Below are 42935 nucleotides of genomic sequence, written 5' to 3'. Positions count from 1 at the left end.
CGTCGCGCAGTCACGCCGACGACTCGGCCCCGGCATACCGCGGCCCCGAGCGACGTTGTCCGCTGCGACGCCCACGCCTCGCATCTTCGCTCCCGCTGACCCGGAGCAGCCATCCTCGCCCGCACACCCGCGGGTTCGCTTCGCCCTCCCACAAGGATCATGACCGCCATCCCTGAACGCTCCCCGTCCGAGCAGTCCACCGTGCGCGCGCTCGCCCGCCTCCTGCCGTTCGCGCGCCCGGTGCTGCCGCGCCTCATCCTCGGCGGCGTCAGCGCGATGCTCGCCTCGGTGCTCGCCCTGATGTTCCCGCTCGTGCTGGAGGCCATCGTCGGCGGCCCCATCGCCTCGGGAGATCCCGGCCAGATCGTCTGGGGCGCTGTCGCCGTGCTCGTCCTCGGGCTCGCCGAAGCCGCGATGGTGTGGGCGCGCCGATGGTTCGTGCTCGCGCCCTCGACGCGGGTCGAGTACGCGCTGCGCACGACGTTCTACCGGCGCCTCCAGCGCCTGCCGGTCGCCTTCCACGATCGGTGGCAGTCCGGGCAGCTGCTGTCCCGCATGATGCAGGACATCGGCATCATCCGCCGCTGGCTCGCGTTCGGACTGGTCCTGCTCGTGGTCAACGTGCTCACGATCATCGTCGGCGCGGTGCTGCTGTTTCGCTGGCACTGGCTGCTCGGGGTCGTCTTCCTGGTGACCTCGGCGCCGCTGTGGTACGCCGGCTACCGCTTCGAGAAGCGGTACGGCACCCTCGCGCGGCAGAGCCAGGACCAGGCCGGCGACCTCGCGACCTCGGTCGAGGAGAGTGTGCACGGCATCCGGGTGCTGAAGGCCTTCGGTCGCGGCAGCCACGCCCTGCAGAAGTTCTCCCGTCAGGCAGAGACGCTGCGCCAGACCGAGATCCACAAGGCACGCGCGGTCGGCCTCATCTGGTTCTGGCTCGTCCTGCTGCCCGACATCGCGTTCGCCCTCGCCCTCGGCGTCGGCATCGCCCTCATTCAGATGGGGCAGTTGAACGAGGGCGAACTCATCGCGTTCTTCGCGATGGCCACGGTGCTGCGCTGGCCGATGGAGTCGATCGGGTTCCTCTTCTCGTTCCTGCTGGATGCCCGCACGGCGACCGACCGCATCTTCGAGGTGTTCGACGAGGTCGACACGATCACCGATCCGGCCACGCCGAAGACGCTTCGCGAGCCCCGTGGCGAACTCGCGTTCGAGGGAGTGCACTTCCGGTACCAGGATGCCCCCGAGGGGCAGCGCGACCTGCTCGATGGCGTCGATCTGGTGCTGCGGCCGGGGGAGACGATGGCGCTGGTCGGTCTCACCGGCTCGGGCAAGACGACCCTCACGACCCTCCCCACGCGCCTGTACGACGTGACCGGGGGCCGGGTGACTCTGGACGGCGTCGACGTGCGCGATCTGACCCTCGCCGAGCTGCGCACCCACATCGGCATGGCGTTCGAGGACGCGACGCTGTTCTCGCAGACGGTGCGCGAGAACGTGCTGCTCGGCCGCGAGGACCTCGAGCCGGGGAGCCCCGAGGCCGAGCGGGTCATGCGGGAAGCGCTCGAGGTGGCGCAGGCGCACTTCGTCGACGATCTGCCCGACGGGGTCGACACCGTCATCGGCGAAGAGGGACTCAGCCTTTCGGGCGGTCAGCGACAGCGGCTCGCCCTGGCCCGCGCTGTCGCTGCGCGGCCGGCGGTGCTCGTGCTCGATGATCCGCTGTCTGCTCTGGACGTCGACACCGAGGCCCTTGTCGAGGATGCCCTGCGGCGAGTGCTCGCCGAGACGACGGCGCTGGTCATCGCGCACCGCCCCTCCACGGTGATGCTCGCCGATCGGGTGGCTCTGCTCGAAGACGGCAGGGTCACGGCGGTCGGCACGCACTCCGAGCTCCTGCGCGAGAGCGAGCACTACCGATACGTGATCTCGAGCCTCGAGGTCGAGCAAGCCCGGATGCGGGAGAGGGAGGTGACCCTGTGAGCGCCACCGTCCTGGGAACGTCCGGTGAGGACCGGTCGGACTACACCAAAGCCGAGAGTCGCGTCATCCGTCGCCGCTCGTTGCGTCTGCTCGGCTCGCTGATCTCGCCGCTGCGGTGGCAGGTCGTGCTCGCCGGGGTCGTGCTCGTCGTCTCGACGGCGCTCCAGGTGGTCGGCCCGGCGCTGATCGCGTACGGCATCGACACGGCGCTGCCGGCGGTGCTCGACGAGGCGGACTGGATGCCGACCATCGGCGTCGTCGCGGTCTACCTCATCGCCGGGTTCGGCGGCGCGGGCCTGGTCGGCTGGTACGCGGTGATCGCCGCCCGGCTCACGCAGGCCGTCATGATCGATCTGCGCAAGCGGATCTTCCTGCACACCCAGAAGTTGAGCCTCGAGTTCCACGAGTCGTATACGTCGGGGCGCATCATCTCGCGCCAGACGAGCGACCTCGAGTCGATCCGGGAGCTGCTCGACGGGGGACTCAACCAGCTCGTGTCGGGTCTGCTCTACGGCGGGTTCACGCTCATCGCGCTGCTGCTGCTGGACTGGCAGTCCGGTGTCATCCTCGCCGTCATGGGCGTGCCGCTGTTCCTGCTCATGCGCTGGTTCTACCGCCGCTCGCAGGTCGTCTACCGCGAGTCCCGCGTCATCAGCGCGAAGGTCATCGTCAAGTTCGTCGAGACGATGACCGGCATCCGCGCCGTGAAGGCCTTCCGCAAGGAGCCCCGTAACGACGACGAGTTCGGCGAGCTCGCCGAGGACTACCGCGACGTCAACATGCGCTCGATCCGGCTGTTCGGCACGTTCGAGCCCGGGCTCATGGCTGTCGCCTCGGCGAGCATCGCGCTGGTCGTGCTCTGGGGCGGGTTGCGGGTCATCGACGGATCCATCGAGATCGGCATCCTGCTGGCGAGCGTCCTGTACGTGCGGAACTTCTTCGCACCGCTGCAGGAGGTGGCGATGTTCCTGAACTCGTACCAGGCAGCCACCGCCGCGCTCGAGAAGGTCTCGGGCGTTCTCGAGGAGGAGCCGACCGTTCCCGACCCCGTCGACCCCGTCGACCTGTGGACCGCCCGCGGGCACGTCGCGTTCGAGGACGTCACCTTCGGATACTCGGATGACCGCGTCATCCTGCCGCACTTCTCGCTCGAGATCCCGGCGGGGCAGACGATCGCCCTCGTGGGCACGACGGGTGCAGGCAAGTCGACGCTCGCGAAGCTCGTCTCGCGCTTCTACGACCCCACGCGCGGTGCCGTGACCCTCGACGGGGTGGACCTGCGGCGGCTGCATCCGAAGGACCTGCGCCGCGCGATCGTCATGGTCACGCAGGAGGCGTACCTGTTCAGCGGCACGGTCGCCGACAACATCGCGCTCGGCAAGCCGGATGCGACGCTCGACGAGATTCAGGCGGCGGCGGCGGCGGTCGGGGCGGATGCCTTCATCCGCGCTCTGCCCGACGGGTACGACACCGACGTCAACAAGCGCGGCGGGCGAGTCTCGGCGGGGCAGCGGCAGCTGATCTCGTTCGCGCGGGCGTTCCTCGCGGACCCGGCGGTGCTCATCCTCGACGAGGCCACCGCGTCTTTGGACATCCCGTCAGAGCGACTGATCCAGGATGCCCTCCAGACGCTGTTGGCCGACCGCACGGCGATCATCATCGCCCATCGCCTGTCGACCGTCGCGATCGCCGACCGGGTGCTCGTGATGGAACACGGCCGGATCATCGAGGACGACAGTCCTGAGGCGCTCATCGCCGGCACGGGTAAGTTCGCGCAGCTGCATGCGGCGTGGCGGGAGTCGCTCGTCTGACGACGTCGAAAAAGGCGACGGGGCCTCGGTGGGGGAGGGGAATCCGAGGCCCCGCCGCCAGCCGACAAGCCCCTCGGGTGGGGGCTAGAAACTGCGGGTGGGACTCGCCGGATCAGAGACGTATCTCGGCGACAACCTCACCGTACTCGGTTTCGCCGACCGGTGTGAAGCCCACGCGCTCGAAGAATGCCTGCGGGCCTTCTTCGCCTGCCGCATAGATGACGTTGACCTGGTCCACGCCGCGTTCCCGGGCCTCGGCGAGGAGGCCCTCGACCGCGAAGCGGCCGATGCCGCGGCCCTGGTCGTCGGCATCCACGTTGATGCGCCACAGGACGGAACGGAAGTACTCGGGCGTGCTGTCGCCGTCGAAATTCGCGCTGATGAAGCCGACGACGTCGTCTCCATCGAGCACGACACGCTGCCACATGGTCTGCGGATCCACGTCGCCGGCTGCCACTTCGTAGCTCTCCGGCGCCAAGAACTCCGCCTGTCCGGGCTTGAGCGACATATTGTTGACAGCTTCCACCGTGGCGGCGGACAGTTCAGCAAGTCGCAGTTCGGCCATGAGACACAGGCTAGCCGGGATGCCGCGGTTCGGCATCCCGCGCCCACCGCGAGCGTCGAAAACTATCTTGACATCGAGATAGTTGGGCCGGTGCGGTAGGCTCGTGCGCGGCCCCCGAGCGGAAAGATCAGGCGAGTGAGCGAATCCACGATCATCTACACGTACACCGACGAAGCCCCGGCCCTGGCCACAGCTTCCTTCCTTCCCATCGTGCAGGCGATCACGCATCAGGCCGGCGTGGATGTCGAGACGCGCGACATCTCCCTCGCGGGGCGCATCCTCGCTGCTTTCCCCCAGCAGCTCACGCCCGAGCAGGCCGTCGGTGACGCCCTTGCCGAACTCGGTGGGCTCGCCACGCTCCCCGAAGCCAACATCATCAAGCTGCCGAACATCTCGGCATCCATCCCGCAGCTGAAGGCCGCGATCGCCGAGCTGCAGGCGCAGGGCTATGACATCCCCGATTACCCGGACGAGCCGCAGACGATCGAGCAGAAGGACGTGCGCGCCCGCTACGACCGCATCAAGGGCTCGGCGGTGAACCCCGTCCTGCGGGAGGGCAACAGCGACCGCCGCGCGCCGCTGTCGGTGAAGAACTACGCCCGCAAGCACCCGCACCGCAACAAGCCGTTCCCCGCAGGATCGAAGACGCGGGTCGCCACGATGGGTCATGACGACTTCAAGAGCAACGAGAAGTCCTGGGTCGCCGCCCACGACGACGTCCTCTCGATCCGGCACGTCGGGACCGATGGCACCGTCACGGTGCTCAAGGAGGGGCTGAAGGTCCTGCCGCGCGAGATCATCGACGCGACCTTCCTGTCGGCATCCGCTCTTGACGCGTTCCTTGCCGAGACGCTTGCCGAGGCCTCCGCCGATGACGTGTTGTACTCGGTGCACCTCAAGGCGACGATGATGAAGGTCAGCGACCCGATCATCTTCGGGCACGTCGTCAAGACGTACTTCGGCGATGTGTTCGAGCGCTACGGCGACCGTCTCGAAGCCGCCGGGCTGACGCCCAACAACGGCCTCGGGTCGATCCTCGCGGGGCTGCCGTCGGTCGAAGGCGGCGACGAGATCGCCGCGGCGATCACCGCGGATCTCGAGCGGGGACCGCGCCTGTCGTACGTGAACTCCGACAAGGGGATCACGAACCTGCACGTTCCCTCGGACGTCATCGTCGACGCCTCCATGCCCGCCCTGATCCGCAACGGCGGCAAGCTGTGGGGCGTCGACGGCGGCGAGGACGACACGCTCGCCGTCATCCCCGACTCGTCGTACGCCGGTGTGTACCAGGCCGTCATCGACGATGTCATCGCGAACGGTCCGCTGGACCCGACGACGATCGGGACGGTTCCCAACGTCGGGCTCATGGCACAGGCGGCCGAGGAGTACGGCAGCCACGACAAGACGTTCGAGATCGCCGCCCCCGGTGTCGTTCAGGTGCTGGACTCGTCGGGCGAGGTGCTGCTCGAGCACGAGGTCGGCGCTGGCGACATCTGGCGCGCGACGCAGACCAAGCACATCGCGGTCATGGACTGGGTCAAGCTCGCCGTCACCCGTGCGCGCGCCACCGGTTCCCCCGCCGTCTTCTGGCTCGACGTGAACCGTTCGCACGACGCGCAGCTGATCGCCAAGGTGCACCAGGGGCTCGCGCTGCTGGACACGAAGGGCGTGCAGATCAGCATCCTCTCGCCCGAGGAGGCCACCCGCTACACCCTCGCCCGCATGCGCCACGGCCTGGACACCATCTCGGTCACCGGCAATGTGCTGCGTGACTACCTCACCGACCTGTTCCCGATCCTCGAGGTCGGCACGAGCGCCAAGATGCTCTCGATCGTGCCGCTGCTGGCAGGCGGCGGGCTGTTCGAGACCGGCGCGGGCGGCTCGGCGCCCAAGCACGTGCAGCAGCTGTTGGAGGAGAACTACCTGCGCTGGGACTCGCTCGGCGAGTTCTTCGCGCTCGCGGCATCCCTCGAGCACCTCGCCGAGACCACCGGCAACGCCCGGGCGAAGATCCTCGCCGACACCCTGGATGCGGCGACCGGCACGTTCCTCGAGAACGACAAGTCGCCCGGGCGCGCCCTCGGCACGATCGACAACCGCGGGAGCCACTTCTACCTCGCGCTGTACTGGGTGCAGGAGCTTGCGAAGCAGACGCAGGATGCCGACCTCGCGGCGATCTTCGCCCCCGTCGCTGAGCAGCTGACGGCCCAGGAGGACACGATCGTCGCGGAGCTGAACGGTGCGCAAGGGTCGCCGGTCGAGATCGGCGGGTACTACCGCCCGAACGGCGAGCTCGTCGACCAGGTCATGCGACCGTCGGCGACCTTCAACGCGGTGATCGACGCCCTTCGCTGATCTTCAGACCCGTCGCCGTCCTGCCGGCCTGTCCGCCGGCCTCGTCGCTCGCTCTGAGGAGCGTGGGGTCGCGCCTTGCTGCGGGTTGGGGCTTGCCACACTCGCACAACGGCGCGACCGAGCGCGCTACCGGTCGCGCTGAAGGACTAGCCAGCTGCTGACCAGGTGAAGGCAGCCAACGGATGCTGCGCGGGAAGCTCGAGGAGAGCCTCGACGCCGTCGATCCCCACCCCCGCCGCATCGACCACGCGGGCGTCTGCACGTCCCCGGCGCAGCGCCGCCGCGAACTCCTCGCGCAGGGCCTCGGAACGGAAGACCCCGCCGATCGCGCAGACGGCTGGGTCCGCGTCCACACCGGCGCGACGCAGCGCGGTCAGTGCGCTCTCGGCCAGCAGGTCCCCGGCCCGGCGCAGGATGCCCAGCGCCACCTCGTCACCGTCGGCGCCGGCCCGTGCGACCTCAGCGGCGAAGGATGCGACGATGCTCACCCGCGCGGGATCAGCCTGCAGGTCGATGTAGGCCTGCTCGAGATCCGGCCAGCGCCGACGCACGACCGCCGTGATCGCCGTCGGCTGTCCCCGCCCGTCGTGGTCTCGCATCGCGGCGACCAGGCCTTCACGTCCGAGCCAGAATCCGCTGCCGGCATCCCCCATGAGGTAACCCCATCCGTCGACACGGGCGACGCCCGCCGGTCCGACGCCGAGCGTGACCACGCCCGTTCCTGCGGCGACGACGGCACCGTGTGCCGTGCCCAGAGCGCCGAGGTACGAGGTGGTCGCGTCATGAGCGATGACGGCGCGCCGGGCGCCGGCGCCGGAGGCCAGCTCGCGCAGCCGAGACGGTGCAGTCTCGGCATCCGTGAGCCCCGAGATGCCGGCCGCGAGGTGACGGATGTCGAGGTCGAACTCGTCGGCGATCTGTCGCGCTGCCGCACCGATCTGCGCAAGCACCGGAAGATCGGTGCGCACGCCCGGGAGGACGGCTTCGCCGACCGAGGTGTCGGTGCGCACGCGAACCTTCATCCCGGTCTGGCCGGCGTCGATCGCGACGGTGGCGGGCGTGGCCTGGCTCACTGGATGCCGAGCTCCGAGAGGAAGGCCGCCTGCTGCTGCCACTGGTAGGCCCCACCGCCCTCGTGGTCGTTGAACTCGTAGGCGACGATGCGCTTGGTCGGATGGGCGAAGTGGTTGAACGCCGCGTACACGGTCGACGGCGGGCAGGTGGTGTCCATGAGCGCGACCGAGAACAGCGCCGGCGCCGTCGCGCGGCGGGCCATCGAAACGCCGTCGACGTAGGACAGCGTCCGCATCGTGCGCTCGCGCGCACCGCGGTGGACGGACAGATAGCGGACGATCTCCTGGTACGGCTCGCGGTCGGTCAAGCCGATCGCGCGGGAGAAGTGGCAGAGGAAGGGGACGTCGGGCATGACCGCGACGAGTCCCTCCGCGAGCCCGCCGGCAGCGAGCGCGATCCCACCGCCCTGGCTTCCGCCGGTCACGGCGATGCGGGACGCGTCGATCCCGGGGAGGGTGCGGATGGCGTCGACGGCGCGGACGGCATCCGTGAACACCCGGCGGTAGTAGTAGGTCGCGGGGTCCTCGACACCGCGGGTCATGTACCCGTTGGTGGATGCGCCGGTGCCATGCGGGTCGGGCGTGCCGCCCCCCGCGCCCCACGTCGAGCCCTGCCCACGCGTATCCATGATGAGGTGGGCGTAGCCCGCCGCCGACCAGGCGAGACGTTCGGAGGGCAGGCCCCGGCCGCCGCCGTAGCCGATGAACTCCACGATCGCGGGAAGCGGCTCCTCGGCCCCCGTCGGCAGGAGCAGCCAGGCGCTGATCGGGTCTCCACCGAAGCCTGCGAACGACACATCGAACACGTCGACCGAGCGCAACGGCGAGGTCACGGGCGTCAGGCGCGGTTCCCACCCCGCTTGCCGGGACTCGTCGAGCGTCGTGGCCCAGAACTCGTCGAAGTCGGCAGGCTCGTCGATCTCCGGCAGGTACGCCTCGAGCTGGGCGGGGGAGAGGTCGAAATAGGGCACGCGGGGTTCCTTTCCTTGCGGCAAGAGGCGCCTCTGGCATGTTACGGCTCTTGTCCCGCTACCCCGGAACAGGAGGCCGGGGGAAGAGGTCCGCTGCCCTTCCCCGCGGATGTAACGGTTTTGTAAACAGTCCGTTCAAACTCCACCGACCGCTTGCGGTTCGTTTGTTCGTAAGGTCTACTAACAAACATGACTGCATCGGAAGTGCAGCGCGGCTCTTCCACGGAATCCGCGCACACCCTCACGAGGTCGCGCGAGGGGTCTGCGACCTCGACGAACGCTGCGGCCTCGGCCGCGAGCGTCCAGCGCCGCGGTCTGCGCCGGGTCAAGGTGCTTCCCGAGCACGCTCGAGCGCATAACCGCTCGCTGGTCTTGCAGACGCTGTTCCACGACGGTGCCATGAGCCGCGCCGACCTCGCGCGCGAGACGGGGCTGACGCGCGTCACGATCTCCGACCTTGTCGGAGAGCTCATCGCCGACGGTCTGGTCGCCGAGCTCGGTACCCGGGAGGCATCCGGCCCCGGAAAGCCTGCCATGGTGGTCGACCTCGACAGAGTCGGTCACCGCATCGTCGGCATCGACCTCTCGGGACCGGACTCCTTCCTCGGAGCGGTCCTGACACTCGACGGCGACATCGTTGCCCGCCACGACGTTGCCGCACCCCGCGGCGCTGACGAGGCTCGTGACGCCGTGATCGAGCTTGCCCAGCGCCTCGTCGCTGACGCCCACGCTCCCGTGCTGGGCGTCGGCGTGGGCGCGCCCGGTGTCGTGGACAACAACGGGGTCATCCTCAGCGCACCCAACTTCGGGTGGACGCAGCTTCCGCTGCGCAGCATCCTCGAGGAATCCCTCGCCCTACCCGTCCTCGTCGCCAACGACGCCAACGCTGCCGTCCTCGCCGAGTACACCTTCGGAGGAGCGGGCGACGACGTCGTCCTCGTCAAGGTCGGGCGCGGCGTCGGTTCCGGGTTGGTCTCCGCCGGACAGCCCATGCGCGGCGCACACTTCGCCGCGGGCGAGATCGGCCACGTCACGGTCGGAACCGACGGTGGTCCGCAGTGCGCGTGCGGCAAGATCGGATGCCTGGAGGCGTGGCTATCGGTTCCGGCGCTGTCTGCACGGATCGCCGGTGCACGCACACCCGCGGAGCGGGACCAGCAGCTCCGAGATGCCGGCGAGCGCCTCGGGATCGCGCTCGCACCGATCGTCGGCGCGCTCGACGTGGCCGAGATCGTCCTGTCAGGCCCCGATCAGCTCCTTGCCGGGCCTCTGGCCGAGGCGACGGTCGAGACGATCCGCTCGCGCACGCTGGCACGGTTCCACGACGGAGTGCGCGTCCGGATGACGGCGCAAGGCCAGGACATCGTGCTGCGCGGTGCGGCCGTCATGGTCCTGTCGGACCGGCTCGGGGTGTCCTAGCGGGCACTCCACCAAATACCCCCCCCGGATAGGTCGCCCGACCTCTTCCGAAACCGAGAGAAACGAAGGAAGGCACCATGAACAGAAAGCTCGGAGCGCTCGCCCTCGCGGGCACCGCAGCGCTCGTGCTGGCCGGCTGCGCCGGCGGCGGCACCCCCAGCGACACCCCCGAGGCCGCGGAGATCCGCGTCTGGCTCGTCGGCACCGATACGCCCCAGGAAGCGCGGGACTATCTCGTCGAGACCTTCGAGGCCGAGAACCCCGGCAGCACCCTGGTCATCGAGGAGCAGCAGTGGACCGGGCTGGTTGACAAGCTCACGACGAGCCTGTCGAGCAACGACAGCCCCGACATCGTCGAGATGGGCAATACGCAAGCGCCCGCGTTCACCTCCAGCGGCGCACTCCTGAGCCTGGCCGACATCGAGCAGCAGCTCGGCGGGAGCGACCTTCTCCCCGGCTTCGTCGAGGCCGGCAGCTGGGACGGCACGCTCTATGCCGCTCCGTACTACTCGGGGTCGCGCGTCGTGTTCTACAACACGGCGCTGTATGACCAGGCCGGTGTCGCCGTGCCGACCACGCTCGATGAGTACGTCTCGGGCGGCGTCGCGCTCGCCGAAGCCCTGCCGGGCGTCTCGGGCGTCTACTTCCCCGGTAAGGACTGGTACAACGCGCTTCCCTTCGTGTGGGAGAACGGCGGCGAGATCGCCGTGCAGGATGGCGACCAGTGGGATGCACAGCTGTCGAGCCCCGAGTCCCAGGCGGGCCTCGCTCAGGTGCAGGAACTCATGACGAAGGCGTCGCTTGCTCCCAAGGACGGCGACGAGGCCGAAGGCTGGGTCCCCTTCCGGATGCAGGAGTCGGCGACCTACTCCGCGCCGAGCTGGGCGTACTGGTCGATCATCGCCGACGAGGACGGCAACGACACGGCAGTCGTCGACACGACCGGATACTACGCGTTGCCGGGCATGGACGGCGGGGCAGCTCAGGTCTTCGCCGGCGGCTCGAACGTCGGCATCTCGGCGAAGTCGCAGCACCCGGAGCTGGCGAAGTCGGCCCTTGAGATCATGCTCTCGGACGAGTACCAGTCGATCCTCGCCGGCGCGGGCCTCGTGCCCGCGAAGGTCTCGCTCGGCGGCGACGTCGCGGCGGCCACCCCGGAGCTCGCGGCGGTCATCGCCGAGGCCGCTGCCAACGCCAAGCTCACGCCGGCGTCGCCGAACTGGGCTGATGTCGAGGCCCAGGGCATCATGCAGGACCTGTTCGTCAACATCGCCAACGGTGGCGACATCGCGACGCTCTCGGCCGACGCCGACGAGCAGATCGAAGCCATCCTCAACGGCTGACGCCGCCGCGGGGGCGCCCTGCGCCGCAGGGTGCCCCCGCAGCGCGTCCCGCCCCGACGTCGAAGGACTCCCCGTCATGGCCACCGTCATCGCCCCCGCCGCTCCGGCAGAGCACGGGACGCCCGAGCCCACGCCCGCGGACGCTCGGCGCCGACGCTTCCCGTGGGCCCCGGTGACGCTGCTCACCCCCGCGCTGATCATGCTGGTCGTCTTCATCGGCTGGCCGCTGGTCCAGCTCGTGGTGATGTCGTTCCAGGAGTTCGGTCGCGCCCAGATCTTCGGGGCCGCCCCCGAGTTCATCGGCCTCGACAACTACGCCGCGGTGCTCACCGACCCCGAGTTCTGGGCGGTGCTGGCTCGCAGCATCGCGCTGTGCGTCGTGAGCGTCGCGGCCACGATGGCGCTCGGCATCCTCATCGCCGTCCTCATGACGAAGCTGAGCGCCGCGATGCGCACCGCCGTCTCGGTCGCGTTGCTGTTGGCGTGGGCCATGCCGGCGCTGACGGGCACGATCGTGTGGGGCTGGATCTTCGACACCCAGTACGGCCTGGTCAACTGGGTGCTCACGCGCCTGACCGGCACCGACTGGACCGGCCACAGCTGGCTCATCGACCCCGTGAGCTTCTTCGCGGTCGCCGCGATCATCATCACCTGGGGCGCCGTGCCGTTCGTCGCCTTCACCGCCTACGCCGGGTTCACGCAGGTGCCCGACGAGGTCATGGAGGCGGCATCTCTCGACGGCGCATCCGGGTTCGCGCGCTTCCGTCTCATCGTCGTCCCGTACGTGCGGTCGATCCTGCTCGTGCTGCTGATCCTGCAGATCATCTGGGACCTGCGGGTGTTCGCGCAGATCTACGCGCTGCAGTCGATCGGCGGGGTGCGCGCCGAGACCAACACGATCGGCGTCTACATCTACAGCGTCTCGATGGCCTCGGGCGATCTCGGCGCCGGAGGGGCCATCTCGGTCATCCTCGTCGCCGTCTTGCTGCTGGTCTCGGGGTACTGGATCCGCACGATGCTGCGTCAGGAGGAGCAGTCATGAACGCGCGTCCCCGGCGGCTGTCGAGCCGCATCCTGCTCAACCTCGCGGCCGTGATCGTCATCCTCTTCTCGATCTTCCCCGTGTACTGGATGGTCAACACGTCGCTGCTGCCGGCATCCGCGGTGCGCTCGTCCACGCCGCACTGGTGGCCCGACCAGTTCACCCTCTCGAACTACCAGACCGCGCTCGGCGACGCGGGCCTGCTCACGGCGCTCGGCAACTCCGTCGCGGTTACCGCGATCACCCTCGTCGCGGCGCTCGTGTTCGCCTTCCTCGCGGCGCTCGCCGTCTCGCGCTACCGCTTCCGCAGCCGCCGGTCGTTCATCATCGCGATCCTGGTCGTGCAGATGATCCCCGCCGAGGCGATGATCATCTCGGTGTTCCGTCTGCTCGACGGCTGGTACCTGCTCAACACGATCATCGGGCTGAGCTTCGTCTACATCGCCTTCGTGCTGCCGTTCACGATCTGGACCCTGCGGGGATTCGTCGCGGGCGTGCCCGTCGAGCTCGAAGAGGCGGCGATGATCGACGGATGCAGCCGCACGGGCGCGTTCTGGCGGGTCACGTTCCCGCTGCTGGCGCCGGGGCTGATCGCGACGGGCGTGTTCGCGTTCATCCAGGCGTGGAACGAGTTCGTCTTCGCCCTGGTCATCATGACCCGGCCCGAATCGCTCACCCTCCCCATCTGGCTGCGTGCCTTCGTGCAGGCCACGAAGGCCACCGACTGGGCCGTGGTCATGGCGGCTTCGACGATCATGGCGATCCCCGTCATCGTCTTCTTCCTCATCGTCAACCGCAGGATGACCGGCGGCATGGTCGCGGGGGCGGTCAAGGGCTGATGAACGCGCGCACCACTGACCGCTTCCGCACCGGGAGCGGGCGATGAGACTCGGCCTCGACATCGGAGGGACCAAGACGGATGCCGTCGCCGTCGCCGCATCCGGAACCATCGTCGCGCGCGTGCGCCTGGCGACAGGCTGGGGACCGGATGCCGTCGTGCAGACGGTCCTCGACGCCGTCACGGCGGTGCGTGCCGAGGCAGACGCCGAGGGCATCGCCTCCGTCGGGATCGGGATCCCCGGGCAGATCGAACCGGGCAGCGGCCGGGTCGAGCACGCCGTCAACCTCGGGGTCGAGCGACTCGACCTCGTGGCGGCCGTCGCGCCGCTCCTGGGCGTGCCGGTCCGCGTCGACAACGACGTCAAGGCCGCGGCCCTGGGCGCCGCGGCGCTGCGGGCCGAGACCGGAAGCATGGGCTATCTCAACCTCGGCACCGGGATCGCCGCCGCGATCGTTTCGGACGGGGCGCTGTGGCGCGGCGCGCGCGGATCGGCCGGTGAGATCGGGCACCTCTCCGTCGACCCGTCCGGTCCCCGATGCCGCTGTGGCCAGCGCGGGTGCATCGAGGCGTTCGCGGGGGGAGGGGCCGTCGCCTCCCGCTGGGCGAGGCCCGGGGCCTTGCCCATCCGCGACATCTTCGACGCCGCCGACGCCGGGGATGCGGCCGCCGTCGTGCTGCGCTCGCAGATCGCGTACGGGGTCGCTGCGGGCATCCGGGTGCTCGTGCTCACAGCGGACGTGGACGCCGTCGTCCTCGGGGGCGGGCTCACCGGGCTCGGTAAGAGGTTGCGCACCGAGGTCGCGGCGCAGCTCGATGCCAGCGCCCGCGAGTCCGCGTTCCTGCGTTCCCTGCACCTGGCCGAGCGCGTCGAGATGCTGCCGGCTGGGGCTCCCGCCGCCGCGCTCGGTGCCGCCCTCCTCGGCGCCGAGGCCATCGATGAAAGAGAGGCTGTGCCCCATGGCTGAGATCGTGATCGTCCCTGACCGAGAGGCGGCAGGCCGGCTCGTCGCGGACGAGATCGTCCGCCGCATCCGTGCCACCCCCGACATCGTGCTGGGGCTTGCGACCGGGTCGACGCCACTTCCGGTCTACCACGCGCTCCCTGCGGCGCTGGCAGGCGCCGACGTCTCGCGCGTGCGCGGATTCGCGCTCGACGAGTATGTCGGACTCGATCCGGCTCATCCGCAGAGCTACCGCTCGGTGATCACGCGCGAGGTCGTCGCACCGCTGGGCCTCGATCCCGCCCGCGTCCGGGTGCCCGACGGACGACTCGACGGCATCGAGCACGCGGGGGAGGACTACGAACGCGCCATCGCGGATGCCGGGGGTGTCGCGCTGCAGATCCTCGGGATCGGCACCGACGGCCACATCGGGTTCAACGAACCCGGATCGTCGTTCGCGTCCCGCACGCGGGTCAAGACGCTCACACAGCAGACCCGGCACGACAACGCGCGGTTCTTCTCCTCAGCGGACGAGGTGCCGATGCACTGCATCACGCAGGGGCTGGGCACGATCCTGGATGCCGGACACCTGGTGCTCCTTGCCTTCGGATCAGCGAAGGCCGGCGCGCTCGCGGCGGCCGTCGAGGGGCCGGTGTCGGCATCCGTCCCCGGCTCGGCGATCCAGCTGCATCCGCACGTCACGGTCGTCGTCGACGAGGACGCCGCCACGGAGCTCGCGCACGCCGACTACTACCGCTACGCCTACGCGAACAAGCCCGCCTGGCAGGGTCTCTAGCCGGCCCCCGGCGGGCGCGTGGGGGTCAGATCGCGCGGTCCAGGTCGGCCCAGGCGAAGCGGATCAGGTGGGTACGGCTGAGCGGGGCCAGCGGCGTCTGCGCAACCTCGCTCTCGGTCAGCCACCGCAGGTCCGTGATCTCGCCGCTCGGCACGGCATACGCGTCGGGGACGCGGAGCAGGAAGGCGTCAGCGACAACCCGATGGCCGGGCTCGTTCGCCGCTGCCGCGTCGAATCGCCCGAGGGGCAGGAATCGCTCCGCTGCCGCACGGATGCCGGTCTCCTCGGCGACCTCGCGGACGACGGCATCCACCGCGCTCTCGCCGGGATCGGGCTTTCCGCCCGGCTGCTGGAAGACTCGCGCTCCGCGTTTGCGCACCACCAGGGTCCGGCCGTCCGCGCTGACGATGACGGCGGCGCTCACGCGCACCACTCCCGTCACGGGGTGAAGACCTTGCCCGGATTGAGGATGCCCTGCGGATCGAAGACGCGCGCGATCTGACGCTGCAGGTCCCACTGGTCCTCGCCGAGTTCCTCGGCAAGCCAGCGCCGCTTGAGCACGCCGATGCCGTGCTCGCCGGTGAGCGTTCCGCCCAGGTCCAGCGCAGCGTGGAACAGCTCATCCGCGGCCTGCCACACGATATCGGGCACCTCGGTGCCGCTGAAGATGAAGTTCGGGTGCAGGTTGCCGTCGCCGGCGTGGGCCACGGTGGGGATCACCAGGCCGTACCGCCGCTCGATCTCGGCGATGCGCGTGAACATCGAGCCCAGCTCCGAGCGGGGCACCGACACATCCTCGATCAGTGTCGTCCCCAGCCGTGCCATCGCTGGATGCAGGGACCTGCGGATCGTCAGGAGCCGATCGCCCTCGGCGGGATCGGTCGAGACCGCGACGGTGCCTCCGGCGGCCCGCAGGACGGCGGCGATGGCGGCGGCATCCGTCTCAGCGGTCGGGCCGTCGGTCTGGATCGTGACCTGGGCCGCGCCGGGGGTGGGCGGCGCGAGGCTCAGCAGGGCGTGGATGGCCGCGAGGGATGCCGCATCCAGCAGTTCCATGATCGCCGGCTGGAGCCCCGCGGCCGTGACCGCGCTGCAGGCGGTCGCCGCCGAGCCGGCATCGGTGAAGGTCGCCGCGACGGTGCATACCTGTCCGGGAATGAGTCGTCGCAGCTTCAGCGTCGCCCCGACCACGACGCCGAGGATGCCCTCGGATCCGATGACCAGCGAGGTCAGATCGAGGCCTGTCACGCCCTTGACGGTGCGGTGCCCGAGCCGCAGCAGGCGGCCGTCGGCCAGGACGAGATCCACGCCGAGCACCGCATCGCGCACGACTCCGTACTTCGTGCAGAGCAGCCCGCCCGCACCGGTGGCGATGTTCCCGCCCACCGTCGAGATGTCGCGGCTTGCGGGATCGGGTGCCCACCACAGTCCGTGCTCGGCGAGTGCGCGGCCCAGCTCAGCGTTCAGGATGCCCGGTTCGACGACCGCGATCAGATCGTCGGGGCGCACCTCGAGGATGCGGTCCATGCGTCGCAGCGAGAGGGCGATCTCCCCGGGGCCGGCGTTCGCGCCGCCCGCGAGCCCCGTACCGGCACCGCGAGTGACCACCGGCGTGCCAGTGCGCGAGGCGATCCGGAGGGTCGCCTGCACGTCGTCGACCGACTGCGCGTGCACCACGGCGAGGGGGCGGCCGGTACTGGCGTGGCCCGACTTGTCGGCGCGGGCCGCCTCGAGGGAGGCATCCGTCGTGTCGACGCGCTCGCCGAGGTCTGCGCGCAGCAGGGCGAGGACGTCCGCGTCGCTCATGCCAGCCGGCGGCGTCCGGCGAGCACGCCGACCGTGACGGCGATGACCCCGAAGATGAGGCCGACCCAGCCGAGCCCCATGCTCCACCAGGCGATCGTCGCCGAGAGGTAGACGAGCAGCTCGACGATCGCGCGCAGAAACGGATGCACGACGATCACGGCGCGAGGTGACACGAACAGTGCCCACAGCAGGATCGCGACCACCGGCGCGACGATGCCGGCGACGATGTTCCAGGGGAACGGCCAGGCCGCGAATCCCCAGAAGGCGAGCGTTCCGAAGGCGAACAACTCGCAGAGCACCGCGAGCACGTCGACGGCGCTCAGCGCGGGGCGAGTTCCGGCGGGGACGCCGGATCCGGGCGATTCGGTCATGCTCCCAGTCTAGGCCGGTGTCCGGATGCGGCCCGGTGGACAGATCGACGGCAGGCGCTCCCGCGCGTCCGCCCCCCCGGCCCGCCGGAGCCGGGGGTCACACCCGCGTGCCGTCGCTCCAGACGGCGCGCACTGTGAGATCGGCATCCCAGAGCACGGCATCCGCGGCGTAGCCGGGAGCCAGGATGCCCAGGCCCGGACGGCCGATGGCTCTCGCGGGAACGACGGTCAGCGCGTCGACGGCGTCGGGGAGCGCGACACCCGCGGCGACGGCGGTGCGCAGGGCGGCATCCTGGGTGAGTGTCGACCCGGCGATCGCGCCGCCGTCGACCAGGCGCGCGACCCCGCCGGTGACGTCGACCGCAAGCTCTCCCAGCAGGTAGCGTCCGTCGCCGGCACCCGCGGCGGCCATCGCGTCGGTGATGAGGGTCACGCGTCCGGGGGCGGCGGCGAAGAGCATCCGGACCAGCTCCGGATGCACGTGCACGCCGTCGGCGATCACTTCGATGATCATCCGCGGGTCGGCGGTGGCGGCGGCCACGGGCCCGGGCATCCGGTGATGCAGTGGTGGCATCGCGTTGAACGCGTGGGTCAGGATGCGTGCCCCGGCGTCGATCGCCCGGCTGGTCACGGCGAAGTCGGCATCCGTGTGCCCGACCGCGACGGCGACACCGGCGTCGGTGAAGGCGCGGATCGCGTCCATGCCGCCGTCGAGCTCGGGGGCGAGGGTGACCTGCCGGATCGTCCCGGCGCCGGCATCCAGGAGCGCGTCGATCGCGCCCGGAGTCGGCAGCGCAAGCGCGTGCGGGTCGTGCGCGCCGCGGTGTGCGTGATCGAGGAACGGGCCCTCCAGGTGTGAGCCGAGGATGTCCGGATCCGTCCGGGTCATCCGCGCGATGCGTGCCACCCGGTCGACCAGGTGCGGGATGCTGCCCGAAACGAGGGAGAGTACGGCCCGGGTCGTCCCGTGCGCGCGGTGCAGATCGCGGGCGGCACGGATGTCGGCCTCGGCGTCTTCGAAGGAGTGACCACCCCCGCCATGACCGTGGATGTCGATGAGTCCCGGTGTGAGCATCGCCCCCGGTCCCGCCAGGGCGCGCCCGTCGATGACGGTCGCGCCCGCATCCCCCGCCCGCCAGCCGTCTCCATCGCCGATCGCCCCGACCACGCCGCCGCGAAGCTGGACCCACCCGTCACGGATCTCGACGCCGTCGGAGACGAGGCGGACACCGTGGATGACGGTCAGCGCGGCATCCGGAGTGGTCATCGTGCCTCCTCGCCGCTCCACGGGATCTCCGGTGACCGGCGGAAGCGGATGCCCAGAGCAGTCCACAGTCCATCGAGCCGGCCCACCCGCTGTCGAAACGACTCCCAGGTGCGCGCCGGGCTCTGACCTGTCGCGGGAGACCAGCCCGCTTCGGCGGCAGCCGCGATCCTCGGGAACATGAGCAGGTCGATGTCCTCGGGGCGTCGGACCGTTTCGGTCCACAGCGCCGCCTCGACGCCGAGGATGTCGCGTTCCGCCACTCCCTCGAGCAGTGTGGCCGGCTCCCATGTGTAGGACCGCTCGACGCTGGTCGGACCGTTCGCCCACACGAGCCCCAGCTCCGAATCGGCGGAGTCCTTCATGTCGAGGTAGACGGCGTCGGCCGGTGAAAGGATGAGGCGCCCACCGCGAGAGACGAATCCGCGTGCCTTCTCGTCCATCCCGTCGGCGGGCGTGAGCAAGCCCCAGTACTGTCCCACCGAGCCCGGATACAGGCCGCTTGCCGCGCCCGCTTCGTGCCACAGCACCGGCGTCTTCCCGGCCTCCGCGACCGCGCGCGATGCGAGCGCCACGAACGCCGCGTACGCGCCGGGGTCGGTGCCGAGCGCTTCGTCGCCGCCGAGATGGAGGTAGGGGCCCGGGGTCATCGCGGCGAGGTCGGCGACGACATCCGTCACGAACGCGTCAGTGGCAGGGTCGCCGATACGCAGCGACGAGAAGCCGACCGCGATGCCCTCGTACGGTTCGCCGGCGACCGGGAGAGTGCTGCCGTATGTCTCGACGACCTCGCAGATGTGCTCCGAGAGCACGGGCGGCTCGGCGAGCTCGGGATAGGCCACCCCGACCGCGTGCGTGTGCCCGGGCAGGTCGATCTCCGGAACGACGGTCATGTGCCGTTCGGCGGCGTACGCGACGATGCGGGAGTAGTCGTCACCGGTGTAGTGGCCGCCGGCATCGCCATCGACGGACGTGGCCGACGCCCGCTCGGTGAGCGCTGCGCGTGAGGGGAGTGCGATGCGCCAGCCCTGGTCATCCGTCAGATGCAGATGAAGGCGATTGAGCTTCAGCTGCGAGGCCCGGTCGATGACGCCGAGGACCACCTCGACGGGGAAGAAGTGGCGCGCGACGTCGAGCATGACGCCACGGTAGGAGAAGCGCGGTGCGTCGGTGATCTGAACCTGCGGAACGCGCCATCCGTCCGCGGCGGGCTCGATGAGTTGAGCGAGGGACTGGATGCCGTAGAACAGCCCCGCCGGGTCGGCGCCGACCACCGCGACGCCGGCGTCGGAGACGGTCAGCGTGTAGGACTCGGCAGCTGCGGCATCCGTCGTCGCGAGCAGAATCCGGGGACCGGTCGCGACCCGCTGGAGGGCTATCGAACCCTGGGTGCGTGCCGACACGAGGGCGGTGAGAACACCGACCGCGGTCTCGTCCCCGCCCACGGTGCACCCCGCCGTGAGAGCGAAGGCCGGGCCGTCTTCGGTGACGACCTCGCGGGGCAGGGGCACGAGTCCGCCCGGGACGGGTCCGGGAGCTGCCACGGGCGGGGCCTCGAGGGTCATGTAAAGAGTCCTAACAAATACGGTGGCTTCACTCTACCAATGGCGACCGGACGGATCGAGGCCCCGGGGCGATCGGGTATGCTCGGGGTGTCGCGACTGGCGTTGAGGTGGATGACCACCGGGGAGCGACCGACACGGTACTCGACCGCACGCCTGGGTCGATACGGACCCCACCCGAAGCCGTCGTCCACGCCCCGCCCGCACCAAGGAGCCGAACGCCATGAGCGACTCGTTCTTCACCGCCCCCCTCGCCGAAGTCGATCCCGAGATCGCCCAGGTCCTCGACCGTGAGCTGGCTCGCCAGCAGGGTTATCTCGAGATGATCGCCTCGGAGAATTTCGTGCCGGTCTCGGTCCTGCAGTCCCAGGGCTCGGTGCTCACGAACAAGTACGCCGAGGGGTACCCCGGGAAGCGCTACTACGGCGGCTGCGAGGAGGTCGACGTCGCCGAAGAGCTCGCGATCGCACGCGCCAAGGCCCTGTTCGGCGCCGAGTTCGCCAATGTCCAGCCGCACTCCGGTGCCACCGCGAACGCCGCTGTGCTGCACGCGATCGCCCGGCCCGGCGACACGATCCTCGGGCTCTCCCTCGATCACGGGGGGCACCTGACGCACGGCATGAAGGCCAACTTCTCCGGCCGCCTCTACGACATCGTCGCCTACGGCGTGGATCCCGAGACCAGCCTGATCGACATGGATGAGGTGCGCCGCCTTGCCGTCGAACACCGACCGCAGGTCATCATCGCGGGGTGGTCGGCCTACCCCCGCCAGCTCGACTTCGCGCGCTTCCGCGAGATCGCCGACGAGGTCGGGGCACTGCTGTGGGTCGACATGGCGCATTTCGCCGGACTCGTCGCCGGTGGCGTGCACCCCTCGCCTGTTCCTCACGCGCACGTCGTGTCGTCCACCGTCCACAAGACGATCGGCGGGCCCCGATCGGGCTTCATCCTGACCAACGACGAGGCGATCGCGAAGAAGATCAACTCCGCCGTCTTCCCCGGGCAGCAGGGCGGCCCGCTCATGCACGTCATCGCGGCGAAGGCGACGGCGTTCAAACTCGCGGCCACGCCCGAGTTCCGCGAGCGTCAGCAGCGCACCGTGCGGGGCGCGAAGATCCTCGCCGACCGGCTCGCGCAGTGCGACGTCGCCGATGCCGGCATCGCCGTCCGTTCGGGCGGGACGGATGTGCACCTCGTACTCGTCGACCTGCGAAACGCCGCGATCGATGGCAAGCAGGCCGAGGATCTGCTGCACGAGATCCACATCACGGTCAACCGCAACGCGGTCCCCAACGACCCTCGCCCGCCGATGGTCACCTCGGGCCTGCGGATCGGGACGCCCGCGCTTGCGACGCGGGGGTTCGGTGACGCCGAGTTCGCCGAGGTGGCGGACATCATCGCTCTCGCCCTGTTGCCCGATCCCGACGTGGATGCGCTGCGTACGCGGGTGGCGACATTGACGGAAGCCTTCCCGCTCTATCCGGGTCTCGCCCAGTAGGTCGCGTCCGCGCGTGCCGGTGCCGCTGGCGGGGGTGGTGTTCGACCACGCCCGGTCTGGATGCATCGGGGCTCGCCCCGTAGGATACCTATCGACGTAGTGATCTGCCCGGGACGCTGATGTCGCCGGGCGACGACAGGAGACGCGAATGACTGCACAACTGCTCGACGGTACCGCGACAGCCGCCACGATCAAGGAGGAGCTGCGCGAGCGGGTCGCCGCTCTCGCAGCCAAGGGCGTCGTGCCGGGTCTGGGCACGCTTCTGGTGGGAGATGACGGCGCATCGCGGTCGTACGTGACCGGCAAGCACCGCGACTGCGCCGAGGTCGGCGTGGCCTCGATCGCCGTCGAGCTGCCCGCGACCGCGACCCAGGAGGAGATCGCGGATGCGGTGCGCGCGCTCAACGCGGATCCCGCCGTCACGGGATTCATCGTGCAGCTCCCGCTGCCCAAGGGCATCGACGAGAACGCCATCCTTGAGCTCATCGACCCGGCCAAGGATGCCGACGGTCTGCATCCGACCAACCTCGGTCGCCTCGTGCTGGGCGTGGACCCTGCCACGGCGATCCCGGCGCCGCTGCCGTGCACGCCCGCGGGGATCATCGAGCTGCTCACCCGTCACGGCGTGCAGATCGCCGGCAAGCATGTCACGGTGATCGGACGCGGCATCACTGTGGGCCGCCCCCTGGGGCTGCTGCTGACCCGCAAGGGGACCGACGCCACCGTGACACTTACGCACTCACGCACCCCCGACCTCGAAGCCCAGGTGCGCAAGGCCGACATCGTCGTCGCAGCGGTCGGTCAGCCGCACCTGGTGAAGCCCGAGTGGATCGCCCCGGGGGCGGCGGTGCTCGATGTCGGCGTCACGCGCGTCGGCACCACCGAGACCGGCCGCGCCAAGCTCGCCGGCGACGTCGACCCGGCCGTTGCGGAGGTCGCCGGCTGGCTCTCTCCGAACCCCGGCGGCGTCGGTCCCATGACCCGCGCGATGCTCGTGGCGAACGTCGTCGAGACCGCGGAGCGGCTCGCCGGCTGACCGGCGGGGCGTGTGACCGAGGCTGACCCCGCGGGCGTCCCCGCCTCGACGCCCCTCGAACAGTGGCTGGACCGGCTCGCCGAGGCGACCGGTGCGCCCGGCGGCGGTGCCGCGAGTGCCGTCATGCTCGCTCTCGGTGCCGGATTGCTGCGGATGGTGGCCGGATACACCCCGGGCCAGGACCGCGCGACCGCGGCGGGGGAGCGGGTCGCCGCGCTTCGCGTGCGAGCCCTGGCGGCATCGGATGCCGACAGTCGCGCATCCGTCGCGCTGGGTGCGGCCCTCGCGCTGCCGACCGACGACCCTGACCGGGACGCCCGTCTGCTCGACGCGGCGCTGCGCGGCGCGCAGTCATCCGTCGATATCGGCGAGGTCGGCATCGCGCTGGTCGGCGAACTCGACGTGCTCGAGCGGGTGGGGAACCGCCACCTGGACTCCGATCTCGCGGTGGCCCGCGAGGCGGTGCGCGCCGGTCTCGGCGGAGCTCTCGTGAACCTGCGCGCCAATCTCGATCTCATCGCCGCGCACGCGCCCTCGGTACCCGGCGGCGCGGGCGAGGCGGCCGAGCGTGAGCTGCGCGATGCCGGCGAGCGCATCGCCAGTGCACGGGGCTCCCTGGCCGCCCTGTCCTAGACGCATGGGCGCGACACATCACGGTCGCGTGGCTCTGGCACAATGGCGCCGTGATGTCCGCTCTCCGTGCCCGATCCCGCCGCCGGCGCGTGGGAATGATCGGCGGGATCATCGCGCTTGCGCTGCTGTACGTCGTGGTGATCGCGCTGTATGCGGCCGGTGGTCGCATAGACCACGCCGAGGTCTCGAGCGGTGGCGACGGCTCTCCACTGGTGCTGACCCTGACCCCGGTCGATATCGACGGCACTGCCGGTCACATGACGCTGCGCATCACCCCCGGGCCCCTCGGCGCCTACTCTTCAGACCAGTTCTCGATGGACGAGACCGTGCAGATTCTCGTGACCGGAACCGATGGGTCGCGCACGATCGAGTACGGCGCGGAGGAGGTCGCCGGCCCGCAGACCATCGTGCTCACGCTGGACGGGTTCATCGAGCAGTGGCCCTTCGACCGGTACACCACCGAAACGCTGATCGTCCCGTTGCGAGCGGATGCCGACGGGCAGGGCGTGCCGATTCCGTACAGCCTGACTGCCGATGGTCGAGTCCCCGGCTGGAACGTCGATGCCGAGGCAGTGTCGACGGCATCCATGGTGACCGAAGACGGGCCGATCACGGTGCTCGGCGTGCAGTTCACCGTCACGCGGGCGGCATCCACCATCGCCTTCGGTGTCGTGCTGCTCACGCTGATGGTGATCGCGCCCGTGCTCGTGCTCACGGCCGCCATCACGGTCTACCGCGGACGACGCAGGATCGAGGCGACGATGCTCGGCTGGATCGGTGCGATGCTGTTCGCGACGATCCCGCTGCGCAACTTCCTGCCCGGGTCTCCGCCGATCGGATCGTGGGTCGACTACCTGATCGTCCTGTGGGTCATCGCAGCGCTCATCGCGGGGCTTGTCATCTTCGTGCTCGCCTGGCTGCGCAGCGGTCCCGACGGTCCGGCCGTCGCCTCGCAGTCCGCGGACGGCGAGAACGGTGATCGCGCTCGGGTGCGCGCGGGAGACGGCGGATCCGATGGGGACGGCGACGCGGGCGGAGACGACTGAGCGCCTAGGTGTACCCGGCGGTGTCGCCCCCGCGGGCGCCGTCCCACAGTCGCCCGGTCTGCGCCTCCAGGCGGTCGTCGACGAGGTCGTACACGAACCACGCGATCACGAGGAGGACGGGCGGCGCGATCCAGCCCCAGAGCAGGCCGGACACGCTGACCCCCGACAACACGACGACGAGTATCCAGACGACTGCCGCGACCAGCAGCACGACCGCTGCCTGCACGAGCTTCGCGCCCGCGCGCGTCAGGCCACGGCTGGAGCGCTCGGCCCGCGAGCCGAGCCATCGCCGTAGGCCCGGTTTCACCCAGATCGTCGCGAGGGCGAGGACCACGGCCGCCCACAGCACCGACCAGCCGACGGACACCTGAGGCATGAGCAGCCCGATCAGCAGCAAGACGACCAGGTCGAAGACATAGAGGGTCACGAAGCGGATCACCCAGGCGCGCACGGCTCCAGCGTGCCACGGATCCGGCGTTCGCGTCGCCTCGCGCCGTCGCCTCGCGGTGCTCGTGCATACCTCGACGACGTCGAGCGTCACGCGACGCAGAGGCTACGCGTGACGCTCGAGGAACGCGTAGACCTCGGAGTCGTCGACACCGGGGAAGTTGCCACGGGGGAGCGGTGTGAACATCTGCATGTGAACGCGGGCGCTCGGCCACGCTTTGCCCTCCCATCGGGCCGTGAGTTCGGCGGGAGCGCGCCGGCAGCAGGCCTGGTCGGGACACGTCGATACCGCGCGTTTGGTGGTCTCCCGCCCGCGGAACCACCGTGCATCGTCGAACGGGACCCCGACGCTGATCGAGAACTCGCCGTCGGCGGTGGTCCCCGTCTGGGTGGAGCACCAGAACGTCCCCGCCGGGGTGTCGGTGTACTGGTAGTGCTCGGTGGTGCGGTTCTGCTCCGAGAACGCGGCGCGCGCTGACCACTTGCGGCAGGCGATCTGTCCGTCGACAGCCCCCGTTACATCCATCGGCAGGGGCAGGTCGTCGTTCTCGTAGACGCGGGAGATGGCCCCGGAGCCATCCACGCGCAAGAAATGCAGACGGATGCCCAGATGCTGCGTCATGAGGTTCGTCATCCGCATCGCCGCTGCCTCATGAGTCACCCCGAACGCGTCGCGGAAGTCCTCGACGGCAAGGTTGCGGTCCTTCTTGGCCTGCTGCAGGAATGCGACACCGTTCGTCTCGGGGATCAGGCAGCACGCTGCGAAGTAGTTGATCTCGAGTCGCTGCTGCAGGAAGTGGGCGTACGAGGTCGGTCGCTGGTGTCCCAGCAGTCGGTGCGCCATCGCCTGCAGCGCCATCGACCGCAGCCCATGGCCGCCCGGGATCGACGCCGGCGGCAAGTAGATGCGCCCGTTCTCCAGGTCGGTCACCGAGCGCGTCGACTGTGGCAGGTCGTTGACGTACAGCAGTTCGAACCCGAGCCGCTCGGCCATGATGCTCACTGTCCGGTGCGTGAGAGCGCCGGAGACATGGCCGGCTGCGGCAAGCTGCTTCTCGGCGAGCTTCTCGATCTCGGGTAGGTAGTTGTCGAGATCGCGCATCCGCAACCGCAGCTCAGTGTTGGCCCGGCGCGCCTCCTCGGGGGTCGCGATGGCTTCGCGTTCGCGACGCTCGAGCTCGCGATGCAGACCGAGGATGGATTCGATCGTCTCATCCGGCATCCCCTTGGTCACCTTGACGGGGGCGATTCCGAGCCGACGGAAGACCGGGCTGGCCTGTGCGCGCTCCAGTTCGATCTCCAGTGCTGCGCGCCGGTTCGGCGGCTCCGCCGCGAGCAGGTCGGTGACCTCGAGTCCAGTCGCCTGCGCGATCGCCTGGAGCAGGGACAGTTTCGGTTCCCGTTTCCCATTCTCGATGAGGCTCAGCTGGCTTCCCGCGACGCCGACCTGGGCGCCCAGCTCGTCGAGGGTCCACCCGCGGGAGACGCGTTCATGACGGATGCGGTGCCCGAGAGTCACCAGTTCGAGGTTGGTGGGTGCCATTCCTTGATGCTAGCGAAAGAAGTGCGTTTCTTACGAGACGTAGTCGCTTCAAACGACGCTCAGCCTGCACGAGAGTAGAGAAAGACCCCACCGCGACCCCTTCGTACGACAGGAGCGAGAATGGCCATCGCCGACGTTACTCGACCCACCGCCTCCGCGCCCGCGTCCACCTCAGGACAGCTGCCGACGATTTCCGGCCCCGGTATGGACGCCCTCATCGAGTGGGTCGACGAGATCGCCGCGCTCACCAAACCCGACCGCATCCATTGGGTGAACGGTTCACGCGCGGAAAACGACGCGCTGTTGCGAGAGCAGGTCGACCAGGGCAAGCTCATCAAGCTCAACCCCGAATGGCGTCCCGGCTCGTACCTGGCTCGTTCCCATCCGAGCGACGTCGCGCGAACCGAGGCCCGTACATTCATCGCCTCGGAGCGGGAGGAAGATGCCGGCCCCACGAACAACTGGGTCGCGCCCTCCGAGATCCGTGCGACGATCACCCCGCTGTTCGACGGGTCGATGCGGGGCCGCACGATGTACGTCGTTCCCTTCTCGATGGGAGCCGTCGGCGGCCCGCTCTCGCACATCGGTGTGCAGGTCACCGACAGTGCGTACGCGGTGACCTCGATCGGCATCATGACGCGCGTGGGCACCGACGTCCTGCGGGAGATCGCGAACGGTGCGGCGTGGGTCAAGACCGTCCACTCCGTCGGGGCGCCCCTTGCTCCCGGCGAGGAGGACGTGGCCTGGCCGTGCAATGACGAGAAGTACATCGTGCACTTCCCCGACACCCTCGAGGTCTGGTCGTACGGCTCGGGCTACGGCGGGAACGCCATCCTCGCGAAGAAGTGCTTCGCATTGCGGATCGCATCCGTGATCGGGCGGGACGAGGGGTGGATGGCTGAGCACATGCTGCTCATCCGTGTCATCAGTCCCCAGGGGAAGGCGTACCACATCGCCGCTGCCTTCCCGTCGGCGTGTGGCAAGACGAACCTCGCCATGCTGCGCCCGACGATTCCCGGATGGCGCGTCGAGACGCTCGGCGATGACATCGCGTGGCTGCGACCGGGTGATGACGGACGCCTGTGGGCGATCAACCCCGAGGCCGGCTTCTTCGGCGTCGCTCCGGGCACCGGTGAGTCCACGAACGTCACCGCGGTGGAGACCCTCTGGGGCAACACGATCTTCACGAACGTCGCCCTGCGTCCCGACGGCGACGTGTGGTGGGAAGGCCTGACCGATGAGCCGCCCGCAGAGCTGATCGACTGGGAAGGCAACCCCTGGACGCCGGCCTCCGGTCGACCCGCCGCCCACCCGAATTCCCGCTTCACGGTGCGTGCCGACCAGTGCCCGCAGATCGCCGACGACTGGGATGCGCCCGAGGGTGTGCCGATCGACGCGATCTTGTTCGGGGGCCGCCGCGCGACGAATGTGCCGCTCGTGGTCGAGGCCACTGACTGGGCCCACGGGGTGTTCCTCGGCTCGACCATCTCGTCCGAGCGCACCGCCGCGGCCGAGGGCACCGTCGGTGAACTGCGTCGCGACCCGTTCGCGATGCTGCCGTTCTGCGGATACAACATGGCCGACTACTTCGGTCACTGGATCAAGATGGGCCAGAAGCTCCGCTTCGACCGCGCTCCGAGGATCTTCCAGGTCAACTGGTTCCGCAAGGGAACGGATGGCCGGTTCCTGTGGCCGGGATTCGGCGACAACTCGCGGGTCATCGAGTGGATCGTCCGGCGCGTCGACGGTGAGGTCCCCGCCGTCGACAGCCCCATCGGGCGGCTCCCTCGCATCGAGGACCTCAACCTCGAAGGCATCGAGGTGCCGGCCGAGGACCTCGAGGAGCTGTTCGCGGTCGACCCCCAGTCGTGGTTGCACGAGGCCGACCTCACCGAGGAGTTCTTCGGTGTCTTCGATGGTCGCATCCCGGCCCCGCTGAACGCTGAACTCGCAGCCCTTCGCTACCGCCTCAAGTCCTCCTGACCCGGGCGTCCTCCTCCCGCCCGTACCCGGCGCAACCCGCGCCCCTCGCGAACCCACCCCTTCTTGCCCCAGCCCACAGGTTTCGGCCGCAGGAAGGGGTGGGTTCGTCGAGATTGTTGTTGGTTCGGCGGGGTGGGTCAGACCAGGAGCTGGTGGCGCGCGAGGTCGCGGTAGAGGGGCGTGGACTCGACCAGTTCGCCGTGCGTGCCCTGACCGATGACCTCACCGTTCTGCATGACGACGATCAGGTCGCTGTCGACGACTGTCGACAGTCGGTGAGCGATCACGATGAGCGTGCGCTCCGCGGCCACCGCATCGATCGCGTCACGCATCCGCTGCTCATTCAAGCCGTCCAGCGATGACGTCGATTCATCCAGGAGCAGGATCGGCGGTGCGGCAAGCAGCGCACGTGCGATCGCGAGGCGCTGGCGCTCGCCCCCCGAGAGCATGACGCCGTTCTCGCCGACGGGCGCTTCCAGGCGGAGGGGACTGCGCTCGAGCACCTCGGTCAGGTTCACCGCGTCGAGGACGCGCTCGCAATCGGCATCCGTCGCGTCGGGCGAGGCGAGCCGGAGGTTCTGGGCGATCGTCCCCGCGAGGGTGGGCGCGTCCTGCTCGACGTAGCCCAACTGTGCCCGCAGCCGCTCACGGGGCAGCGTGCGGATGTCCACCCCGCCGAGCAGGATCGCCCCGTCGGTCGGGTCGTAGAACCGTTCGATGAGCGCAAGTGTCGTGCTCTTGCCGGCGCCGGAGGGGCCGACGATCGCGACGCGCGCGCCGCGCGGCACCTGGAAGGAGACGCCGCGCAGGACGTCTCCGGCGGCGATGGACGGGTCACCTCCGGCAGCAGCCTCGGATGCCGCATCCGCCGGAGTGTCGGTGGTTCCCGAGTCCGCCGTCGGCAGTGTCAGAGCCGAGGTATCGACGTGCGCGCTCTCGAGCACCGCGCGGGCCTCGGTCTCCGCACGGCGCCGGGCCGCGACGACGGCCTCCGGGTACCGGAACCACACGTCGCGGAACTCGATCGCGATCTCGGGTGATTCGATTGGCGCACGCTGCGCATCGGGGCCAGCGCCCGCGGCGTGTTGTGACATATGAACGGCGGGTGCCACGGCGGACACGGATGCCGCGATCCGAGCGTCATCGGCGTCCTCGGTCGGCAGGTCGAGGACCTCCTGGATGCGTCCCAGGGCGCCGAGAGCCTGGTTCACCGAGGTGATGGCCCCGAAGAAGCTGCCGAGGGGGCCGACGAGAAGAAATAGGAAGAGGATGAAGGTGACGAGGTTCGCGATGTCGATCGCACCGGAGGCGACTCGGTATCCACCGACGCCGAGGACGACCAGCAGCGACACCTGCAGGGCGATCCCCGCGACCGGCACGACGAGTGCGGAGACCTTCGCGATCCGAACGCCGACGCGGTACGCGTCCGTTGCGACGCCCGTGATGTCCGCGACCTCGCGCTCGGTGGCACCGGCGGCTCGCACCGTCCGAATCGAACTGACGGCCCGTTCCACCGAGGAGGCCAGCTCGCCGACCTTCTCCTGCTGCTCTCCGGTCGCGCGACGGATGCGGCCGCTGAGCACCACGACCCCGGCGATGGACACACCGATGACCACGACGATGGCGGCAAGCAGGAGAGGGTCGATCAGGGCCATCGCGACGAGGGCGCCGACGAAGATGAGGGAGTTGCCCACCGCATCCGCGAGCCCCTGCGTCAGGACGGCGTACAGGAGCGTCGTGTCGGTGCCGACGCGCGAGACCAGATCGCCTGTGCGGCGGGCGTCGAACTCCCGGATGGGCAGGTGCAGAATGCGGGCGACGAGTTGTCGCCTGCTCGAGTAGACGACGGCGGTCCCGGTTCGCTGCAGCAGGTAGTGCTGGAATCCGGAGATGAGAGAGGCGGCGACGACGAGCGCGACGATGCCCCACACGAGCAGACCGAGCCCGTCGTTCGCCTCGACGCGGGCGATCACCTGGCCGACGAGCAACGGCTGAGCGAGCGTTGCGACGGCGCCCAGGACGCTCAGGACGGCGACCACGATCAGCACGTTCCGGTGCTCGAGCAGGAACGGGATCAGCTGACGGAACGTCGCGCGCGGACCTTCCTCGGGGGTGCGACGACCACGGCGGGCGGGACGCGTATCAGCGCGCGACATGCAGACCTCGTTTCGGCGGGAGGGGCTCCTATGACCGTACTCCCGTCACGTGACCACACGCTGCGACCTCCGGTGCGGGGCGCCTCGCGCCGGAGGATGCCGCGCGAGGCACGGAGCAGACGAGGGGCGGCCCGGGAAACCCCGGACCGCCCCTCGCCAGCTGGCCGGTGTCAGCCGATCATGTCGGCGTCGCTGTATCCGGTGCCGTTGTACTTCTGGACGATCACGCTCGATACGGCCGGCTCGCCGGGGATCGTGGTGGTCACCGCGGTCCCGGGAAGCATGAGCGGCGCCTCGAAGTCCGTGACCTCTCGCAGGTGCAGCATGAAGTCGTCGCGCGTCGGCTCGGTCATGTTCTGGAAGACCTGCTCGAGCGTGGCGCCGATCATGTAGCTCCACATGCAGTGGGGGAACGCCGGCGGGTCTGCGTAGTCGCCGTATTCCTTCAGGTCGGACAGGAACGTCACGACATCCTCATCCTCCGCAAAGGCCGGGCTTGCCGGAGCCTTGGAGAACGACACCGAGTAGACCCCGGGGAAGGCTGCTGCGTTGCCCGGCCCGAGAATCGCGGTCGGGCTCGATGTGTTCGACGGCAGGAACCAGCTCGGAAGCCAGCCGAGTTCCTGAGCCTTCTGCAGCGACGAGATCACGAGCGGGGTGATCGACATCGCGTTGAAGAAGACGTCTGCGCCGCTGGCCGCCAACTCGGTCAACTGAGCGTCGACCGATGTGTCGGTGGCCTCGTAGCTGAGCTCTTTGACGATCTCGATGTTGCTCGCGCCCTCGACGGCTTCCTTGAAGCCCTCGACGTAGCCCTGGCCGTAATCGTCGTTCTGATACAGGATCGCGACCTTGTGGTCGCCCGACTCGGCGAGCAGCTCCCCGAATGCGGCGCCCTCGTTCTGGTAGATCGGCACGAAGCCGAGCTGCCAGGGGCTCTCCTCGGGGTCGGAGAACAACGGGTCGCCGGTCATGATCAGGACCTGCGGGAACTCCTCGTCGATCGCCGCCTCCCGCCACGCGCGGTTGGTCGGCGTGCCGAGGCCCGAGGTAGCGGCGAACACGTCGTCGGCGACCATCTGCTGGAAGTTGGCGAGCGCCTTCTGGGGGTCATACGCGTCGTCGTAGGACTTGACCTCGACAGTGCGCGTCTTGCCGTCTCCGAACTCGATGCCGCCCTCGGCGTTTCGGGCGCCCATGTAGGCGGCGAGGCCGGCAACCGTGCACGTGCCTGGCCCCGCGGTCGCGCCCGACAGCGGTGTCGAGACCCCGAGCGCGATGGTGGTATCGGTGATGCCCGGACTGTTCGCGACGGCGCCGTCTGTGCTGTCACCGCCGCCGGAGTCCCCGCCTCGGGAGCATCCGGCGGCGAGCAGGGCGACGATGCCGATGCCCGCAACCACGGAGACTGCCCGTGTTCTGGTGCGAAGAGTGCTCATGTGTTGTGCCTCTTTTCTTCTGGTGTGGTGTGGGAGGGAGAAGTCGATGCCGGGGGTTTGGCGGATCCGCCGCGGCGCCCGGCGGGTCCGGCTTCACGGCGAGCCAGCCGTCGGAGCGCACGCGGGAGGGAGGCCAGTCCGCCCGGCAGGAGGAACAGGACCGCGAGGAGGATGACACCCTGCAGGAAGGCCGTCATGCCCGGGTTGATGATGTTGGTCCACTGCGGCACGAGAACGTAGTAGGCGCCGCCGAGCAGAGAGCCCACGATGCTCCCCGCGCCGCCGATCACCATCGCTGCCAGCAGCGAGATCGAGTGGCCGAAGCTCAGGGTCTCGGGGGAGGTGTACTGGACGACCACCATGTACATGAACCCGGCGACACCGCCGATGATCGACGCGATCGTGAAGGCGAGCACCTTGTACCAGTAGGGGGAGACCCCCATGGATGCCGCGACGGCCTCGTTCGACTTCACGATCGCGAGAGCCCGGCCGAACTTCCCGTGTACCAGGTTGCGGGTCAGCAGGTACACGATGACGGTGATCAGGATGACGATGTACAGCTGCCACTGATCGTTGTAGAGACCGGTCCACTCCGGGGCGGATGAGAACCGTGCCGAGATTCCCTGAGACCCGCCCGTGAACTCCGAGAGGCGCTTGGCCAGGGGCACCCCGACGATCGGGAGAGCGATCGTCACCATGGCGATCGCGAGACCGCCGAGTCTGCTCGCCGCGAGGGCGACGATCAGTCCGACGACGCCGGGGAGGATGCACGCGAGCGCGAACACGAGAAGGATGTTCCAGTCCTGCGTCACCCCGTACGCCGTGACGTAGGCCCCCAGCCCCACGAAGAAGATCTGACCGAGCGAGACCTGACCGGCGTAGCCCATGACGACGTTGAGTCCGAGCACAGCGACCGCGAATACGCCGATGCGGGCAGCCGTCTGGTTCGCGAACTCGGGCAGGACGAGGGGCCCCACGATCAGAATGGCGGCGATGACGGCGATCACGACCCACCGCACCCACGGGCGGCGGGCGCGTCGGGGAGTCGTCGAGAAGTCGGTTGTCGAGATCATCACACGCGCACCACCGTCTTGCGTCCGAACAGCCCCTGCGGTCGCACGAGCAGCACCACGAAGATCAGAATGAACGGCACCGCGATCTTCATGTCGTGGCCGATGAAGGGCACGTACACCGCCGCGAGGTTCTCCAGCACACCGATGAGCCACGCCGCGATGACGACTCCGATCGGGCTGGACAGCCCGCCGAGGATCACCGCCGCCAGCGCGTAGACGAGGGCAGAGTCCATCATTCCGGGAGTGAGGGTCAGTTGCGGTGCGACGAGCGCGCCGGCGACGGCGCCGAGCGCCGCAGCCAGGCCCCAGCCGACCATGAGCATCCGGCCGACGGGTATTCCCGAGAATGCCGCCGATTGCGGGTTCACCGCGACTGCCCGGAGCGCGAGCCCGAGCTTCGTGCCCACGAACAGCAGCTGGAGCAGTCCCATGATCGCAAGGATGACGAAGATCGTTCCCAGCGAGCGGACGCTGATCACGGCTCCGAGAAGGGTGACCGTCTCCAGCGGGAACAGGGACGGAAACAGCAGGTTGTTGTACGACCAGATCCAGCCGACGAAGCCTGTGACGAGTGTCAACAGGCCGATCGTCACGACCACGGCGGTGTCGGGATCGCCGCCTTCGAACCGGCGCATCAGGAACCGCTCGACGATCGCGCCGAAGAGGAACGCGAACAGCACCGAGATCAGGATCGCGAGGATCAGGGGGAGCCCGACCTGCGTCAGGGTGTACGCCACGTAGGCCGCGAGCACCGCCATCCCGCCTTGGGCGAAGTTGATCAGTCCGGTCGCCTGGTTCACCAGGACGATCGCCAGTGCGAGCGCCGCGTAGATCGATCCGGTCGAGAGACCGTCGACGACCAGTTGGACGAAGGTTCCCATCCGTCAGCCTCCCAGGTAAGCGCGTCGGATCTCGTCCATGCCCTTGAGCTCGGACGTGGTGCCGGTCAGTGCGTTGCGGCCGGTCTCGAGGACCGTCGCAGAATCGACCACAGTGAAGGCGAGATTGGCGTTCTGCTCGACGACGACCATCGCAATCCCCGACTCGGAGCGCAGACGCGAGATCGCCTCGTAGACGTTCTTCGCCGTGCTCGGCGCCAGTCCCAGGGAGGCCTCGTCGAGGAGGATGAGCCGCGGTTTGGCCATGACGGCCCGAGCGACGGCGAGCATCTGTTGCTCGCCGCCCGAGAGCGCCGCGCCGTGCGAGCGGATTCTCGCTTTGAGGTTCGGGAACAGGTCGAGCAGGTACTCGATGTCCTCCTCGATGCCCTTCCGGTCCTTCCGGAGGTAGGCGCCCACGCGCAGGTTCTCGCGAACCGTGAGATCTGAGAGGGTTCCCCGCCCCTCCGGTACGTGCGCGATCCCGAGCGCCGCAACCTGATCCGGCCGTTTGCCGCGGATGTCCTTGCCGTCGAAGGTGATGCGGCCACCGGTTCGTACGACACCGGTGATGGCGCGCAGCGTGGTGGTCTTTCCGGCGCCGTTCGCGCCGAGGATGCCGACAGCCCCGCCCTCCGGCACGCTCAGCGACACGCCCTCGAGCACCTGGACGGGCCCGTAGGACGCGGTCACGTCCTCGAGCTCAAGCAGCGTCATCGTCAGCCTCCTTGCCGATGTAGGCCTCGATAACGCGCGGGTCGGATTGCGCCTCGGCCGCCGTTCCTTCGACGAGCTTCTTGCCGTGATCGAGGACGACGACCCGATCGGTGAGTGCGGCGATGAGTCCCATGTGGTGCTCGACGACGACGATCGTGATGTCTGCTTCGGCGCGAATCGTCCGGATGGTCTCGATGAGGTTCTGAACCTCAGAGTGCGGAAGACCCGCTGCCGGCTCGTCCAGCAGCAGGAGCCGCGGCCGCGACATGAGGGCACGGGCCAGCTCGATTCCCTTGTGGAGCCCGTGCGACAGCTCGTCAGCGTGCATGTCGGCTGCCCAGTCCAGTCCCACCTTCTCGAGGAGGGTCCGAGCCTCGGCACGCATCGCTCGCTCGGCGCGGCCGGTCATCGGCAGCCGAAGCGACCAGGCGATCGGTCCTCCCGGGAGACGAGTGTGGGCGCCGAGCATGACGTTGTCGAGGACCGTCGATCCCAGTTGGAGCGCCGGATGCTGGAAGGTGCGCGCCAGTCCATGGCGCGCGAGCGTCGCGGGCGACGATCCGAGGACCTCCTCGTCGTCGATCGTGATCGAGCCTGAGCTGGGCCGGTAGTGACCACTGATGCAATTGAACAGGGACGTCTTGCCCGCGCCGTTGGGGCCCACGAGGCCGAAAATCCGGCCGGGCTCGACGTCGAAGCTGACGTTCTCGAGAACACTGATCCCTCCGAAATGGAGGTTCAGGTCGCGGAGAGTCAGTCGAGCGGCCATCGCCCATCCTTCCCCGTGGCACCGGTGCCACGACCTGTCTCGGACGCTACGACCCGCCTCGGGCCTTGTCAACGACGAGGCCTGGTCAACCCCATGCCTGGTCAACGACTCTGTGACCTGTGCTCGATCGGAGCGTCCGCTCGTGATCATCATCGCGCCGGCTTCGGATGGCAGCTCATCCGATTCCGTTCAATGGAAGCTCATGGCGGCGCGGCGAACGCGCCGACCTAGCATGGCGCCACATCGATAGGAAAGGTCGACGATGACATCCGAGTCCCTCGCCGCGGCGATCGCCCGCGCCGGAAGCCCCGTTTCGCTCTTGCGCAACCAGAACTGGCCCGCCTTCACGTTCCCCGTCGCGCCCGAGTTCACGAACTGGCGCGACGAGCAGCGCGCCTGGAACAGCACGGTCGCCCTCATGGACCAGTCCCACCACATGACACAGCTGTTCCTGGGCGGCGCTGACCTCATCCCGTTGCTGTCCAGCATCTCACCCAACACGTTCGCCACGTTCCGACCGGGCGTGGCCAAGCAGCTGATCTCGGTCAACAAGGATGGCTACCTCATCGGGGACGGCATCCTGTTCTATAACGCCGACGCACCGGAAGGTCTCGTGCTCATCGGGCACCACCTCCTCATCGACTGGGTGCGGTTCAACGTCGAGAAGGCCAAAGCCGCAGGCAAGGACGTGCACGACCGCCTCGAGGCCAACTCGCACATGCGACAGGGGCCGCCGACGTTCTACCGCTACGAATTGCAGGGACCGAAGGCCGACATCGTGATGGAGAAGGTCTTCGGCGGGCCCGCTCCCGACATCAAGTTCTTCCACATCGGGGATGTCGAGATCGCCGGTCGCCCTGTCAAGGCGCTGCGCCACGGCATGGCGGGGCAGCCCGGTTTCGAGTTCTACGGTCCGTGGGAAGACAACGAGATTGTGCTGGATGCCCTCATGGCGGCCGGGGCAGAGCACGGCATCCGTCGCGTAGGCGCAAAGGCGTACTCGGCGACGCCGCTCGAATCGGGATGGGTGCCGACTCCCTTCCCCGCGATCTTCGACGACGACTTCGCCGAGTACCGCGAGTGGTTGCCCGCCGACCGTGCCGGGTCGATCGGCGGATCGCTCTACAGCGACGACATCCACGACTACTACATGACGCCCTACGACCTCGGCCTCGGCCGATCCGTGCGGTTCGATCACGACTTCCACGGTCGTGAGGCGCTCGAGAAGATCGCCGAGAATCCGAAGCGACGCAAGGTCACCCTGCTGTGGAACGCGAGTGACGTCGCCGACGTGGTGCGCTCCCAGATGGAGCCCGGCATCCCGGCCAAGTTCCTCGACTTCCCGAAGGCGCGATACGGCTTCTACCAGATGGACGAGGTTCTCCGTGACGGTCGTCGGGTCGGCATCTCGACCGACGCCGGGTACATCGCCTTCGACCAGCTCTACATGTCGCTGGCGACTCTGGATGTCGACATCGCGGACGGCGAGATCGTCGAGGTCGTCTGGGGCGAGGACCCCATCTCGCACAAGCACAGCGTCGACGCGCAGCACCGGCAGGTACGCATCCGCGCCACTGTCGCCCCGGCGCCCTATCACGAGTTCGCTCGAACGGTCTATCGCGCCGACGAGTAAGGAGCCGGGCCGGTAGCATCATGGCGTCATCGAGGAGGATGCCATGGCGCGAGGATCAGCCGGCGAGTCTGTGCTGCACAAGCACTTGAGGATTCTCGACGCTTTCGAGGCACGCCGGCCCTTTCTCACGCTCACCGAGATCGCCGACGCGGCGGACCTGTCGATGTCGACAGCGCACCGCCTCGTCGGCGAACTCGAGCGCGAAGGCCTCCTCGAGCGCCTTCCCGACAGGTCGTATCGGTTGGGCGTACGACTTTGGGAGTTCGCATCGCGCACGCCCGGAGCGATCGGGCTGCGCGAACTCGCTCGTCCGTGGCTTGCCGCCGTGCACTCGCGCGTGCGCCAGCATACGCAGCTGGGTGTTCTCGCCGGCCGTGATGTGCTGTTCGTCGAGCGGATGTCGACGCGTGACGCCGTCGTCAACGCGACGCTGATCGGCGGACGGATCCCGTTGCCGGTCAGCTCGAGCGGTCTCGTTCTGCTCGCGCACGCGGAGCCCCGTCTGGTCGATGAGGTCGTCGCTGCGGGCTGGCCGGAGTACACCGCACACACTCCGCGCGGCGCCGGCGTTCTTCGCGCGCTCCTGCGGCGGGTCAGAGTGGACGGATACGCCTGCACCGAGGGGTTCATCCATGAGGAGTCCCGCGGGATCGCGGTGCCCGTCGTCGGGCCGCACGGCGTGGTCTACGCCGCTCTCGGCGTCGTCGTGCCCAACGACGGCGCACCGATCCAGGGGATCGTCGAGGTGCTGGCGGTGGCGTCACGGCAGATCACGGAAGCGCTCCGAGACGCATATCTTCCCGACGCGGGTGCGACGGGGCGCAACGAGCCGCACGGCATCGATCCGTTGGTGTCGACATCCTTGCGTTCGCTGGCGTACTTCGAAACGCACCCGGAGCCGGGGCGGCGCGTCGAGTCGCGTGACTCCGACGCTCGCGCGCGCCGTCCCGGCACGGCCACCGCGTAGGGGAGGAGCCTCTTACGCGTCGCGCCGGTAGCTCTCGCGCGCGTACGAGGAGTACGGTGCCGGCGCCACGGTCGCGCGGATCTGGATCTGCCGATGCGGCTCGACGGCGGGCTTGGCGGAGTTCGGCTCCTCGCCCCACACCACGAACACCTCGGTGCCCGGCGTCGCGGCATCCGGGGCGAGGCTCGCGAGGGAGGCGAACACGTGCTCGTTGGTGATGTAGCCGGCGTCGTGCGAGATCCCCACATCGGTCCCGTCACGGAGGACCCGGTCGACCTGATACAGGCCGTAACGCGCCTTCGGGAAGTCGATGTACTTCGCCGGCAGCCCCGGCTCGAGCATCGACCGCTGCGCCGCTGCGACATCGTCAGGGTTCCAGATGAGCGTCACCTTGACCCGGCTGGGCTGCTGCGAGAGGCGTTCGAGAGCCTCCCGGCCGAGGAAGTCATGATCGAACGCGACGCTGCGGCCGTAGCCGAGGTCGTAGGGGGTGACGTAGTAGTCCTCGATCCGATCCGAGGTGAGGCTTCCGGCCAGCGAGCCCGCACTCGTCGCGGGAAGCCACTCCAGGTACCGCTGCGCGTGCGCTCCCGTGAAGATCGCGGGCACGGGAGAAGGGACCCAGGCGGACTCGAGGTTGGCCGACGAGTACGCCTTGGAGCCGACTCGCACGAGTCCGAGCGGCTCTCCCTCGCGCAGCAGCGCGTCCCGCACGCGCTCGCCGTCCTCCCAGGGTCCGAACAGCTCGAAGCCGGGCTGGCCCGCCATGCCGTGGCGCAGCGAGCGCACCTGCACGCCATCGATCGTGAAGGTGGCCATGTGGAAGAAGCGGGTCGGGGGGACCGGGGCGCCGGTGACGCGCTCCATGAGCTCGAGCGCCCTCGGCCCCTGCAGCTCGTACCGGTAGAGGGTGGGGTTGCCCGCCCGTACGATCGAGTTGCCGTCGCGCTCGAAGGTCACGTCGTAGTCGCCGGTCTCGCCGTGGAATTGCACCCAGTCGATGACCATCTGGTGACCCACGAGGTCGAACTCTTCTTCGGCGAGGTAGAAGAGGATCGCGTCGCCGATGAGATAGCCCTCGTCGTTCACCGCGATGAACTGCTTCGCGTTGTCGACCTCGAAACGGGCGAAGCTGTTGACGCCGATGTCGCTCAGCAGTCGCAGGGCGTCCTTTCCGCGGATGAACAGGTCGGTCATGTGATGTGACTGATCCAGCAGGGCGACAGAGGTCCGCCAGGAGAGCTGTTCAGACCTCCAGTTGCTGAACTCCGCCGTGACGGGGAAGATCGTCGGCCGCGCCTGCGCGTTGCGCAGAAGCTGCACGGCGCTTCCGGATCGGGCGATCGCGGCGGCAAGCGACTCGGTCATCTGAACTCCTTCGTTCCCGGGCCGGCGCGATCTGCGCCGACCTCGATGAGACGCTATCCCAAGGAGAGCTGAAGTTAATAGGCTTCACGGATGAGCGCTGCTAATACCCACATGACCCGTCCTCATCCTCTGCAGAGTCGAGAGAAGTGATGCTCACCGACCTCAATCTCACACGGGTGTTCGTAACCATCTACGAGGCCGGCAGTCTCACCGCGGCGGGGCGCCGGCTGTTCGTGACACAGTCGGCGATCAGTCAATCCCTCGCCCGTCTGCGCCGTGAGCTGGGCGATCCTCTGTTCGAGAGAACGGCCCAGGGGATGCGACCCACCCCGCTTGCCGAGGCGATCTATCCGAAACTGCACGAGGGTGTGTCATCGATCGATCGGACGCTCGCCGCCGTCACCGGGTTCGATCCGCTCACGACGGAGCGCACCTTTCGGATCGCCCTCTCCGAACTCGGTGAGATCGGCTGGCTGCCCGCGATCGAAGAAGCGATCGCGACCGCCGCTCCGCGGGCCCGACTCGCGGTCAGCGCGCTGCGTGGCGAAGACCTCGAAGAGATGCTCACGAGGGGTTCGGTGGATCTGGCCATCACTCCGGCGGAGCTCGCGGGGGAGTTCGAACGCCACCGCGTCAAGCAGGAGGAGTACCGCGTCGTGATGTCCGCGACGAACCCGCTCGCCCACGACGAGATGAGTCTCGACGCGTACCGGGCGGCACGGCGGGTCTGGGTCGAAAGCGACTCGAGTGCGCGGTTGCTGGCGGGAGTGCACGCTCGGCACGGCGTGAGTGATCCGCCCGCCGTCAGTGTCCAGCACATCGCGTCCCTGCCGTCACTTCTTGCGCGCAGCCCAACGCTCATCGCGACGATCCCCGAGACGCTGGCCGTCGGCTGGTCGCGCAGCTGGCCGTTGGTCATCCGAGACCTTCCCTTCGCCCTCGGTCCGGTCGAGCTGCAGTTGTACCGGCGCCGCTCCCCACAGCATGCCGGGGCCTTGGAGTGGTTCTTCGCGACGGTCTCGGCCGCAGTCAGCGGCTTTCCCGGCGGATTCGAAGGCATTCACATCTCGGCCGATGACACGGCCCAGACAGAGAACGAGGGGATGGATGCCGCAGCATCCATCCCCTCGTGAGTTTCCGTGGCGGGCAGTCCCGGTCAGAGCGTGCCGGTCGTGCGCCAGCCTCCCTGGTACTCCTGGCGCGCCGTGACCGCGTAGGGCACGGGGCTGACGACGGCGCGGATCGCGATCTGCTCGTGGGGCTCGACCGTGGTCTTGCGCGACCCGCCGTCGGGCTCGCCCCACACCACGCGCACCTCGGCGCCGATCGGAACATCGCGGTCGACGGTTGCCAGCGAGAGCCCGCGCTTCTCGTTCGCGGTCACACCCGTGAACAGGGACAGGCCGACGGTGTTGCCGTCCGCGTCGATGACGGCGTCGTAGTTGCTCGATCCGTAGTTCGCGTTGGGCAGGTCGAAGAACTGGTAGCCCGGACCTTCACGGTCGAGGACGGAGGCCAGCACCTTCGTGAGGTCCTCGTCGTTCCACGCGAGCGTGACCTTCTTGCGCTGGGCCTCGGGGTCGATCTTCTCGAGCGCGTCGCGGCCGATGAAGTCGTGGTCGAACTTCACGAACGAGCCGTAGCCGAGCTCCCACGGGTTCAGGTAGTAGTCCTCGATGTTCTCGGAGACGAACGAACCGGCGAGCGCGTTGATCGCCTCGTAGCTGTTCGCCGGCAGCCACTCGCGGTAGGCGCGCTCGGCCTCGCTGGAGTAGATCGCCGGGAGCGGCGAGGGGATCCATCCCGACTCGAGGGTGTTCGACGAGTAGGCGCGCGAACCGCAGGGCTCGATGCCGAACTCGCGACCGGCCTCGAGGATGGCGTCACGGATCTTGCCGTGCTGCTCGTACGGACCCCAGATCTCGAGCCCGGGGGCGCCGGCCATGCCGTGACGCAGGGTGCGCACCTGCTCCCCGGCGATGGTCATGTAGCCCATGTGGAAGAACTTCACCTTCTCGACAGGGCCGCCGGCGAGCTTCTCGATGATCGCCCAGGCGTTCGGGCCCTGGATCTGGAAGCGGTAGTACTCCCGATGCACGGCCTGCCCGTAGGGGCGCGAGGGGGAGCGGTCGTCGTAGCGGAACTCGACGTCGTAGCCGCCGGTCTCGGCGTGGAACTGCAGCCAGTTCGCACCGGGCGCGCGGCCGACGTACACGTAGTCGTTCTCGGCCTCGTGGAACAGGATGCCGTCACCGATGACGCCGCCGTTGGAGGCGGTCGGGACGAACTGCTTCGCGGTGTTGACGGGGAAGTTCGCGAAGCTGTTGATGCCGGTGTCGCTGAGCAGCCTGAGCGCGTCCGGACCCGACACGAAGAAGTTCACCATGTGGTGGGTCTGGTCATACAGCACGGCGGTCTCGCGCCATGCCTTCTGCTCGCGGCGCCAGTTCGAGAACTCGGCGGGGACGACCGGGTAGATGTAGGTTCCGAGCTGCGAATCGCGCAGCATGCGGACGGTGTCGCCCTTCTCGTCCAGCAGCTCTTGCAGGTTGTTGGCCATGGAGTGTTTCCTCGACTTCCTTGTCCGGGTGGTGTCAGCGAGATCGTACGGTCTATATTTACCTATGTCCAGAGGTATTTCCGCATCAACAGGATTGTAGGCACAATCGTGAGCACTGCTCCTGTGAGTGAGGGCGCCGAGCCATGAGCACCGCTGCCGGCATCCGGTGCATGCTCATGCGGGGCGGAACCTCCAAGGGTGCATACTTTCTCGCCGAGGACCTCCCCACCGATCCCGCAGAACGGGACGACCTGTTGCTTCGCGTGCTGGGCAGTCCGGACCCTCGCCAGATCGATGGCCTGGGCGGCGGTCATCCCACGACCAGCAAGGTTGCCATCGTGTCTGGCTCCGCCGATGCCGCTGCCGACGTCGACTACCTGTTCCTTCAGATCGGTGTCGATGACGCGAGCGTGAGCACCGCACAGACGTGCGGCAATCTGCTCGCCGGGGTCGGGCCGTTCGCGATCGAGCGCGGACTCATCGCTGCCGAGGACGGATGGACGCCGCTGCGGATCCGGATGCGCAACACCGGCGGTATCGCCACGACGCGCATCCGCACGCCAGGAAGGGCGGTGGACTACGACGGGGACGCGGCGATCGACGGTGTGCCGGGGCGGGCAGCGGCGGTGGACCTCGAGATCGGGGCGGGAGCGCCACTTCTTCCGACCGGCACGGTGACCGACGAGATCGACGGGCACACCGTGACGCTCGTGGACAACGGGATGCCGGTCGTGCTGATGCGCGCCGAGGAGTTCGGCGTCGCGGGACACGAGACTCCGGCCGAGCTCGAGGCGCGCGCAGACCTCGCCGCCCGGGTCGAGTCCCTGAGACTCGCCGCGGGGCCGTTGATGGGGTTCGGTGACGTCGCGGCGCAGACCGTTCCCCAGATGTTCTTGCTGTCGCCGCCGCGTCACGGCGGAGTCATCAGCACCCGTGCGTTCGTGCCGACCACGGTTCACCCGTCTATCGGGGTCCTCATGGCTGCCTCCGTCGCGGCCGGCATCCGTCTTCCCGGTGCGGTGGGAGCCGACATCGCCGAGGACCCG

The 42935-nt window shown here is 68.9% G+C and carries 36 protein-coding genes and 1 riboswitch (1 of these 37 cut by a window edge); of the genes, 18 read left to right on the top strand and 18 right to left on the bottom strand.

The genetic code is table 11. The features are described from left to right. The first annotated feature begins 159 nt into the window (after positions 1 to 159). On the top strand, positions 160 to 1983 hold the full coding sequence (locus ACSGC5_RS12235; protein WP_434970897.1) for an ABC transporter ATP-binding protein: 1824 nt from the start codon (positions 160 to 162) through the stop codon (positions 1981 to 1983). Continuing rightward, positions 1980 to 3794, top strand: a complete 1815-nt coding sequence (locus ACSGC5_RS12230; protein WP_434970896.1) for an ABC transporter ATP-binding protein — start codon at positions 1980 to 1982, stop codon at positions 3792 to 3794. The genes ACSGC5_RS12235 and ACSGC5_RS12230 overlap by 4 nt, the downstream gene beginning before the upstream one ends. Positions 3795 to 3906: 112 nt before the next feature. On the opposite strand, the gene ACSGC5_RS12225 is transcribed toward ACSGC5_RS12230, so the two are convergent. After that, on the bottom strand, positions 3907 to 4359 hold the full coding sequence (locus ACSGC5_RS12225; RefSeq protein ID WP_434970895.1) for a GNAT family N-acetyltransferase: 453 nt from the start codon (positions 4357 to 4359) through the stop codon (positions 3907 to 3909). A gap of 135 nt (positions 4360 to 4494) precedes the next feature. On the opposite strand from ACSGC5_RS12225, the gene ACSGC5_RS12220 reads away from it, so the two are divergent. Then, entirely contained in the window at positions 4495 to 6714 is a 2220-nt protein-coding gene (locus ACSGC5_RS12220) for an NADP-dependent isocitrate dehydrogenase (protein ID WP_434970894.1), read from the top strand. 146 nt (positions 6715 to 6860) lie between these two features. Here the strand turns inward: ACSGC5_RS12220 and ACSGC5_RS12215 are convergent, their stop codons facing one another. Next, entirely contained in the window at positions 6861 to 7787 is a 927-nt protein-coding gene (locus ACSGC5_RS12215; RefSeq protein ID WP_434970893.1) for an N-acetylglucosamine kinase, read from the bottom strand. Beyond that, positions 7784 to 8758: an acetylxylan esterase gene (locus ACSGC5_RS12210; RefSeq protein ID WP_434970892.1), complete on the bottom strand. Its 975-nt coding sequence runs from the start codon at positions 8756 to 8758 to the stop codon at positions 7784 to 7786. The genes ACSGC5_RS12215 and ACSGC5_RS12210 overlap by 4 nt, the downstream gene beginning before the upstream one ends. Positions 8759 to 8947: 189 nt before the next feature. Between ACSGC5_RS12210 and ACSGC5_RS12205 the strand changes: the two genes are divergently transcribed. The 6 genes from ACSGC5_RS12205 to ACSGC5_RS12180 all read left to right on the top strand — a co-directional run bounded on the left by ACSGC5_RS12205 (position 8948) and on the right by ACSGC5_RS12180 (position 15140). After that, positions 8948 to 10177, top strand: a complete 1230-nt coding sequence (locus tag ACSGC5_RS12205) for an ROK family transcriptional regulator (protein ID WP_434970891.1) — start codon at positions 8948 to 8950, stop codon at positions 10175 to 10177. A gap of 77 nt (positions 10178 to 10254) precedes the next feature. Continuing rightward, entirely contained in the window at positions 10255 to 11520 is a 1266-nt protein-coding gene (locus tag ACSGC5_RS12200) for an extracellular solute-binding protein (protein WP_434970890.1), read from the top strand. Between the two features lie 76 nt (positions 11521 to 11596). Next, positions 11597 to 12562, top strand: a complete 966-nt coding sequence (locus ACSGC5_RS12195) for a carbohydrate ABC transporter permease (protein ID WP_434970888.1) — start codon at positions 11597 to 11599, stop codon at positions 12560 to 12562. Continuing rightward, on the top strand, positions 12559 to 13401 hold the full coding sequence (locus ACSGC5_RS12190; protein WP_434970887.1) for a carbohydrate ABC transporter permease: 843 nt from the start codon (positions 12559 to 12561) through the stop codon (positions 13399 to 13401). The genes ACSGC5_RS12195 and ACSGC5_RS12190 overlap by 4 nt, the downstream gene beginning before the upstream one ends. Before the next feature lie 43 nt (positions 13402 to 13444). Further along, entirely contained in the window at positions 13445 to 14368 is a 924-nt protein-coding gene (locus tag ACSGC5_RS12185; RefSeq protein ID WP_434970886.1) for an ROK family protein, read from the top strand. After that, positions 14361 to 15140: a glucosamine-6-phosphate deaminase gene (locus ACSGC5_RS12180; protein ID WP_434970885.1), complete on the top strand. Its 780-nt coding sequence runs from the start codon at positions 14361 to 14363 to the stop codon at positions 15138 to 15140. Before ACSGC5_RS12185 ends, ACSGC5_RS12180 begins: the two co-directional genes overlap by 8 nt. A gap of 25 nt (positions 15141 to 15165) precedes the next feature. Here ACSGC5_RS12180 and ACSGC5_RS12175 read toward each other — a convergent pair whose 3' ends face one another. The 5 genes from ACSGC5_RS12175 to ACSGC5_RS12155 all read right to left on the bottom strand — a co-directional run bounded on the left by ACSGC5_RS12175 (position 15166) and on the right by ACSGC5_RS12155 (position 20146). Continuing rightward, the gene (locus ACSGC5_RS12175) at positions 15166 to 15564 is read right to left on the bottom strand and encodes an NUDIX hydrolase (protein ID WP_434970884.1); all 399 of its coding nucleotides are present in this window, start codon (positions 15562 to 15564) and stop codon (positions 15166 to 15168) included. A gap of 14 nt (positions 15565 to 15578) precedes the next feature. Continuing rightward, positions 15579 to 16946: an FAD-binding oxidoreductase gene (locus ACSGC5_RS12170; RefSeq protein ID WP_434970883.1), complete on the bottom strand. Its 1368-nt coding sequence runs from the start codon at positions 16944 to 16946 to the stop codon at positions 15579 to 15581. After that, positions 16943 to 17317, bottom strand: a complete 375-nt coding sequence (locus ACSGC5_RS12165; RefSeq protein WP_434970882.1) for a YrdB family protein — start codon at positions 17315 to 17317, stop codon at positions 16943 to 16945. The genes ACSGC5_RS12170 and ACSGC5_RS12165 overlap by 4 nt, the downstream gene beginning before the upstream one ends. Positions 17318 to 17414: 97 nt before the next feature. After that, the gene (locus ACSGC5_RS12160; protein ID WP_434970881.1) at positions 17415 to 18584 is read right to left on the bottom strand and encodes an N-acetylglucosamine-6-phosphate deacetylase; all 1170 of its coding nucleotides are present in this window, start codon (positions 18582 to 18584) and stop codon (positions 17415 to 17417) included. After that, on the bottom strand, positions 18581 to 20146 hold the full coding sequence (locus ACSGC5_RS12155) for a family 20 glycosylhydrolase (protein WP_434970880.1): 1566 nt from the start codon (positions 20144 to 20146) through the stop codon (positions 18581 to 18583). Before ACSGC5_RS12155 ends, ACSGC5_RS12160 begins: the two co-directional genes overlap by 4 nt. Before the next feature lie 82 nt (positions 20147 to 20228). Beyond that, positions 20229 to 20312, top strand: a riboswitch (ZMP/ZTP riboswitch). A gap of 54 nt (positions 20313 to 20366) precedes the next feature. On the opposite strand from ACSGC5_RS12155, the gene glyA reads away from it, so the two are divergent. The 4 genes from glyA to ACSGC5_RS12135 all read left to right on the top strand — a co-directional run bounded on the left by glyA (position 20367) and on the right by ACSGC5_RS12135 (position 24356). Then, the gene (glyA, locus tag ACSGC5_RS12150) at positions 20367 to 21641 is read left to right on the top strand and encodes a serine hydroxymethyltransferase (RefSeq protein ID WP_434970879.1); all 1275 of its coding nucleotides are present in this window, start codon (positions 20367 to 20369) and stop codon (positions 21639 to 21641) included. Positions 21642 to 21789: 148 nt separating this feature from the next. Then, positions 21790 to 22677: a bifunctional methylenetetrahydrofolate dehydrogenase/methenyltetrahydrofolate cyclohydrolase gene (locus ACSGC5_RS12145; RefSeq protein WP_434970878.1), complete on the top strand. Its 888-nt coding sequence runs from the start codon at positions 21790 to 21792 to the stop codon at positions 22675 to 22677. Between the two features lie 12 nt (positions 22678 to 22689). Next, the gene (locus ACSGC5_RS12140; protein ID WP_434970877.1) at positions 22690 to 23310 is read left to right on the top strand and encodes a cyclodeaminase/cyclohydrolase family protein; all 621 of its coding nucleotides are present in this window, start codon (positions 22690 to 22692) and stop codon (positions 23308 to 23310) included. A 53-nt stretch (positions 23311 to 23363) separates the two neighbouring features. After that, on the top strand, positions 23364 to 24356 hold the full coding sequence (locus ACSGC5_RS12135; RefSeq protein WP_434970900.1) for a DUF4436 family protein: 993 nt from the start codon (positions 23364 to 23366) through the stop codon (positions 24354 to 24356). A gap of 4 nt (positions 24357 to 24360) precedes the next feature. Here the strand turns inward: ACSGC5_RS12135 and ACSGC5_RS12130 are convergent, their stop codons facing one another. Both ACSGC5_RS12130 and ACSGC5_RS12125 read right to left on the bottom strand, forming a co-directional pair. Continuing rightward, positions 24361 to 24897: a hypothetical protein gene (locus ACSGC5_RS12130; RefSeq protein ID WP_434970876.1), complete on the bottom strand. Its 537-nt coding sequence runs from the start codon at positions 24895 to 24897 to the stop codon at positions 24361 to 24363. Positions 24898 to 24909: 12 nt separating this feature from the next. Further along, a complete protein-coding gene (locus ACSGC5_RS12125) occupies positions 24910 to 26346 on the bottom strand; it encodes a helix-turn-helix domain-containing protein (protein WP_434970875.1) in 1437 nt (478 codons plus the stop codon). 120 nt (positions 26347 to 26466) lie between these two features. On the opposite strand from ACSGC5_RS12125, the gene ACSGC5_RS12120 reads away from it, so the two are divergent. Next, on the top strand, positions 26467 to 28329 hold the full coding sequence (locus ACSGC5_RS12120; RefSeq protein ID WP_434970874.1) for a phosphoenolpyruvate carboxykinase (GTP): 1863 nt from the start codon (positions 26467 to 26469) through the stop codon (positions 28327 to 28329). Positions 28330 to 28466: 137 nt separating this feature from the next. Here ACSGC5_RS12120 and ACSGC5_RS12115 read toward each other — a convergent pair whose 3' ends face one another. From ACSGC5_RS12115 to ACSGC5_RS12090, 6 genes are all read right to left on the bottom strand, one after another. Continuing rightward, positions 28467 to 30485, bottom strand: a complete 2019-nt coding sequence (locus ACSGC5_RS12115; RefSeq protein ID WP_434970873.1) for an ABC transporter ATP-binding protein — start codon at positions 30483 to 30485, stop codon at positions 28467 to 28469. A gap of 170 nt (positions 30486 to 30655) precedes the next feature. Further along, positions 30656 to 31924: an ABC transporter substrate-binding protein gene (locus ACSGC5_RS12110; protein WP_434970872.1), complete on the bottom strand. Its 1269-nt coding sequence runs from the start codon at positions 31922 to 31924 to the stop codon at positions 30656 to 30658. Next, positions 31921 to 32997 (bottom strand): branched-chain amino acid ABC transporter permease, encoded by a 1077-nt coding sequence (locus tag ACSGC5_RS12105; protein WP_434970871.1) that lies wholly within the window; start codon positions 32995 to 32997, stop codon positions 31921 to 31923. The genes ACSGC5_RS12110 and ACSGC5_RS12105 overlap by 4 nt, the downstream gene beginning before the upstream one ends. Continuing rightward, positions 32997 to 33878 carry a branched-chain amino acid ABC transporter permease gene (locus ACSGC5_RS12100; RefSeq protein WP_434970870.1) on the bottom strand — a complete coding sequence of 294 codons (882 nt, stop codon included), beginning with the start codon at positions 33876 to 33878 and terminating at the stop codon, positions 32997 to 32999. Before ACSGC5_RS12100 ends, ACSGC5_RS12105 begins: the two co-directional genes overlap by 1 nt. Positions 33879 to 33881: 3 nt before the next feature. Further along, the gene (locus ACSGC5_RS12095; RefSeq protein ID WP_434970869.1) at positions 33882 to 34592 is read right to left on the bottom strand and encodes an ABC transporter ATP-binding protein; all 711 of its coding nucleotides are present in this window, start codon (positions 34590 to 34592) and stop codon (positions 33882 to 33884) included. Beyond that, entirely contained in the window at positions 34579 to 35361 is a 783-nt protein-coding gene (locus ACSGC5_RS12090) for an ABC transporter ATP-binding protein (protein ID WP_434970868.1), read from the bottom strand. Before ACSGC5_RS12090 ends, ACSGC5_RS12095 begins: the two co-directional genes overlap by 14 nt. A gap of 262 nt (positions 35362 to 35623) precedes the next feature. On the opposite strand from ACSGC5_RS12090, the gene ACSGC5_RS12085 reads away from it, so the two are divergent. Next, complete coding sequence (locus ACSGC5_RS12085) at positions 35624 to 36994, top strand: aminomethyl transferase family protein (RefSeq protein WP_434970867.1); 1371 nt, start codon at positions 35624 to 35626, stop codon at positions 36992 to 36994. Positions 36995 to 37037: 43 nt separating this feature from the next. Beyond that, positions 37038 to 37961: an IclR family transcriptional regulator gene (locus ACSGC5_RS12080; protein ID WP_434970866.1), complete on the top strand. Its 924-nt coding sequence runs from the start codon at positions 37038 to 37040 to the stop codon at positions 37959 to 37961. Between the two features lie 12 nt (positions 37962 to 37973). Here the strand turns inward: ACSGC5_RS12080 and ACSGC5_RS12075 are convergent, their stop codons facing one another. Continuing rightward, positions 37974 to 39329 (bottom strand): aminomethyl transferase family protein, encoded by a 1356-nt coding sequence (locus ACSGC5_RS12075; RefSeq protein WP_434970865.1) that lies wholly within the window; start codon positions 39327 to 39329, stop codon positions 37974 to 37976. 149 nt (positions 39330 to 39478) lie between these two features. Between ACSGC5_RS12075 and ACSGC5_RS12070 the strand changes: the two genes are divergently transcribed. Next, positions 39479 to 40462 (top strand): LysR family transcriptional regulator, encoded by a 984-nt coding sequence (locus tag ACSGC5_RS12070; RefSeq protein WP_434970864.1) that lies wholly within the window; start codon positions 39479 to 39481, stop codon positions 40460 to 40462. Between the two features lie 23 nt (positions 40463 to 40485). On the opposite strand, the gene ligM is transcribed toward ACSGC5_RS12070, so the two are convergent. Continuing rightward, positions 40486 to 41889 carry a vanillate/3-O-methylgallate O-demethylase gene (gene ligM, locus ACSGC5_RS12065; protein ID WP_434970863.1) on the bottom strand — a complete coding sequence of 468 codons (1404 nt, stop codon included), beginning with the start codon at positions 41887 to 41889 and terminating at the stop codon, positions 40486 to 40488. A 143-nt stretch (positions 41890 to 42032) separates the two neighbouring features. Here ligM and ACSGC5_RS12060 point away from each other — a divergent pair, with 143 nt between their 5' ends. Next, positions 42033 to 42935, top strand: the 5' portion of a protein-coding gene (locus ACSGC5_RS12060; RefSeq protein WP_434970862.1) for a 4-oxalomesaconate tautomerase. The gene runs 159 nt beyond the window's last position; 903 of the gene's 1062 nt are visible here — the first part of the coding sequence; its start codon is at positions 42033 to 42035; its stop codon lies beyond the right edge, outside the window.

The sequence above is a fragment of the Microbacterium sp. bgisy207 genome (assembly GCF_965345035.1).
In the GTDB taxonomy this organism is placed as follows: Bacteria; Actinomycetota; Actinomycetes; order Actinomycetales; family Microbacteriaceae; genus Microbacterium.
The sequence above is the reverse complement of the archived record's forward strand: the minus strand, read 5'-3'. Positions and strand labels throughout refer to the sequence as shown.

Coding starts and splice junctions, on each gene's coding strand:
- ACSGC5_RS12080 (WP_434970866.1), top strand. CDS start 37,038: ATGGCGCGAGGATCAGCCGGCGAGTCTGTGCTGCACAAGCACTTGAGG.
- ACSGC5_RS12075 (WP_434970865.1), bottom strand. CDS start 39,329: ATGACCGAGTCGCTTGCCGCCGCGATCGCCCGATCCGGAAGCGCCGTG.
- ACSGC5_RS12135 (WP_434970900.1), top strand. CDS start 23,364: ATGTCCGCTCTCCGTGCCCGATCCCGCCGCCGGCGCGTGGGAATGATC.
- ACSGC5_RS12170 (WP_434970883.1), bottom strand. CDS start 16,946: ATGAGCGACGCGGACGTCCTCGCCCTGCTGCGCGCAGACCTCGGCGAG.
- ACSGC5_RS12180 (WP_434970885.1), top strand. CDS start 14,361: ATGGCTGAGATCGTGATCGTCCCTGACCGAGAGGCGGCAGGCCGGCTC.
- ACSGC5_RS12235 (WP_434970897.1), top strand. CDS start 160: ATGACCGCCATCCCTGAACGCTCCCCGTCCGAGCAGTCCACCGTGCGC.
- ACSGC5_RS12070 (WP_434970864.1), top strand. CDS start 39,479: ATGCTCACCGACCTCAATCTCACACGGGTGTTCGTAACCATCTACGAG.
- ACSGC5_RS12165 (WP_434970882.1), bottom strand. CDS start 17,317: ATGACCGAATCGCCCGGATCCGGCGTCCCCGCCGGAACTCGCCCCGCG.
- ACSGC5_RS12100 (WP_434970870.1), bottom strand. CDS start 33,878: ATGGGAACCTTCGTCCAACTGGTCGTCGACGGTCTCTCGACCGGATCG.
- ACSGC5_RS12200 (WP_434970890.1), top strand. CDS start 10,255: ATGAACAGAAAGCTCGGAGCGCTCGCCCTCGCGGGCACCGCAGCGCTC.
- ACSGC5_RS12120 (WP_434970874.1), top strand. CDS start 26,467: ATGGCCATCGCCGACGTTACTCGACCCACCGCCTCCGCGCCCGCGTCC.
- ACSGC5_RS12085 (WP_434970867.1), top strand. CDS start 35,624: ATGACATCCGAGTCCCTCGCCGCGGCGATCGCCCGCGCCGGAAGCCCC.
- ACSGC5_RS12185 (WP_434970886.1), top strand. CDS start 13,445: ATGAGACTCGGCCTCGACATCGGAGGGACCAAGACGGATGCCGTCGCC.
- ACSGC5_RS12090 (WP_434970868.1), bottom strand. CDS start 35,361: ATGGCCGCTCGACTGACTCTCCGCGACCTGAACCTCCATTTCGGAGGG.
- ACSGC5_RS12225 (WP_434970895.1), bottom strand. CDS start 4,359: ATGGCCGAACTGCGACTTGCTGAACTGTCCGCCGCCACGGTGGAAGCT.
- ligM (WP_434970863.1), bottom strand. CDS start 41,889: ATGGCCAACAACCTGCAAGAGCTGCTGGACGAGAAGGGCGACACCGTC.
- ACSGC5_RS12155 (WP_434970880.1), bottom strand. CDS start 20,146: ATGACCCTCGAGGCCCCGCCCGTGGCAGCTCCCGGACCCGTCCCGGGC.
- ACSGC5_RS12205 (WP_434970891.1), top strand. CDS start 8,948: ATGACTGCATCGGAAGTGCAGCGCGGCTCTTCCACGGAATCCGCGCAC.
- ACSGC5_RS12125 (WP_434970875.1), bottom strand. CDS start 26,346: ATGGCACCCACCAACCTCGAACTGGTGACTCTCGGGCACCGCATCCGT.
- ACSGC5_RS12095 (WP_434970869.1), bottom strand. CDS start 34,592: ATGACGCTGCTTGAGCTCGAGGACGTGACCGCGTCCTACGGGCCCGTC.
- ACSGC5_RS12110 (WP_434970872.1), bottom strand. CDS start 31,924: ATGAGCACTCTTCGCACCAGAACACGGGCAGTCTCCGTGGTTGCGGGC.
- ACSGC5_RS12195 (WP_434970888.1), top strand. CDS start 11,597: ATGGCCACCGTCATCGCCCCCGCCGCTCCGGCAGAGCACGGGACGCCC.
- ACSGC5_RS12115 (WP_434970873.1), bottom strand. CDS start 30,485: ATGTCGCGCGCTGATACGCGTCCCGCCCGCCGTGGTCGTCGCACCCCC.
- ACSGC5_RS12105 (WP_434970871.1), bottom strand. CDS start 32,997: ATGATCTCGACAACCGACTTCTCGACGACTCCCCGACGCGCCCGCCGC.
- ACSGC5_RS12190 (WP_434970887.1), top strand. CDS start 12,559: ATGAACGCGCGTCCCCGGCGGCTGTCGAGCCGCATCCTGCTCAACCTC.
- ACSGC5_RS12160 (WP_434970881.1), bottom strand. CDS start 18,584: ATGACCACTCCGGATGCCGCGCTGACCGTCATCCACGGTGTCCGCCTC.
- glyA (WP_434970879.1), top strand. CDS start 20,367: ATGAGCGACTCGTTCTTCACCGCCCCCCTCGCCGAAGTCGATCCCGAG.
- ACSGC5_RS12145 (WP_434970878.1), top strand. CDS start 21,790: ATGACTGCACAACTGCTCGACGGTACCGCGACAGCCGCCACGATCAAG.